The organism is Streptomyces sp. NPDC001617, assembly GCF_053596855.1.
Genome location: NZ_JBSFHA010000010.1, coordinates 56,780 through 99,903, shown reverse-complemented (window position 1 = coordinate 99,903; position 43,124 = coordinate 56,780). Strand labels below are relative to the sequence as shown.

34 protein-coding genes (1 of these 34 cut by a window edge) are annotated in these 43,124 nt (G+C 69.5%); 15 read left to right on the top strand and 19 right to left on the bottom strand.

Annotated elements, in window-relative coordinates; genetic code table 11:
- The first annotated feature begins 230 nt into the window (after positions 1–230).
- A complete protein-coding gene (locus tag ACWC09_RS10785) occupies positions 231–1,619 on the top strand; it encodes an OFA family MFS transporter (protein ID WP_450850201.1) in 1,389 nt (462 codons plus the stop codon).
- 2 nt (positions 1,620–1,621) lie between these two features.
- Positions 1,622–3,013 carry an OFA family MFS transporter gene (locus ACWC09_RS10780; protein ID WP_450850200.1) on the top strand — a complete coding sequence of 464 codons (1,392 nt, stop codon included), beginning with the start codon at positions 1,622–1,624 and terminating at the stop codon, positions 3,011–3,013.
- A 229-nt stretch (positions 3,014–3,242) separates the two neighbouring features.
- Here the strand turns inward: ACWC09_RS10780 and ACWC09_RS10775 are convergent, their stop codons facing one another.
- From ACWC09_RS10775 to ACWC09_RS10760, 4 genes are all read right to left on the bottom strand, one after another.
- Positions 3,243–3,920 (bottom strand): GntR family transcriptional regulator, encoded by a 678-nt coding sequence (locus ACWC09_RS10775; RefSeq protein WP_450850199.1) that lies wholly within the window; start codon positions 3,918–3,920, stop codon positions 3,243–3,245.
- A 137-nt stretch (positions 3,921–4,057) separates the two neighbouring features.
- Positions 4,058–4,996, bottom strand: a complete 939-nt coding sequence (locus tag ACWC09_RS10770; protein WP_450850198.1) for a beta-ketoacyl-ACP synthase III — start codon at positions 4,994–4,996, stop codon at positions 4,058–4,060.
- Between the two features lie 190 nt (positions 4,997–5,186).
- Positions 5,187–5,321, bottom strand: coding sequence for an MFS transporter small subunit (locus tag ACWC09_RS10765; RefSeq protein ID WP_450850197.1), 135 nt, complete (start codon positions 5,319–5,321; stop codon positions 5,187–5,189).
- Positions 5,314–6,624 (bottom strand): OFA family MFS transporter, encoded by a 1,311-nt coding sequence (locus ACWC09_RS10760; protein ID WP_450850196.1) that lies wholly within the window; start codon positions 6,622–6,624, stop codon positions 5,314–5,316. Before ACWC09_RS10760 ends, ACWC09_RS10765 begins: the two co-directional genes overlap by 8 nt.
- Before the next feature lie 224 nt (positions 6,625–6,848).
- On the opposite strand from ACWC09_RS10760, the gene ACWC09_RS10755 reads away from it, so the two are divergent.
- The 5 genes from ACWC09_RS10755 to fdhD are packed head-to-tail and all read left to right on the top strand — an operon-like array spanning position 6,849 to position 13,304.
- Complete coding sequence (locus tag ACWC09_RS10755) at positions 6,849–7,820, top strand: 2-dehydropantoate 2-reductase (protein WP_450850195.1); 972 nt, start codon at positions 6,849–6,851, stop codon at positions 7,818–7,820.
- Positions 7,821–7,836: 16 nt separating this feature from the next.
- Complete coding sequence (locus ACWC09_RS10750; protein WP_450850194.1) at positions 7,837–9,762, top strand: molybdopterin oxidoreductase family protein; 1,926 nt, start codon at positions 7,837–7,839, stop codon at positions 9,760–9,762.
- Between the two features lie 5 nt (positions 9,763–9,767).
- On the top strand, positions 9,768–11,591 hold the full coding sequence (locus ACWC09_RS10745; protein ID WP_450850260.1) for an NAD(P)H-dependent oxidoreductase subunit E: 1,824 nt from the start codon (positions 9,768–9,770) through the stop codon (positions 11,589–11,591).
- Positions 11,588–12,448 (top strand): 2Fe-2S iron-sulfur cluster-binding protein, encoded by an 861-nt coding sequence (locus tag ACWC09_RS10740; RefSeq protein WP_450850193.1) that lies wholly within the window; start codon positions 11,588–11,590, stop codon positions 12,446–12,448. Before ACWC09_RS10745 ends, ACWC09_RS10740 begins: the two co-directional genes overlap by 4 nt.
- Positions 12,449–12,455: 7 nt before the next feature.
- Positions 12,456–13,304 carry a formate dehydrogenase accessory sulfurtransferase FdhD gene (gene fdhD, locus ACWC09_RS10735; RefSeq protein ID WP_450850192.1) on the top strand — a complete coding sequence of 283 codons (849 nt, stop codon included), beginning with the start codon at positions 12,456–12,458 and terminating at the stop codon, positions 13,302–13,304.
- Between the two features lie 92 nt (positions 13,305–13,396).
- Here fdhD and ACWC09_RS10730 read toward each other — a convergent pair whose 3' ends face one another.
- Both ACWC09_RS10730 and ACWC09_RS10725 read right to left on the bottom strand, forming a co-directional pair.
- The gene (locus ACWC09_RS10730; protein ID WP_450850191.1) at positions 13,397–13,921 is read right to left on the bottom strand and encodes an isochorismatase family protein; all 525 of its coding nucleotides are present in this window, start codon (positions 13,919–13,921) and stop codon (positions 13,397–13,399) included.
- Between the two features lie 32 nt (positions 13,922–13,953).
- Positions 13,954–14,463, bottom strand: a complete 510-nt coding sequence (locus ACWC09_RS10725) for a MarR family winged helix-turn-helix transcriptional regulator (protein ID WP_450850190.1) — start codon at positions 14,461–14,463, stop codon at positions 13,954–13,956.
- Here ACWC09_RS10725 and ACWC09_RS10720 point away from each other — a divergent pair.
- The 3 genes from ACWC09_RS10720 (at position 14,445) to ACWC09_RS10710 (ending at position 17,800) form a co-directional block, all read left to right on the top strand.
- Positions 14,445–14,537 (top strand): hypothetical protein, encoded by a 93-nt coding sequence (locus ACWC09_RS10720; RefSeq protein WP_450850189.1) that lies wholly within the window; start codon positions 14,445–14,447, stop codon positions 14,535–14,537. The two genes, ACWC09_RS10725 and ACWC09_RS10720, sit on opposite strands and share 19 nt — an antisense overlap.
- 115 nt (positions 14,538–14,652) lie before the next feature.
- A complete protein-coding gene (locus ACWC09_RS10715; protein ID WP_450850188.1) occupies positions 14,653–16,557 on the top strand; it encodes an exo-alpha-sialidase in 1,905 nt (634 codons plus the stop codon).
- Between the two features lie 10 nt (positions 16,558–16,567).
- Positions 16,568–17,800, top strand: coding sequence for a DUF4185 domain-containing protein (locus tag ACWC09_RS10710; protein ID WP_450850187.1), 1,233 nt, complete (start codon positions 16,568–16,570; stop codon positions 17,798–17,800).
- Here the strand turns inward: ACWC09_RS10710 and ACWC09_RS10705 are convergent.
- A complete protein-coding gene (locus ACWC09_RS10705; RefSeq protein WP_450850259.1) occupies positions 17,736–18,758 on the bottom strand; it encodes a bile acid:sodium symporter family protein in 1,023 nt (340 codons plus the stop codon). The genes ACWC09_RS10710 and ACWC09_RS10705 overlap by 65 nt on opposite strands.
- A 189-nt stretch (positions 18,759–18,947) precedes the next feature.
- Here ACWC09_RS10705 and ACWC09_RS10700 point away from each other — a divergent pair, with 189 nt between their 5' ends.
- Positions 18,948–19,820 carry a LysR substrate-binding domain-containing protein gene (locus tag ACWC09_RS10700; protein ID WP_450850186.1) on the top strand — a complete coding sequence of 291 codons (873 nt, stop codon included), beginning with the start codon at positions 18,948–18,950 and terminating at the stop codon, positions 19,818–19,820.
- Here the strand turns inward: ACWC09_RS10700 and ACWC09_RS10695 are convergent.
- Entirely contained in the window at positions 19,817–20,794 is a 978-nt protein-coding gene (locus ACWC09_RS10695) for an Lrp/AsnC family transcriptional regulator (protein WP_450850185.1), read from the bottom strand. The two genes, ACWC09_RS10700 and ACWC09_RS10695, sit on opposite strands and share 4 nt — an antisense overlap.
- A 112-nt stretch (positions 20,795–20,906) precedes the next feature.
- Here ACWC09_RS10695 and ACWC09_RS10690 point away from each other — a divergent pair, with 112 nt between their 5' ends.
- Both ACWC09_RS10690 and ACWC09_RS10685 read left to right on the top strand, forming a co-directional pair.
- The gene (locus tag ACWC09_RS10690) at positions 20,907–22,406 is read left to right on the top strand and encodes an MFS transporter (RefSeq protein WP_450850184.1); all 1,500 of its coding nucleotides are present in this window, start codon (positions 20,907–20,909) and stop codon (positions 22,404–22,406) included.
- Between the two features lie 249 nt (positions 22,407–22,655).
- The gene (locus ACWC09_RS10685) at positions 22,656–24,482 is read left to right on the top strand and encodes an AMP-dependent synthetase/ligase (protein WP_450850183.1); all 1,827 of its coding nucleotides are present in this window, start codon (positions 22,656–22,658) and stop codon (positions 24,480–24,482) included.
- On the opposite strand, the gene ACWC09_RS10680 is transcribed toward ACWC09_RS10685, so the two are convergent.
- The 5 genes from ACWC09_RS10680 to ACWC09_RS10660 are packed head-to-tail and all read right to left on the bottom strand — an operon-like array spanning position 24,479 to position 34,026.
- The gene (locus tag ACWC09_RS10680) at positions 24,479–26,509 is read right to left on the bottom strand and encodes a PQQ-dependent sugar dehydrogenase (protein ID WP_450850182.1); all 2,031 of its coding nucleotides are present in this window, start codon (positions 26,507–26,509) and stop codon (positions 24,479–24,481) included. The genes ACWC09_RS10685 and ACWC09_RS10680 overlap by 4 nt on opposite strands.
- Positions 26,510–26,530: 21 nt before the next feature.
- Positions 26,531–28,780, bottom strand: a complete 2,250-nt coding sequence (locus ACWC09_RS10675) for an alpha-galactosidase (protein ID WP_450850181.1) — start codon at positions 28,778–28,780, stop codon at positions 26,531–26,533.
- Positions 28,777–32,034 (bottom strand): glycosyl hydrolase family 28 protein, encoded by a 3,258-nt coding sequence (locus tag ACWC09_RS10670; protein ID WP_450850180.1) that lies wholly within the window; start codon positions 32,032–32,034, stop codon positions 28,777–28,779. The genes ACWC09_RS10675 and ACWC09_RS10670 overlap by 4 nt, the downstream gene beginning before the upstream one ends.
- Before the next feature lie 11 nt (positions 32,035–32,045).
- Positions 32,046–32,831: a Tat pathway signal sequence domain protein gene (locus ACWC09_RS10665; RefSeq protein WP_450850179.1), complete on the bottom strand. Its 786-nt coding sequence runs from the start codon at positions 32,829–32,831 to the stop codon at positions 32,046–32,048.
- A gap of 4 nt (positions 32,832–32,835) precedes the next feature.
- Complete coding sequence (locus ACWC09_RS10660) at positions 32,836–34,026, bottom strand: glycoside hydrolase family 88/105 protein (protein ID WP_450850178.1); 1,191 nt, start codon at positions 34,024–34,026, stop codon at positions 32,836–32,838.
- A gap of 297 nt (positions 34,027–34,323) precedes the next feature.
- Here ACWC09_RS10660 and ACWC09_RS10655 point away from each other — a divergent pair, with 297 nt between their 5' ends.
- Complete coding sequence (locus ACWC09_RS10655; RefSeq protein ID WP_450850177.1) at positions 34,324–35,160, top strand: aldo/keto reductase; 837 nt, start codon at positions 34,324–34,326, stop codon at positions 35,158–35,160.
- On the opposite strand, the gene ACWC09_RS10650 is transcribed toward ACWC09_RS10655, so the two are convergent.
- From ACWC09_RS10650 to ACWC09_RS10640, 3 genes are all read right to left on the bottom strand, one after another.
- Positions 35,147–37,681: a hypothetical protein gene (locus ACWC09_RS10650; protein WP_450850176.1), complete on the bottom strand. Its 2,535-nt coding sequence runs from the start codon at positions 37,679–37,681 to the stop codon at positions 35,147–35,149. The genes ACWC09_RS10655 and ACWC09_RS10650 overlap by 14 nt on opposite strands.
- A gap of 103 nt (positions 37,682–37,784) precedes the next feature.
- Complete coding sequence (locus ACWC09_RS10645) at positions 37,785–38,396, bottom strand: hypothetical protein (protein ID WP_450850175.1); 612 nt, start codon at positions 38,394–38,396, stop codon at positions 37,785–37,787.
- Between the two features lie 108 nt (positions 38,397–38,504).
- On the bottom strand, positions 38,505–38,717 hold the full coding sequence (locus tag ACWC09_RS10640) for a hypothetical protein (RefSeq protein ID WP_450850174.1): 213 nt from the start codon (positions 38,715–38,717) through the stop codon (positions 38,505–38,507).
- A gap of 529 nt (positions 38,718–39,246) precedes the next feature.
- Here ACWC09_RS10640 and ACWC09_RS10635 point away from each other — a divergent pair.
- On the top strand, positions 39,247–39,945 hold the full coding sequence (locus tag ACWC09_RS10635; protein ID WP_450850173.1) for a glycoside hydrolase family 75 protein: 699 nt from the start codon (positions 39,247–39,249) through the stop codon (positions 39,943–39,945).
- Positions 39,946–40,091: 146 nt separating this feature from the next.
- Here ACWC09_RS10635 and ACWC09_RS10630 read toward each other — a convergent pair whose 3' ends face one another.
- From ACWC09_RS10630 to ACWC09_RS10620, 3 genes are all read right to left on the bottom strand, one after another.
- Positions 40,092–40,382: a hypothetical protein gene (locus ACWC09_RS10630; RefSeq protein ID WP_450850172.1), complete on the bottom strand. Its 291-nt coding sequence runs from the start codon at positions 40,380–40,382 to the stop codon at positions 40,092–40,094.
- Positions 40,383–40,511: 129 nt separating this feature from the next.
- Positions 40,512–41,387, bottom strand: coding sequence for a class I SAM-dependent methyltransferase (locus tag ACWC09_RS10625; protein ID WP_450850171.1), 876 nt, complete (start codon positions 41,385–41,387; stop codon positions 40,512–40,514).
- A gap of 206 nt (positions 41,388–41,593) precedes the next feature.
- Positions 41,594–43,124 carry the 3' portion of a glycoside hydrolase family 6 protein gene (locus ACWC09_RS10620; protein ID WP_450850170.1) on the bottom strand. Its footprint extends 182 nt past the window's final position, so the window shows 1,531 of its 1,713 coding nt (coding positions 183–1,713); the start codon falls outside the window, past its right edge — the gene reads right to left on this strand; it ends in the stop codon at positions 41,594–41,596.

Here is a 43,124-nt window from a genome sequence, read left to right as displayed (position 1 = left end):
TTGTGATGCCGGCACGCAAGCCGAGTCGGCCGGGGGTCCGGGGGTTGCCCCCCGGGCACGACGCAGCCCGCTGGGCGCGGGCGGCGGGGCTGTTGGGGGGCTGTTCATGAGGTGAGCGACAGACGGGGGCGGCCGACAGTGCGGTCGGCCGGCCCCGGGACCCGTGCGCACACGAAAGGCATTGGACAGGGGGCGCTGGCCAGAGCTTTCGACGCAAGGGGCACTGAGCGATGACAACGACCGACTATTCGGCGTCCGTCCCCCACAGGGAGGTGACGGACCGCAACGGCCGCGTGTACCGGATCGGCGAGACCGATGTCGACGTCATGGGCCGCACACGCAAGTGGATGGTCATCCTGCCCTGGGTGGGCATGATGGGCATCAGCTCCGCCGAGTACGCGTTCACGTCGGCGGAGGACACGCTCCACGAGGCACATCTGTGGAGCAGCGGACACATCTTCTGGCTGATGGGCGTCTGGGTCTTCTTCCAGGCGGCCGTGGCCTTCCCCGCCGGACAACTGCGGGAGAGCGGCAGGCTGCCCGCCCGTACGGCGATGATGATCGGCGCCGTCGGCACGATGCTCGGCTATCTGTCGCTGGCGTACGCGCCGCATGTCACCGTCGCCTACCTAGGCTTCGGTATGTTCAGCGGCATCGGCGCCGGTCTCGTCTACGCGACCTGCGTGAACATGGTCGGCAAGTGGTATCCGGAGCGCAAGGGCGGCAAGACGGGCTTCGTCAACGGCGGTTTCGCCTACGGGTCCGTGCCCTTCGTCTTCCTGTTCACCTCGTACATGGACCTGACCAACTACCGGACCGTGCTCGCCTGCGTGGGCATCGGACTGTGCCTGGTGGTCGCCTCGGCGGGCTGGTTCTTCAAGGACCCGCCGAAGAACTGGTGGCCCGCGCACGTGGACCCGCTGAAACTGACCGACGACCCGAAGATCCGCCGGGCGCTGGAGAAGAACCCGCCCGCGGTCAAGCAGTACACCCCGAAGGAGGCCGCCCGTACGCCCGTCCTGTGGATGATGTGGTTCTGTCTGCTGTGCACGGCCGGCATCAACATCTTCGGCATCGCCTTCCAGGTGCCGTTCGGCAAGGACATGGGGTTCGCGGGCGGGATCGTGGCCACGGCGATGTCCCTGAAGGCCGTCGTCAACGGCACCGGACGCGGCGTCATCGGCTGGATCTCCGACCGCTCCGGGCGCCGTAACACCCTGATCATCGTCTGCATCGTGCTCGGCACGGCGCAATTCGGCGTGCTGGTCTCCGGCCAGATGGGCAGCATGCCGTTCTTCCTGTTCTGCTCCATGGTCTCCGGCTTCGGCGGCGGGGCGATCTTCCCGCTGTTCGCGGCCATGACGGCGGACTACTTCGGCGAGAACAACAACGCCACCAACTACGGAATGGTCTACAGCTCGAAGCTGATCTCCGGGCTCGTCGGCTCCGGCCTGGGCGCGGTCGTCGTCGGCGCGTGGGACTACCACGGCGCGTTCGTGCTGGCCGGCTCCATCGGCCTGGCCTCCGCGGTGCTGGCGATCTTCCTGAAGTCCCCGGGCAGGCCGAAGGCCCGGCGCATCGTCCCCAACCCGCACCCGCTCGGCGAGGAGATGGCATAAGCATGACAGCAGATCCGCTCTCGGCCGATCCGACAGCCGCACACCGTCCCTATCGCGAGGTCACCGACTCCCGAGGCCGCGTCTACCGCATCGGCGAGACCGACCGGGACATCCTCGGCCACTCCCGCAAGCTCATGGTGTATCTGCCCTGGCTGGCCATGATGGCCATCAGCGTCTTCGAGTACGCGTACGGCTCCGCGGAGGACACCCTGTCGCACGCCCACGGCTGGACTCAGTCCAACACCTTCTGGATCCTCAGCATCTGGGTGTTCTTCCAGGCCGGCATCGCCTTCCCGGCGGGCTGGATGCGCGAGAAGGGCATCCTGACGGCCCGTAGGGCCATGTACGTGGGTTCCGGCATGTGTCTGGTCGGTTTCCTCGCCCTGTCCCACCTGAGCAACGTCCTGCTGGCGATCCTGGGCTTCGGCGTCATCGGCGGCATCGGGGCCGGCCTGGTCTACGCGACCTGCATCAACATGGTCGGCAAGTGGTTCCCCGAGCGCCGCGGCGCGCGGACCGGCTTCGTCAACGGCGGCTTCGCGTACGGGTCGCTGCCGTTCATCTTCATCTTCAACTACGCCTTCGACACCGGGAACTACCACCGCGTCCTGGACCTGATCGGCTGCTACATCATGATCGTGGTCTTCGGGTGCGCGTTCTTCTTCAAGGACCCGCCGAAGAACTGGTGGCCCGCGGACATCGATCCGCTCACGTTCGCCGGCAACGGGAAGAACGCGGCGAGCCTCGCCAAGAACCCTCCGGCAGTGAAGCAGTACACGCCCAAGGAGGCCGTCAGGACGGGCATGCTGCCCCTGATGTGGATCTCCATCGTGATGACGGCCGGTGTGTCGATCTTCGGGATCTCCTTCCAGGTCGACTACGCCAAGGACGTCGGCTTTGGTCCCCTGGTGGCGGCCTCCTCCATGGGTGTCATGGCGGTCATCAACGGCGTCGGGCGCGGCGTCGTGGGCTGGCTGTCCGACAAGTGGGGCCGCAAGTCGACCCTGGTGTTCGTCATCGTCGTGCTCGGGCTCGCCCAGTTCGGGGTGATCCTGGCGGGCGAGATGAAGAGCGAGTGGCTGTTCCTGTTCTTCGCCTTCCTGTCCGGATTCGGCGGCGGCGCCTTCTACCCGATGTTCGCGGCGCTCACGCCGGACTACTTCGGGGAGAACTACAACGCCACCAACTACGGCCTGGTCTACAGCGGCAAGCTGATCAGCGGCCTGTTCGGCGGGGGCCTCGGCTCCATGGTGGTCGCGGCCTGGGGCTACAACGGGGCGTACGCGCTGGCCGGCGGTGTCTCGATGGTCGCGGCGGCGATCGCCCTGCTGCTGCGGCAGCCCGGGCGGAGCAACACGGCCGCGCTGACTCCGGATCCGCAGCCCGCGGGGTGACGGCACGCGCGTGAGGAGGCCCTCCCCAGGCTGCGGGGAGGGCCTCACCGCGCGGGCGTGCCCCTGGCTTGTTGAATCGAGCCCAGACGCGCGGTCTGCAGCCGTAGTGTCCAGGGTGCCGGTCGGCACGGGTCCGTGTGTCAGCGGTCGCCGAACTCCTCGCCCTGGTCCGCGTGTTGGTGGTCATGCCGGTGGTCGAAGCCCGTTCGTGCAGCGGAGCGAAGGAATCTCAGTCCTTCGCCCGCTCGTGATACGACCGCCGTGTGTGCTCGGTGTGCTCGCGCATCAGCCGGGTGGCCCGCTGCTCGTCCCGGTCCGAGATCGCGGCGATCAGCTCCCGGTGCTCGATCCAGGACTGCTGCCCCCGCTGCCGGGCGATCGGCGTGTAGTACCAGCGCACCCGGCGGTCCACCTGGGCCGCCAGCTCCGCGAGGACCGCGTTCCCCGCCAGCTCCATGATCTTCGCGTGGAACCGGGCGTTCATAGCGACCGCCGCGTCCACGTCGTCCGCCGCGACCGCCTTCTCGCCCTCGGCGCACAGCTCCTCCAGGACCGAGATCCCGGCGCTGCCCGTGTTCGCCGCGGCGAGTCTCGCCGCCTCGGCCTCCAGGAGCGTACGGACGGTGAGGAGCTGGTCGGCCTCCTCCTCCGTCGGCTCGTGCACGAACGCGCCCTGGGCGGGCCGCAGATCGACCCATCCGTCGGTGTTCAGCCGTTGCAGCGCCTCCCGCACCGGCTGGCGGGACACGCCGAGGTGACCCGCGAGTTCACTCTCGACGAGATGCTGGCCGGGCCGCAGGGCGCGGGTGGTGATGAGTTCGAGCAGCGCCTCGTAGACGCGGTCGCGCAGCGGGCCGGGCCGTTCGAGCTTGGGTACCGCACCCTGCGGCAGTCCTGTCGACAACATCGGTCCCCCTCCTGGGGCAGCGCGGGGCAACTTGCAGCCGGAAAGACAGTATGGATTGTCTTTCGTCTACAGTCTACGGCGCATCACGGCCAGGGAGATGGGCGGTCGGCTGTGTCACACCCGGCCGTCCCCGCAGGTCACGGGCAGCGGACGACCTGACCGGCGTAGGACAGGTTTCCGCCGAAGCCGAACAGCAGGACCGGGTCGCCGGTGGTGATCGCGCCCTGTTCGACGAGCTTCGAGAACGCGAGCGGGATGCTCGCCGCCGAGGTGTTGCCGGACTCCACGACGTCTCGCGCGACGACGGCGTTGACGGCGCCGATCTTCTCGGCGAGGGGTTCGATGATGCGCAGGTTGGCCTGGTGCAGCACGACTCCGGCGAGGTCGGCGGGCTCCAGCCCGGCGCGTTCGCAGGCCTTGCGGGCGATGGGCGGCAGCTGAGTGGTGGCCCAGCGGTAGACGCTCTGCCCCTCCTGCGCGAACCGCGGGGGCGTCCCCTCGATCCGCACGGCGTGCCCCATCGCGGGCACCGAGCCCCACAGCACCGGCCCTATACCGGCGTTCTCCGAGGCCTCGACCACGGCGGCCCCAGCTCCGTCGCCGACGAGGACGCAGGACGTGCGGTCGGTCCAGTCCGTCACCTCGGACATCTTGTCGGCGCCGATGACCAGGGCACGGGTGGATCCGCCCGCACGGACCGCGTGATCGGCCGTCGCCAGCGCATGCGTGAACCCCGCGCACACGACGTTGATGTCCATCGCGGCGGGCGAGGGGATGCCGAGGCGGGCGGCGACGCGGGCGGCCATGTTGGGCGAGCGGTCTATGGCCGTGGACGTCGCCACCAGGACCAGGTCGATGTCGCCCGGTGCGAGGCCGGCCGCCGCGAGGGCCTTGGCGGCGGCGTGCGCGGCCAGCTCGTCGACCGGCTCGTCGGGTCCGGCGATGTGGCGTGTGCGGATGCCCACCCGGGACGTGATCCACTCGTCACTGGTGTCGACCATGCCCGCCAGGTCCTCGTTGGTGAGTACCTTGGCGGGCTGGTAGTGGCCGACGGCGGCGATGCGCGAGCCGTTCATTGGGTGGTCCCCCTCGTTGCCCTGGGTTGCGGGATCCACCAGTCTGATCAGTGACTCACGGGTACGACGGCACGTAAGGCGACAGGAAACGGGCGCCCGGGTTGTCGGCTTCTGTCAGACCCTCGGACACCCTGGTTGTTCCCGAACAGTCACCCACAGTCACACGGCGCACGGCAACCGGACGAAACGGTCACCCGGTGAACAGCTTCGTCGCCTTCTGTACGAGCTCGTACAGCCCGTACACGAGCGGCGCCCCCACCCACAGCCAGGAGAAGGCGATCAGCGGGCGCCGGTCAGGCGGACTCTGACTGCTGTCGTCAGACATCGACGGTCTCCTCCTTCGGGGTGGGGATGTGGTGACGGGCATGGACCGGCCGGACCAGTTCGTTGGCGACGAAGCCGACGACGAGCAGGCCGATCATGATGACGAAGGAGAGCTCGTACAGGGACGGGCCGCTCTTCCCGGCGTCCTTCTGATGGTCGGCGATCCAGTTCACGATCAGCGGTCCGAGGACGCCGGCCAGGGACCAGGCGGTGAGCAACCGGCCGTGGATCGCGCCGACTTGATAGGTCCCGAAGAGGTCCTTCAGGTAGGCCGGGATGGTCGCGAAGCCGCCGCCGTAGAAGGAAAGGATCACCATCGCGCACAGCACGAACAGCGGCTTGGAGGAGTCGCCGAACAGCGCGATCAGCGCGTACATCACCGCGCCGGTGCCGAGATAGACGCGGTAGATGTTCTTGCGGCCGATGAGGTCGGAGGTGGACGACCAGCCGATGCGGCCCGCCATGTTGGCGGCGGAGAGCAGGGCGACGAAGCCCGCCGAGGCCGACACCGACACCGGGGTCGAACTGTCCTTGAAGAAGTCCTGGATCATCGGCGCGGCCTTCTCCAGGATGCCGATGCCGGCGGTCACGTTCATACAGAGCACGACCCACAGGAACCAGAACTGCGGTGTGCGGATGGCACTGTTGGCGGAGACCTGCGGCCCGTGGAGCACGCTCGGCGCGCCCTCGACCGGCTTCTCGCTGCGCGGGACCCGCACCAGCAGCACGCCGAGCGACATGAAGACGGCGTACGACAGCCCGTGCACGAGGAACGCGAGCGCGATCCCGGAGCTGTCGGTGCCGAAGGACGCCAGCATCTGCGTCGACCAGGGCGAGGCGATGAGCGCGCCGCCGCCGAAGCCCATGATGGCTATGCCGGTGGCCATGCCGGGCCGGTCCGGGAACCACTTGATCAGCGTCGAGACGGGCGAGATGTAGCCGATGCCCAGGCCGATGCCGCCGACGAAGCCGTAGCCGAGGACGATCAGCCAGTACTGCTCGGTGGCCGCGCCGAGCGCGGAGATCAGGAAGCCGGACGAGAAGCAGACCAGGGCCACCGTCATCGCCCAGCGCGGCCCGTTGCGCTCGACCAGCGTGCCGCCGAACGCGGCGGACAGACCGAGCATCACGATGGCCAGCTGGAAGGGCAGCGCGCTCTCGGTACCGCTCAGACCCAGCGAGGACTCGAGGGGCGGCTTGAACACGCTCCAGGCATAGGCCTGACCGATGGACAGATGGACGGAGAGAGCGGCGGGGGGAACCAGCCAGCGGCTCCAGCCGGCCGGTGCGACAGGGGGACTCATGATCCCGAACGGTAGGCAGTCCCAAGGGAGTTGAGAAGGCGGCGCGTCGACCGTATGCGATGAACGGTGCGCGGGGAGCGCCGAACGGTCGTACCGCCCGGTCTTCCGAACCGTGCGCGGAGTCTTGTCGACCCCACCTCCATACTGTAGACAATATTCAGTCGACAGAGGTCGACGGTGCGCCCTCTCCGCGGTATCCCTCGACCGAACGGAGCTCCCTCGTCATGAAAGTCGCAGTCCTCGGCGCCGGTGCGATCGGCGCCTACGTCGGTGCCGCGCTCCATCGCGCAGGCGCCGACGTCCATCTCGTCGCCCGTGGACCGCATGTGGCGGCCATGAGGCAGCACGGAGTACGGGTGCTCAGCCCTCGCGGCGACTTCACCGCGCGGGCCCACGCCACCGACGACCCGGCGGAAATCGGCCCGGTCGACTATGTCTTCCTGGGCCTGAAGGCCAACGCGTACGCGGCGTGCGGGCCGCTGATCGAGCCCCTTCTGCACGACACCACGGCGGTGATCGCCGCCCAGAACGGCATCCCCTGGTGGTACTTCCACCGGCACGGCGGCCCTCACGACGGCCACCGCGTGGAGAGCGTGGACCCGGACGGCGCGGTCAGTGCGGTGCTCGCGCCGGAGAGGGCCGTCGGTTGTGTCGTCTACGCGGCAACCGAGCTGGCGGGCCCGGGAGTTGTACGGCACCTGGAAGGCACCCGGTTCTCCGTCGGCGAGCCCGACCGCAGCGTCTCCCAGCGCTGCCGGGACTTCAGCGAGGCCATGGTCGCCGGTGGCCTGAAGTGCCCGGTCGAGCCCGACCTGCGCAACGACATCTGGCTCAAGCTGCTCGGCAACATCTCGTTCAACCCGATCAGCGCGCTGGCCCGCGCCACCATGCGGCAGATGTGTCTGCACGGCGGCACCCGCAAGGTCATCGAGACCATGATGGCCGAGACGCTCGCGGTCGCCGAGGCCCTCGGCTGCGAGGTCGGCGTCTCCATCGAGCGCCGTCTCGCCGGCGCCGAACGCGTCGGCGACCACCGCACCTCCACGCTCCAGGACCTGGAGCGCGGCAAGCCGCTCGAACTCGACGTACTCCTCGCGGCCGTCGTCGAGTTGGCGGAGATCACCGGTGTGGAGGTGCCCACCCTGCGCACCGTGCACGCCATCTCGGACCTGCTCGCCCTGAGGACTGCCGCATGAGCAAGAGGACTGTCTCATGAGCAAAAGGAACCGGACCCCGAAGACCTACACCCGGCTCACCCACCCGCTCGTCCGCGACCATCGCAACGAGCCCTTCCGGCAGGCGAGTTGGCAGGAGGCCCTGGACCGGGCGGCCCGCGGCCTGGAGCGCGACCGCGGCGCCTTCGGCATGTTCTCCTGCGCCCGCGCCACGAACGAGATGAACTACGTGGCGCAGAAGTTCGCGCGGGTCGTCATGGGCACCAACAACGTCGACTCCTGCAACCGCACCTGCCATGCCCCCAGCGTCGCGGGTCTCTCCGCCGCCTTCGGCTCGGGCGGCGGCACCTCCTCGTACGAGGAGATCGAGCACACCGACGTCATCGTGATGTGGGGCTCCAACGCCCGCTTCGCGCACCCGATCTTCTTCCAGCACGTCCTCAAGGGCATCAGGAACGGCGCCCGGATGTACGCCGTCGACCCGCGCCGTACCTCCACCGCCGAGTGGGCGGAGAGCTGGCTCGGCCTCAATGTCGGCACCGACATCCCGATGGCGCACGCGATCGGCCGCGAGATCATCCACGCGGGCCTGGCCAACGAGGCGTTCATCGAGCGGGCGACCTCCGGCTTCGACGCGTACAAGGCGCTCGTCGAGCCGTGGACGCTCTCCCTCGCCGAGAAGGTGACCGGCGTACCGGCGCGCGCCATAAGGGAGTTGGCGCACGCCTACGCCCGTGCGGAGCGCGCCCAGCTGTGCTGGACGCTCGGTATCACCGAGCACCACAACGGCACCGACAACGTCCGCGCGCTGATCAACCTGTCCCTGCTGACCGGCCAAGTCGGCCGGTACGGCGCCGGGTTGCAGCCCCTGCGCGGCCAGAACAACGTGCAGGGCGGCGGCGACATGGGCGCCATCCCCAACCGCCTGCCCGGCTTCCAGGACATCCTCGACCCGGACTCCCGCCTGAAGTTCGAGTCGGCCTGGGACACCGTCATCCAGCCCCACTACGGCCTCAACCTCACCCAGATGTTCGAGGCGATGGAGGAGGGCTCGCTGAAGGCCGTCTACTGCATCGGCGAGAACCCGGCGCAGTCGGAGGCCGACAGCGAGCAGGCCGTACGGCGCATGAAGCAGCTGGACTTCCTGGTCGTACAGGACATCTTCCTCACGAAGACGGCCGAGCTGGCGGACGTCGTCCTGCCCGCGACCGCGGGCTGGGCGGAGACCGACGGCACAACCACCAACAGTGAGCGGCGCGTTCAGCGCGTACGCCGGGCGGTCACCCCGCCCGGCGAGGCACGCGAGGACATCGACATCATCTGCGAACTGGCGGCCCGACTCGGCCACGACTGGAAGTACGCCGACGCCGAGGCGGTCTGGAACGAGCTGCGCTCGGTGTCGCCTGACCACTACGGGATGACGTACGAACGCCTGGAGCAGCACCAGGGCATCCAGTGGCCGTGCCCCAGCACCGAGCAGCTCGAACCGACCTATCTGCACAGCCGGTTGTGGGAGACGGACCCGGCCAGGCGCGGCAGGCCGGCGCCCTTCGGGATCGTCCGGCACGACCCGCCGGTCGACCTCACCGACGACCAGTACCCGATCCGGCTGACCACCGGGCGACGCCTCGACTCCTACAACACCGGTGTGCAGAGCGGGGGCTTCGCCTCCCCACTGCGGCGCGGCGAGTACATCGAGCTGTGCCCGGAGGACGCCGAGCGCTACGGGGTCGTGGTCGGCGAGGAGGTGCAGGTGTCCTCGCGACGGGGTTCGGTCGTGGCACCGGTGTGGGTCGACACGGCGCTGCGGCCCGGGCTCGCCTTCATGACCATGCACTTTCCCGACGAGGTGGACACCAACCAGCTGACGATCGAGGCCAATTGCCCGATCGCGGGGACGGCGGAGTTCAAGGCGTCGGCGATCCGGATCGAGAAACTCCCCGTCGCGACCATCGTGAGGTGACCCAAGTGGACCTGCACTTCGGCGACAGCAAGCCGACGGACGACGAACGGGCCGCCGTGGACACCCTGTTGGGTCCTCCGGAGTCCTCCTGGGAGGGCGCCGACCGGTCCGACGCCGACCTGAGGTGGGCGCGCGGCGGCCGCGAGGCCCGGGACCGCCGCGACCTGCTGTTGCCGGGGTTGCACGCGATCAACGACCGGATCGGCTGGATCAGCGAGGGCGCCCTCGACTACCTGTGCCGGCGGCTGACCGTGCCACCGGCGGAGGCGTACGGCGTCGCCACCTTCTACGCGATGTTCTCGCTGAAGCCACGTCCGTCGACCGTGCTCCACGTCTGCACGGACCTCGCGTGCACGGCGGCCGGGGCGTCCGAGCTGTGCGCCGGGGTCGAGGCGCGGCTCGGGCTCGGCAGTGGCGTGCGGGTCGAGCGCAGCCCGTGCCTGGGCCTGTGCGAGCGGGCTCCGGCGGCGCTCGCGATCAAGGCGGGCGATCCGGTGCGTACGGCGGTGTCGGCGCCGGCGACCGTGCACGAGGCGGTCCTCGCCGCGAGCGCGCCGGACTCGGCGCCGGAGGAACCGCCGGCCGCGTCGGCCGTACCGCAAGCGGGACAGGAGGGGCTGATCCTCCTCGAGCGCGTCGGTGTCGTGGACCCGTCCAGCCTCGACGACTACCGCGCGGGCGGCGGCTACACCGCCCTCCGCCGGGCCTTCGAGCTCGGTCCCGCGGGGGTCATCCGCGAGGTCGGCGAATCCGGCCTGGTCGGGCGCGGCGGCGCCGCCTTCCCCACCGGCCGCAAATGGCAGGCCACGGCGTCCCAGCCCGACCACCCCCACTACCTGGTCTGCAACGCCGACGAATCCGAACCGGGCACCTTCAAGGACCGCGTGATCATGGAGGGCGACCCGTACGCGCTGGTCGAGGCGATGACGATCGCGGCGTACGCGATCGGTGCGCACAAGGGGTACCTCTACCTGCGCGGCGAGTATCCGAGGGCGCTGAGGCGAGTCCAGCACGCCATCGACCGGGCACGCGCGCGTGGCTTCCTCGGCGAGGACGTCCTCGGCCAGGGCTACGCCTTCGACATCGAGATCCGGCGCGGTGCGGGCGCCTACATCTGTGGCGAGGAGACGGCCCTGTTCAACTCCATCGAGGGCTACCGGGGCGAGCCGCGCTCCAAGCCGCCCTTCCCGGTGGAGAAGGGCCTGTTCGGCAAGCCGACGGTCGAGAACAACGTCGAGACGCTGGTCAACGTACTCCCGATCCTGACCATGGGCGCTCGGGCGTACGCGGCGATCGGCACGGAGAGGTCCACCGGGCCCAAGCTGTTCTGTGTGTCGGGGAGTGTGGAGCGGCCCGGGATCTACGAGCTTCCGTTCGGGGCCACACTCGGCGAGCTCCTGGAGAAGGCCGGTGTACGGGACCGGCTGCGGGCGGTGCTCCTCGGCGGCGCGGCGGGCGGCTTCGTACGGCCGGACGAAGTGGACATCCCGCTCACCTTCGAAGGCACGCGGGAGGCGGGCACGACCCTCGGGTCCGGAGTCGTCATGGCCTTCGACGACACCGTGCCGCTCCCCCGGCTGCTCTTGCGCATCGCGGAGTTCTTCCGGGACGAGTCGTGCGGGCAGTGTGTGCCGTGCCGGGTCGGGACCGTGCGGCAGGAGGAGGCGCTGCACCGGATCGTGGAGCGCACGGGTGCGGCCGCCGCCGACGACATCGCCCTGCTCAGGGAGGTCGGCCGCGCGATGCGGGACGCCTCGATCTGCGGTCTGGGGCAGACCGCGTGGAACGCCGTGGAATCCGCGATCGACCGTCTGGGGGCGTACGAATGACCGTGACACCGCTGGGGATCCCGCGCCGGTTGTTGGAGTTCACGATCGACGGGGAGGCGGTCCGGGCGCCGGAGGGCTCGACGATCCTCGACGTGTGCCGGGCGGCCGGGAAGGATGTGCCGACGCTCTGCCAGGGCGACACGCTGCGCCCGAAGAACGCCTGCCGGGTCTGTGTCGTCGAGGTCGAGGGCTCCCGGACCCTCGTCCCGGCCTGCTCCCGCAAGGCCGAGCCCGGCATGGTCGTCCGGACCGACACGGAACGCGCCCGGCACAGCCGCAAGATCGTCCTCGAACTGCTCGCCTCCTCGGTCGACTTGTCGACGACTCCACAAGTCGCCGAATGGATCAAGGAGTACGAGGCGAAGCCGGACCGGTTCGGCCCGGACGCGGCGCGGCTCGACGAGGAACCGAGGGTCGACAACGATCTGTATGTGCGCGACTACGGCAAGTGCATCCTCTGCTACAAGTGCGTCGACGCCTGTGGCGACCAGTGGCAGAACACCTTCGCGATCTCGGTCTCCGGACGGGGTTTCGACGCCCGGATCGCCGTCGAGCAGGACGCCCCGCTGACCGACTCGGCGTGTGTGTACTGCGGGAACTGCATCGAGGTGTGTCCGACCGGTGCGCTGTCCTTCAAGTCGGAGTTCGACATGCGTGCGGCGGGTACGTGGGACGAGGCGAAGCAGAGCGAGACGACCACCGTGTGCGCGTACTGCGGTGTGGGCTGCAACCTCACGCTCCACGTGCAGGACAATGAGATCGTGAAGGTCACCTCCCCGCACGACAACCCGGTGACCCACGGCAATCTCTGCATCAAGGGCCGCTTCGGCTACCAGCACGTACAGAACCGGGACTGAGGCACACATGGGACGAGTCACGGAACGACGCAAGGTGATCCGCATCCGCGACGGGGTGGTCTCGTCCCGCCCGGACACACTGGTCGCCGAGGAACCGCTGGAGATCCGGCTGAACGGCAAGCCGCTCGCGATCACCATGCGCACCCCGGGCGACGACTTCGCGCTGGCCGCGGGCTTCCTGGTCAGCGAGGGTGTGCTGGCGGAGCGGGGCGATCTGCAGAACATCGTGTACTGCGCGGGCGCCACGGTCGACGGCTCGAACACGTACAACGTGGTGGACGTGCGGACCGCGCCGGGCGTGAGGATCCCCGACATAACCCTGGAGCGGAACGTCTACACGACCTCGTCCTGCGGCCTGTGCGGCAAGGCGAGCCTCGACGCGGTGCGTACGACGGCCCGCTGGCCGATAGCCGACACTCCCCCGGTCCGGGTCGACCCCGAGCTGCTCGCGAGCCTCCCCGACCGGCTGCGGGCGGCCCAGCGGGTCTTCGACCGGACCGGGGGCCTGCACGCCGCGGCCCTGTTCACCGAGGACGGCGAGCTGCTCGACATACGGGAGGACGTGGGCCGGCACAACGCGGTCGACAAGCTGGTCGGCCGCGCCCTGCAGAACGGCGATCTCCCGCTGTCCCGCACCATCCTGCTGGTCTCCGGCCGGGCCTCGTTCGAGCTCGCCCAGAAGGCGGTCATGGCGGGCATCCCGGTCCTGGCGGCGGTCTCGGCACCGTCCTCGCTCGCCGTCGACCTGGCGGCGGAGACCGGCCTGACCCTGGTGGGCTTCCTGCGGGGCAGCTCCATGAACGTGTACGCGGGCGAGGACCGTGTCGCTCTACGGACCGCGGCCGCCCAGAGCTGACCGGCTCCCCGCGACACGGCGGCGGGGCCCCGATCGGCGGGGAGCGCCCCCTGCGCCGCGGGGCCCCGCCTCAGCCGGACGAGGGCCGGACCTCAGGCCACGAACCGCACCTCCGCCGCCCGCACCACCGTCCCCAGCCGAGGAAAGTCCAGCCGCACCGACGCCTCGTGCTCGGCGGCCGTGAACGCGGCCATCGCGTCCTCGACGAAGACCAGGCCGTAGCCCAGGTCGCCGGCGGCGCGGGCGGTGGACTCGACGCCCAGGTTGGTGGCGATGCCGCCGAACACGAGGGTGCGTACGCCGCGTTCCCGCAAGCGCTCGTCCAGGTCCGTGCCCTGGAAGGCGCCGATCGTCCCCTTCACGACCTCGACATCGCCGTCCCGGGCCAGGCCCGCCACCAGGCCGCTGCCGGGCGGCTGTTCGGCGACGCCGGGGCGTTCGACGCGGACGAGGACGACGGGCGCGCCGACCGAACGGAAAGCGGTCGCCAACTCCTCGGCGGCGGACAGGACTTCGGTGCCCTTACGGGGCTCCAGGGGCAGCGCGACGATCCGGTCCATCAGATCGACGAGGACGAGAGCACTGCGTGCGGGATCCAGGGCGAGGGGTGCGGTCATGACGGAACGTTATCCGTCATCAGCCCTCCGTATCAGGTATCCGTGCCGGAAATCCGGATCAACAGGCCCATGAACCGGTCGCGTTCGGCCTCCGAGAGCGGGGCGAGCAGCTCGTCGTTGGCCACGCGCGCCGCCTTCTCGCAGCGCTTGAGCGGCCGTGCGCCCTCCGAGGTGATCGACACCGCGTTCTTGCGCCGGTCCTTCGGGTCCGGCTCGCGCACCACCAGGCCCGCGGCCTGCAGGTCGTTGAGGACACCGACCAGGTCCTTGGGGTCGAGCCGCACACTGCGGCCGAGGTCGGCCTGGGCGACGGGGGCGAGGTCGCGGACGGCGGAGAGCACCACGTGGTGCCACATCCTCAGCCCCTCGACCGCCAGCGCCTCGGCCACCAGGGCCCGCCCACGGGCGGCCGACCGTGATCGGCTTCCAGATGGCGCGGATCGCCCGCGGGAAGCCGGAGTTGTACGAGAACGGGCGGCGGGAGCTGTGGCGGCTGTTCGCGGAGGGGGCGCTGAAGCCCGCGGTGCACGGGGAGTTCGCACTGGAGGACGCGGCGAAGGCGCACGAGGTGATCGAGGCGCGGAGCAACCTGGGCAAGGTGGTGCTGCGACCGTGAAATCCGCGACCGCACGCTCCTTGTGAGGCTCCGGACGCCGCAACTAGCCTCTGTGACACGGACGTTGGACGTGGGATGTCCGGATGTCCAGACCTCTGAAGGGCAGGTTCGCACCATGCCGTCACGTCTTCGCGCACGTCTGAGAGCCACCCTCACCACCGTGTTCACGACGGCCGCGCTGCTCGCGCTGCCGAACGCGGCTCATGCCCAACCCGCCTCCACGGAACCGGACTTCGAGCAGCAGATCCTCTTCAAGGCCGCGCAGGACCCGGGTTACGCCTGCTTCCGTATACCGGCGATCGTGAGGACCACGGACGGCACGCTGCTCGCGTTCGCCGAGGGCCGGGTGCTCAACTGCGGGGACGCCGCCGACATCGACATCGTGCTGAAGCGGTCCACGGACGGCGGGCGAACCTGGGGCCCGCTGCAGGTGGTCACCCACGGCGGCGGGGACACGCACGGCAACCCGGCGCCGATCGTGGACCGCGAGACGGGCCGCGTCCTGCTCGCCGAGACCTGGAACACCGGCCGCACGGACAGCGCCAGTTGCTCGGTGCCCTGCGACCGCACCCCACACCTGCAGTACAGCGACGACGACGGCACGACCTGGTCCGAGCCGCGTGATCTGAGCGACGAGATCCTCCCGGCCGACTGGAACTCCTGGTACGCCACCGGGCCCGTCCACGGCATCCAGCTCACCCGTGGCAGGCACGCCGGCCGGCTGGTCTTCGGCGTCAACACCGAGACATGGAACGGCAGTCGGGTCACCGCCAACCACGCGGCGCTGATCGTCAGCGACGACGGCGGCGACCACTGGCGGATCGGCGCCACGGACAGCTGGCCGATCGCGGACGACGGCACCTTCCGGCAGAAGCCCTCCGAAACGGCCCTCGCCGAGCGCACCGACGGCTCGATCCTCGTCAGCGGCCGCGAAACGGACGGCACCGACCTCGGGCACCGCACCCAGGCGGTCAGCCACGACGGCGGCGACAGCTTCACCGCGCCGTTCCACGACCTGCCCGACCTCTACACCCCCATGGTCCAGGGCTCGGTGCTGCGCCTGGGCGACCGCCTCCTGCTCGCCTGCCCCGGCGACCCCGACCGCCGCCGGACCATGATGATCCGCTCCTCCTACGACGGCGGCCGCACCTGGGACAGCGTCGACCGCGGCACGGTCGTGACCACGGACTGGTCGGGCTACTCCGACATGGCGCGCATCGACCACGACACCGTGGGGCTGATGTACGAGGGCGGGGCGGTGGACGCCCGCGACGAGATCCGGTTCGCCCGCTTCACCGAGGACTGGCTGCAGCCCCGCCGCGGCCCCGACCCCACCACCACCGACCTGGCCCCGCACGCCCGCCCGGCGGCCGTCCTCGGCGGCGCTCAGGAGACGGCCGGCGTGATCGGCGGCGCCCTGGAGTTCGACGGCACCGACGACGCCGTACGCCTGCCGTACAGCGACCGACTCCCGCTCGGGGCGAAGGAGTTCACGGCATCGCTGTGGTTCCGGTACACCGCCACGACCGGTGAGCAGCCACTGCTGTGGATGGGCGGGATCGGCACCACCCAGCCGCAGGTGTGGCTGCGCGGCGAGCCCGCGAGCAACCGCATCCAGGGGCTGATCACCGTACGCAACGGCGCGGCGGCCCCGCAGTCGGCGTCCGTCCGCACCACCGGCGCCTACAACGACGGCCAGTGGCACCACCTGGCACTGCGCCGCGGTGGCGGCCGGCTGGCCCTGTTCATCGACGGTACGGAGCTCAGCACCGCCGACGTGCCGGGCTCGGTCAGCCGCAACTCGCCCTTCGGCGTGCACATCGGCCAGCGCATGGACAGCAGGGCCTTCTTCGCCGGCGCGATCGACGACGTCCACGTCTGGGACCGGGCCCTGAGCGACGAGGAGTTGGCCGCCGGGCGGGACCTGTCCGCGAAGGACACGAAGGACATGAAGAAGATGAAGGACATGAAGGACACCGTCCTGTGGCTGCCCATGGACCACGTGCGCAAGAGCCACTAACGTCCCGTGGGTGCCCGACGACGTACGAGCACGACAGCGGACGGGAACCGGCCTCGGCCTGCTGCTGACGCTGGTTCTCGGTGCCGTGCTGCTCACCGCCCTTCCGGACGACGGCGAACGGGAGGGCGGTGGGTGTACGCCGTACACGACCGCTTCCTGGTCGAAGGACGACCGCCTCACCGGTGAGTTCACCCGCTACGGCGACGACGAGTCCCGCACCGACGACTGGACCGGCGGCGACGGCACCCACTCGGTGCGGCTGCCGGACGGCCGGGTGCTGTGGCTGTTCTCGGACACCTATCTGGGTCAGGTGCACGCCCCGCCCAACCCGGTCGGCGAGTCCGCCGCCTGGCGGGACACCTCGGCGCCCCTGGTGCGGAACTCGGCCGTGGTGATGCGCGGCAGCCGCCTGGAGACCACCCTTCCCACCCCGCTCTTCCCGGACCCGGCCCCGAACCAGTGGCGTTGGCCGGTCGCGGCCCGCGTCGAGCCGCGCTCCCCCGGTTCGTCCGAGAAGGTCGTCAGGGTCGTGCTGTGGGTGCGGACGGCCGGACAGTCGCCGTGGATCTACGGTGTGCCGACGGCCACCGAGGTCGCCACGCTCTCCCTGCCCGACCTACGGGTCGAGTCGGTCGTGAAGGTGCTCGACCAGAGCCTGGTCACCGACCCCTCCCGGCGGATTCTGTTCGGCACGACCATGACCGAAAAGGGCGGCTGGACCTATGTGTTCGGCGGCGACGACGGACAGGCGGCTTCCCGGCCGGCCTCGTCGGCGTATGCGGCGCGGGTGCCGGAGGGACGGCTCGGGGACCCGTCGGCCTGGCGGTACTGGGACGGCTCAGGGTGGGGGCTGCGGCCGAGACCGCTGAGCGGCGCGAAGGTGGGCAGCGCCTTCTCGGTGGTGCGGGTGAACGGCACGTATGTGCTGTTCACGATGGCCGCCGGGGCGGCGGGGCTGACCACCATGACCTCGTACTGGTCCTGCTCGCCCACCGGCCCCTGGCACGGTCCCACGAAGAGCTTCAGCCCCTCGCTGCCGGCGGCCGGGGTGGCCGCCTACAACCCGCAGGCGCACCCCGCTGTATCCGACAGCGCCTCCGGCGCGGGCGACGGCGACGGACGGCTGGTGCTCAGCTACGACGTCAACTGGCTGGAGACCACGGGTGCTTCGGCGAGCATCAACGCGAACGTGTCGCTGTACCGACCGCGGTTCGTGACGGTGCGGCTGGTGCGGACGCGGTGACCTCCGCGCTCTCCTCGCGGGGGTCGTGCGAGCGGCGCTTGGCGATCACCGCGCAGACCATCAGCTGCATCTGGTGGAAGAGCATCAGCGGCAGCACGGCCAGCGAGGCGTGGGCGCCGAACAGGACGCTCGCCATGGGCAGTCCGGAGGCGAGGGACTTCTTGGAGCCGGCGAACTGGAGGGCGATCCGGTCCTCGCGGTTGAAGCGCAGCGCCTTGCCGCCGTACCAGGTCAGGACCAGCATCACGGCGAGCAGCGCGGCCTCGACGACCATCAGTCCGCCGAGCCGGATCGGGCTCACCCGGTGCCAGATGCCCTGGACCATGCCCTCGCTGAACGCGGTGTAGACGACGAGCAGGATCGACCCGCGGTCGACCAGTCCGAGCACCTTCTTGTGCCGGGCGACGAAATCGCCGATCCAGCGGCGCAGCAGCTGCCCGGCGAGGAACGGCACCAGCAGCTGGAACACGATCTGGACGAGCGAGTCGGCCGAGAACCCGCCGGCGCTGCTGCCGAGCAGGGCGGCCGCGAGGAGCGGGGTGACGACGATGCCGACGAGGGAGGAGAAGGAGCCCGCGCAGATGGCCGCGGGGACGTTTCCGCGGGCGATGGACGTGAACGCGATCGACGACTGGATGGTCGACGGGACGAGCGTGAGGAAGAGCAGGCCCTGGTAGAGCGGGTGCGTCAGGAGGACCGGGACGAGACCGCGGGCGGCCAGGCCCAGCAGCGGGAAGATCACGAACGTGCAGGCGAGGACCGTGCCGTGCAGCCGCCAGTGCTTGAGTCCGTCCAGCGCTTCACGGGTGGAGAGCCGGGCGCCGTACAGGAAGAAGAGGAAGGCGATCGCGGCCGTGGAGGCACCGGAGGCCACGTCGGCCCCCGCCCCGCGCGCCGGGAGGAGAGCCGCGAGGCCCACCGTCCCGAGCAGCAGCAGGATGTACGGGTCGATCGGCATCCAACTCGGCCATCGCAGGCGTTTCACGGTGCTCCACTTGCTTGTCGCTGTCGGCATTGAATCTCTGGGTGTCTGTGGGGAGGGCACGGAGTCCCCCGCTCCATCGTCCTCCTCGGACAGCCGATCGGGAATCCGTCATACCGCTCTGACTGCCATCACGTTCCGCGATAGGCAGCTACCCTTCCTTTCATGTACGACCCCTCCCACCTGCGCACCTTTCTGGCGGTCGCCCAGACCCTGAGCTTCACCCAGGCCGCTCGCCGGCTGGGGCTGCGCCAGTCGACGGTCAGCCAGCACGTACGGCGTCTGGAGGACGCCACCGGCCGTCAGCTGTTCTCCCGGGACACGCACTCGGTGGAGCTGACGGAGGACGGCGAGGCGATGCTCGGTTTCGCGCGCCGGATCCTGGAGGTGCACGAACAGGCGTCGGCGTTCTTCACCGGCACGCGACTGCGCGGCCGGCTCCGCTTCGGCGCCTCGGAGGACTTCGTGCTGACCCGGCTCCCGGAGATCCTGGAGGGCTTCCGCTACGACCATCCCGAGGTCGACCTGGAGTTGACGGTCGAACTCTCCGGCACACTGCACGAGCAGCTGGCGGCCGGGAAACTGGACCTGGTGCTGGCCAAGAAGCGCCCGGAGGATCCGCGCGGGCAGCTGGTCTGGCACGACGAGCTGGTGTGGATCGGCGCGGAACGGCTCCGTCTCGACCCGGACCGCCCGGTCCCGCTGATCGTCTTCCCGCCGCCCGGTATCACCCGCGCCCTCGCCTTCGAGTCCCTGGAGCGGCAGGGCCGGTCCTGGCGTATCGCCTGCACCAGCGGCAGTCTGAGCGCCCTGATCGCGGCGGCCCGCGCGGGCCTCGGCGTGATGGCCCACTCCCGCGGCCTGATCCCGCCGGGCCTGGTCCGCGTCCCCGACCGCTTCGGCCTGCCCGAACTGGGCCGCGTCGACTTCGTCCTGGTCCACGGCCGCCGCCCCGCCCCGGCCCAGAGCGCGGCGGACGCCCTGGCGACGACGATCCTGGCGGGCGGGGACCGGCTGCAGCGCCGACGCGGTGGTTAGCGGGGCGGCCGATAGGTCAGCTGCTTGACGTTGCGCAGGTACGGGGTCGCCTCAACGTGTTGGACACCTTCCAATTGGCCGAGAGGGCCGCTGAGGTAGGCGTACAGATCGGCGGTGCTCCTGACGACCGCCGTCGCGGTGAGGTTGCTGGAGCCCGCGGTCGCGGAGGCGTGGGCGATCGGGGCATGCGCGGCCAGGGCCTCACCGACGGAGTGGAGAGCCGCGGGGGCGACGGTGAGCCAGAGGGCCGCGTACACGGGATGACCGATGGTCGCGGGGATGAACTCGCTGTCGAAGAAGATCGCTCCGGAGGCGACCAGGGTGGCCAGGCGTCGTTTGACAGCGGACTCCGACCGCCCCGTCGCGCGCTGGAGTTCGGGGTAGGTGGCGCGTCCGTCGCGTTCGAGAACGGCGACCAGCGGCTCGTCCTGCGGTTCGATGCGGGCGGGGCCCGGATCGGGCACGGGATCGGGGGTCAGGGCGTCGATCTGGTCCGGGGCGAGCATGTCGAGCTTCCGCAGCCAGCCCTGCGGGCCGCCGTAGAAGCGGTGCAGTTTCTGGTAGGCCCGGATCTCCAGCACGCGCGGGGTGCGCGGGAGCTTGGCAAGGAGCAGGTCGTCGCGCTCGCCGTCGTTGCGCGGCCGGGTGCCGAGCACCACCTCGGTACCACCGGAGGCGAGCCCGATCCAGCTGGTGTCGGCCCGCTTGGCGAGCGCCTCCGCGATGACCTGGGCGCTGTCGGGGACGCAGCGCAGCCGCAGCGTCCAGTGGTCCAGGCCGAGCGCGTCGCCGTCCCGGTTCGCGACGACACGCAGACCGCCCTCGGCGCACAGCCGCCGGTAACGGCGCGCGACGGTCTGGTCGGAGACACCGAGCACCGCGCCGATCCGGCTGAAGGAGGCACGGCCGTTGACCTCCAGCGCGCTCAGCACCTGCAGGTCGAGCTTGTCGAAGGCGTGGGATTCCATCTCCATCTCGGCCACTCCCGTCGGATTCCGCCGCCAGACGCTTGGCTTTCACTGCGATCTGCCGCTCATCGCCCATCGTACGGAGAGATACGCGTCCACTGAACAAGGAGTTGAGGACATGCGTACATGGGGGCCGCTCGCGGCGGTGTGCCTGGGCACGTTCATGTTGTTGCTGGACGTGACGATCGCGGTCGTCGCGTTGCCGGACATGGCCCGCTCGCTGCACGCGTCGCTCAGCGATCTGCAGTGGGTGATGGACGCGTACGCGCTGGCACTGGCCGCGCTGCTGCTGGGCATCGGCGCCGCCGCCGACATTCTGGGGCGGCGTCGGGTGCAGGTCGTGGGTGTCGTGGTGTTCGCGACGGCCTCGCTGCTGTGCGGACTGGCGAGCGGACCGGGGATGCTGGTCGCCTCGCGCTGCCTTCAGGGTCTGGGCGGTGCGGCGATCCTCGCGACCACGCTGCCGCTGCTGGGCTCGGTCTATCAGGGCACACAGCGTTCGGTGGCGCTCGGCGTGTGGGGCGCGGTCAGCGGAGCGGCGTCCGCGGTGGGGCCGGTGCTCGGCGGGGTGCTGACGGACGGGCCGGGCTGGCGGTGGATCTTCTACGTCAACCTCCCGGTGAGCGTGGCCGCGGTGTGGCTGACGCTGAAGGTCGTACCGGAGTCGCACGGCTCGCGCGACAGGCGCATCGACTGGGCCGGCACGGTGTCGTTCGCGGCCTTCGCGGGCGGGCTCACGTACGGGGCGGTGCGGGCCGGAGAGCACGGGTGGGGCGAGACGGGGACGCTCCTGGCGTTCGCGGCGGCCGTCGTGGCCGTGTTGTGTTTCCTCACCGTGGAGCGGCGCGGCGCCGACCCGATGCTGGACCCGCGGCTGTTCCTGGAGCCCACGTTCTCCGTCGTGATGCTGGGCGCGCTCGCCTTCAACGCGGGGGCGTTCAGTCTCATGGCGTACGACTCGATCTGGCTGCAGTCGCTGCTCGGCATGAGCCCGGTGCGCGGTGGGCTGGTCTTCCTGTGGATGTCGCTGTCGGCGTTCGTGGTGGCGGCCCTCGGCGGCCGGCTGCTGCACGGCGTGCCGGCGCGGATCACCGTCGGGGGCGGGCTGCTGCTGGTCGGTTCGGGACAGTTCTGCATGACCGGTCTGGACGCGAGTTCGACGGCCTCCGCGCTGGCGCCGGGGCTGGTGCTGATCGGTGTCGGTACGGGTCTGGTCGCGCCCGGTATCGCGGGCGCCGCGCTGGCCGCCGTACCGCCGGAGCGGTCCGGCATGGCGGGCGGCGCGGTGAATACGTTCCGGCAGCTCGGGTACGCGCTCGGGATCGCGATGTACGGCACGGTGCTGACCTCGCGGATGCAGGACACGCTGCCGCACGACGCGGCGCACGCGCTGGCGGGCGGGGCGGCCGGTGCGTTGCGCGGCGCCTTCTCCGAGCACACGCTGCGCTCGGCGTTCGCCTCCGGGCTCAACACCGGCGCGGTGGTGGCCGGGCTCACCGCGACGGCCGCCGGGGCGCTCGTGGTCGTCCTGGTCCGGACACCGTCCGCGATACGGACCGGAGTGACGAATTCGGCCCCGGATACGCAGACGGAGGAGACGGTCACCACCCACCCGTGAGGCCCTTGACCTGCGGTCAAGGGACGTAGCCAGGTCGTACAGATTCGGTGGAGATTACGGGACCGAAACTTACTCAACCGTCAGTTTTCTGTCCGACCCTTCCTGATGTGAGGGTAATTTTCCGGCCGTGGCCGGGGCGGTACGTGAGGATTGCTCGGCTTCGGCCCCCCTCCCGCCCCGTCTCCGGTTGGGGTAGCTTTCACGGCGCTTGCGAGTCTCGAATTCAGCGCTGAGGAACGGGGAGCGGGTTTGCGCGAGTTCACCAACCCTCCGTTGACGTCGGTGCCGCCGGTGGGCGGTCTGGCCGACGCCGTCTTCGAGCGTGCCCATCAGGACCCGCTGCACATCGTGCTCGGCCGCAAGGACGAGCTCGGGCAGTGGCGCGACGTGACGTCGTCCGAGTTCCGGGACGAGGTGCTGGCCCTCGCCAAGGGGCTGCTGGCCCGGGGTATCCGGTTCGGCGACCGGGTCGCGATCATGTCCCGTACCCGCTACGAGTGGACCCTGTTCGACTTCGCACTGTGGACGATCGGCGTCCAGGTGGTGCCGATCTACCCCACCTCGTCGGCGGAGCAGTGTTTCTGGGCGCTGTACGACGCCGAGTGCTCCGCGGCGATCGTGGAGCACGAGGACCACGCGATGACGATCGCCACCGTCATCGACCGGCTGCCGCAGCTGCACCAGCTGTGGCAGCTGGACAACGGCGCCGTGCAGGAGCTGTACGACGCCGGCGCCCATATCGACGACGACGTCGTGCACCGCCACCGCCAGGCGGTCACCCCGGACTCGACCGCCACGATCATCTACACCTCGGGCACCACGGGCCGCCCCAAGGGCTGCGTCATCACACACGGGAACTTCATGTACGAGGCGGACACGGTCGCCGAGCACATGGAGCCGGTGTTCCACTCCAAGAAGGGCGACGAGGCGGCGACCCTGCTGTTCCTGCCGCTCGCGCACGTCTTCGGACGGATGGTGCAGGTCACCGCGATCCGCCACGGGCTCCGCTTCGGCCACCAGCCGCAGCTGAACGCGGCCGCGCTGCTGCCGGACCTGCAGGCGTTCAAGCCGACGTTCATCCTCGCGGTGCCGTACATCTTCGAGAAGGTCTTCAACGCCTCCCGCCGCAAGGCCGAGAAGGAGGGCAAGGCGGGCCCGTTCGAGAAGGCCGTCGAGGTCGCCGTGAAGTACGCGGACGCCGTCGAGGCGAAGGCCTGGGGCATCGGCCCGGGTCCGTCGGCGGGTCTGCGCATGCAGCACCAGCTGTTCGACAAGCTCGTGTACGCCAAGGTCAGGGCCGCGATGGGCGGTCGCCTCCGCAACGCCATCTCGGGCGGCTCGGCGATGGACCGCCGGCTCGGCCTGTTCTTCGCGGGCGCGGGCGTCCAGATCTACGAGGGATACGGCCTGACCGAGTCGACGGCGGCCGCGACCACCAACCCGCCCGAGCGCACCCGCTACGGCACCGTCGGGCAGCCCATCCCGGGCGTCACCGTGCACATCGCGGACGACGGCGAGATCTGGCTGCACGGCCCAAACATGTTCCAGGGCTATCTCAACAACCAGAAGGCCACCGACGAGACCCTGCACGACGGCTGGCTCGCCACCGGCGACCTCGGCGCCCTGGACGAGGACGGCTACCTGACCATCACCGGCCGCAAGAAGGAGATCCTGGTGACCTCCGGCGGCAAGAGCGTCTCGCCCGGTCTGCTGGAGGAGCGGGTCCGCGACCATCCGCTGGTCAACCAGTGCATCGTCGTCGGCAACGACCGCCCGTACATCGCCGCCCTGGTCACCCTCGACATCGAGGCCGTCGAGCACTGGCTGACCATGCGCGGCAAGCCGCAGATGTCCCCGGCCGAGCTGGTGCGCGACGCCGACCTGGAGACGGAGGTGCGGCGCTCGGTGGTCGCCGCCAACACCCTCGTCTCGCAGGCCGAGTCGATCCGCACCTTCCGGATACTGGCCCAGCCCTTCACCGAGGAACACGGTCTGCTGACCCCGTCCCTGAAGCTGAAGCGCAAGGCCATCGAGAACGCCTACGCCAACGAGGTCGAGGCGCTCTACCGGGCCTAGCTGATGGCGATGCGGAAGAGCTTGTCCGATCCGTCCGGCTGGTTTCCGTTGTTGTCGCAGTTGGTGGTCGACAGCCAGAGCTGGTCCGCACCCGGCACCTTGGTCACGGTCCTCAGGCGCCCGTACGTCCCGACGTAGTACGCGGTCGGCGTGCCGACGCTCTCGTTGTCGCCGTTGATGGGGATCCGCCACAGCCGCTCGCCGCGCAGGGACGCCATGTAGACGACGTTGCGGACGATCGCGATACCGCTGGGCGAGGCCTCGTTGACGTTCCAGGTGGCCTTCGGGTTGGTCATCCCGGCGGTGCTGCAGGTGCCCTCGCAGATCGGCCAGCCGTAGTTGGCGCCCGGCTTGATGAGGTTCAGCTCGTCCTTGGAGCTGTTGCCGAACTCCGCCTCCCAGAGGCGCCCGTTGCGGTCGAAGGCGAGACCCTGAGGATTGCGGTGGCCGTAACTGTAAACGTAGTTTCCGAACGGGTTGCCGGGGGCCGGTTTCCCGTCGGTCGTCATGCGGAGGATCTTTCCGTTCAGGGAGTTCTTGTCCTGCGCCAGGTCAGGTGTCTGGGCCTCGCCGGTGGAGACGTAGAGGTAGCCGTCGGGGCCGAAGGCGAGGCGGCCGCCGTTGTGGTAGCGGTTCTTCTTGATGCCCTGGAGGAGGATCTTGTAGTCGGTGAGCTTGGTGCCGTCGTAGGTCATGCGGACGACCCGGTTGCCCTCGTCGGCGGTGTGCATGAAGTAGACGTAGTGGTTGGTCGCCCACTTGGGGTCGACGGCGACGCCGAGCAGCCCGCCCTCGCCGTTGGTGGTCACGGCGTTGGGGACGGTGCCGACCTGAGTCCTCGTGCCGTCCTTGGTGACCTTCCAGACCCGGAAGTCGTCCCGCTCGGTGACCAGGGCGGTCTTGCCGTCGGGCATCCAGTAGGTGCCCCAGGGGATGGTCCAGCCGGTGGAGAGCGTCGAGATCGAGGACGGGACCCCGCCGTCGGTGGCGCAGGCCTTGGTCGTGAAGCTGACCGTGTTGCTGGGCTCGGAGACATTGCCGGCCGCGTCCCGGGCCACCACGTTCAGACTGTAGGGACTGTTGCAGGCGAGCCCGCCCAGCGTGGTCGACGTACCGCTGGTGACCGTGTCGTAGACGGTGGTGTCGCTGCGCACGTCGTACGCGACCACCGCCTTGTCGTCGGTCGAGGCGCCCCAGCTCAGATCGGCGCTGTTCGACGTGACGTCACTCGCGGACAGCGTGCCCGGCTTGCTCGGCGGGGTGGTGTCGGAGCTGGGCTTGGTGGTGCAGTCGACGACCGGACTGGCGGCGGAGGTGTTGCCGGCCGCGTCGCGGGCGATGACGGTCAGGTTGTAGGTGGTGTTCGGGGACAGACCGGTCAGCGCCTTGGAGGTCGAGCTCCCGGGCGCCTCACCGATCTTGTTGCCGTGCTCGTAGAGGTCGTACGCCGCCACGCCCACGTTGTCGCTCGAGGCGCCCCAGGCCAACGTGAGGCCGTCCTCGCCGATGTCGGAGCAACTGGGCTGTCCGGGGCGGCTGGGCGCCTGGGTGTCGGCCGCCGCGTCCACACTGACGCGGTCGAGGTTGGGGCCGCCGTTGGCCGTGGTGGCGGTCGCGCGGATCTTGTCGGAGCCCGCGGTCAGCGGGACGTTGAGGGTCTTGGTGGCCCAGGTGTTCCAGTCGGCGGTGGCCGGGAAGGAGACGGCGGACGCCACGACCGTGCCGCCCACGGAGATGTCCATCGGCCGGTCGACGGAGGTGCCGTTGGCGTACCGGAGGGTGAGGGCGGAGGTTCCGGCGGAGGATGCGCTGACCGTGAACTCCACGTAGGAGCCCTTGATGTTGGTGTAGTCGACGAAGCCGGTGCCCGTGTAGCCGGTGTGGTTGGTGGCCACCGCGCCCTGCGAGATGGTGGCGTCCTCGGCCTGGTAGTCGGTGGCGGCGAGGGCGGTGCCCTGGCTCAGTCCGGCGAGGGGCAGCGCGAGGGCCGCGGCGAGGCCGTATGGGAGAAGTCTCTTGAGATTCATGGGTGTTCGCCTGTTTTCTCGTCAGCCCGTGTACTGGGTGAAGACCTTGAGGTAGTCGTACGGCTGCTGCGACACGCCGCTGCAGGAGTCGCCGTCGGTGCCCGAGCCGCAGGCGCGGTCGCGGTTGACGGACCAGTAGGTGAGCCGCCCGATGTGGTGCTGCTGGGCGTAGGCGAGCATCGTCTTGAAGTCGGCGACGCGGACGCGCTCGCCGGAGTCGTCCGTCTTGCCGTTCATGGACGACAGGCCGATGTGCGTGTAGGCGGTGGCGTCGCTGTAGCCGTACGCCGACTTGACCCGGGCCTTGAGGCCCTCCATGGCCTGTGTGGTGAGCGTGCCCATGGTGGTGGTGCCGCCGCCGAAGTCGAACGGCATGATGCACCAGACGTCGTTCGCCAGGCCGGAGTTGGCCGCCCGCTTGATCATGTCGACGCCGGTGGAGTCGGGGCCGCTGGTCGTGGTCCCGAAGGTGATGATCGTCTTCAGGCCCGGGTTGTTCGCCTTCACCGTCTTCAGGGCGTCGACGACCCGCTGCCGGACGGTCGCGTTCGACCACTCGGTGTTCTCGATGTCGATGTCGAGGGCCTTCAGCTTGTAGGCGCTGATGACCTTTTGGTACGCGCCCGCGAGGGCGGAGGCGCTGGAGCACTTCTCGCCCAGCTTGTCGCCGCTCCAGCCGCCGACGGAGACGACCACGTCACCGCCCTGGGCCCGGATCGCGTTGATGGTGGACTGGTCGCTGCCGCCGGTCAGCGGGCGCGAGCCGTCCCACTTCGGGTTGCAGCCGCCGTCGGAGAGGACGAAGGCGAGGGTGAACCACTTGACGCCGGTCGCGGACATCACGGAGGTCGGGTTCTGCGGGTTGCCCCAGCCGAGGTACTCGTAGGGTGCGACGGCCATGCCGGGTGAAGCCGCCGCGGCCTCGGCCGAGTTGGCGGGCTTGACCCGGATCAGCCGGGTCTCGCCCGGACGCAGGGTGGCGCCGTAGGAGTTGGCGATCACGCCCTTGTGGGACCCGGACCACAGGTCGGTGACGTCGCCGGAGCCGCTGAAGCCGACCTGCGACCAGTTCACGCTCACGGTCGCGCTGCCCGACGTACCGGTGTTGAACAGCGCCACGACGTACTGCCCGTCGCTCTCCTTCTTGCTCCACACCTGCTGGACACCGCTGTTGACGATCCGTTTCGCGGCCACGCCGTCCTGGTCGACCCCGATCAGCCGGTCGTTGGTGAGCATCGCCTTGTCGACGGAGTCGAGGTGGGTGAGATCGGTGCCGAGCAGGAGCGGGGAGGCGGCCATCGCCCACAGGGTGAAGTGGGAGCGGCGCTGATCGGCCGTCAGGCCCACCTGGTCGCCGTTGCCGACCTCCAGCGAGTCCAGGTCGTTCCAGCCGCCCGGGCCGGCGTACGGCTGCCAGGAGGCGGCGGTGTTGAAGCGGGCGGAGACGTGGGACCAGTCGGTGAGCGGATAGCCGCTGCCGTTGGGGCCGGGGCCGCAGTAGCACTCCACATCGCCCTGGGTGCGCCAACTGTTCGCCAGCTGACGCCAGGTGGAGGCGTCGGCGATCGGCAGGTTGTTGGAGAGGGCGAAGTTGATGGGCCGTCCGGTGGCCCGCAGCGCCTTGTCCCAGGCCTGGACGTCGGGGATGTCCTGGCTGCCCACCCCGTCGATCTTCAGGTAGTCGACGCCCCAGGAGGCGAACTGCTTCGCCCACGAGTTCACGAAGTCCTGGGCGCCCGGCTTCCCGTAGTCGATGTAGTACATGTTCTTGCAGTTGTAGTTCTTCTCGGTCTTGGACGTGTCCGCGATGTCCTTCGCGTGGTACGAGGTCCCCTCGATCGGGGTGTTCTTCAGAACGGCGTTCTTCGCGATGCCGGGGGTCACGTAGAAGCCGAACTTCAGGCCCTTGGAGTGGACGTAGTCGGCCACGGCCTTGATGCCGTCCGGGAACTTGGCCGGATCGACGGCCCACCGCCCGTAGGAGTCGACGGTGAAGCCGTTGTCGTCGCACTTCTGCCAGAAGTCGTCGAGGTTGACGTGGACGAAGCCGTGGTCCTTGAGACCGCTCGACGCCAGTGCATCCGCCTGTGCCTTGATCTTCGCCTCGGTCGGCTGGCGCCGCACGAAGCTCCAGCTGCTCCAGCCCATCGCGGGCCGGACCGACTGGCCGTTGTCGGAGGCGGCCGCGGGATGCGCCGCGGTCAGCAGCGGGATCGCCGGTGCCATCAGCAGGGCGGCCACCGCGGCCGTCAGTGCTCTGATGCGGGTCATGACTGTCCCCCGTTCGCGGGTGTGGCGTACGACGTGCCGATCCATGCCTCGTCGACACGCAGCCGCTTGTAGCGGGTGGTGTCGGTGGAGGCGGCCCAGGTGGTGTCCACCTCCAGGCGGACGTAACGGGCGTCGGCGGCGGTGAGGTCGATTCCCTGCATTCCCCGGCGACTTGGCAGCTGACCGGTCTTGACCGCGCTCCCCCAGGTCGAGCCGTCGTTGCTCAGGAACACCTTGTAGTCCTTGATCCGCGCCGACTGCTCGGTGCCCGAGCGGGCGTAGGCGACGGAGTCCTCGCGCTGGTTGAGGCCGATGTACTGGACCTTCTTCGCCGAGCCGAGGTCGAAGGTGAGGTTGACCGGCAGCGTCTTGTTGTTGTCCCAGTAGGTGAGGTAGTCGCCGTCACCCGCGGCCGAGCCCGTGTGACCGCTCGCGGAGGCGCTCGCGGTCGTCCTGACGCCGGTGAGGATGCCCTGGCGGCCGGCGGTGGTGACCTTGAAGACGGTGTCGTACGGGTCCCAGTTGCCGAGTCCGCCCAGCGTGAGCACACCGCCGGACTGCGACCACGAAACCGCGGCTCCGGTACGGAGGTTGGTGACCGATGCGATGCGGTAGCCGTTGTCGCGGATGCGCAGGGTGTCGGTGTCGGGTGGGGTCAGGACATGGACGTACTGGAGGTTCGGGTCCGTCTTGCTGATCGTCGTGACGCCGTGGGCGCCGTCGTTCCAGAAGCCGGGCTTGAGGCCGCCGTACAGGTAGCCGCCGCCCTCGGTGCCGTGCAGGGACTGCCAGATGGGGTCGAGGTAGGAGTCGGCGAAGGTGTTGAAGGCGGCCTGGTTGGAAGGGAACTTGCCGTTCACTTGGGCGGTCTCGGCCATCAGCGCCTTCACCGAGGAGCCCGCGTTGGTGATCAGCCGGCCGAGGGTGAGCTGCTTGTCGACGGACGGGTTGGAGCCGTCGTACCACCAGGCGCCGGTCGAGGGCAGCTTGAAGTCCGCCTCGGTCAGGCGGGGTTGGGCGGTGTAGATCGCCTGGGGGTAGTCGTAGGACGGGGTCATTCCCGTCTTCTGCTCGTTGCTGATCATGTCCATGATCGGCGTGTCTTCGTTGTTGTTGCTGAGCGTGTAGTTCGGACGCTTCTGGTAGATCTGCTGGTAGAGGTCGTGGCTCTCCCAGTAGGCGTTGTCGTTGTCGATCCAGAAGCCGCAGAGGTCGGGATAGCGGTCCATGACCTCGAAGAAGTTGTCGTAACTGAACTGCCCGAAGCCGTCGTTGGTGGTCAGGTCGACGTTCTTGCCCTTGTAGGCCGAGTAGGCGGCCGAGTCGAGCCACTCACGGCCGCCCTCGTCGTGCCACTGGGGGTCGTTGGTCATGTAGAGGATGACCTTCATGCCCTTGGCCTTGGCCGCGGTGATCAGTTCGCCGAGGAAGTCCCGCTTGGTGGAGCAGGAGCCGGGGATCTTCGAGGGCCAGGGGCGGGCGTAGCCGAGGCGGCTGTGGAAGGTGGCGAGGACGAGGTACTGGGTGTGCAGCTTCTGGGCCTCGTTCACCCAGTAGTCGGGCGTCCAGCCGCCGCTGGTGACGTCGTTCTCCCAGGCGCTGCAGCTGGTGTGGGCGGGCGCGGTGCGCAGGCCCCAGTGCAGGAAGAGGCCGCCGACGGAGGCGCGGAGGAAGTCCTGCCGGGGGTTCTGCACATCGAGCGGCTTCACGGCGGCGGCCCTCGGCCTCGCCGTCGCACCGCAGTCCTGGCTGCCCGAGACCCGTAGCGCGCCCCCGGACGTGTTGTGACTGTCCGTCAGGCAGGCACCGGTGGTGTCCTGGAAGCCCATGTCGAAGGGCGAGTCGCTGCCCTTCTGGGCCGTGAACCGGGTGAACCGGATGTTGCTCGCCGCGTTGGCGATGACCGCCGGACGGCCGTCGTCCGCCGCGAACTTCACCGAGCTGTCGGTGAACTGGACGTTGTCGGCGTTGTGGAGGTACCAGCCGTACGCGGGGCGGGTGCCGATGGCCTTGGGGTTGTAGTCGTTCGGGTCGTTGCTCGGCACCGCGGTGGACATGGTGCCGTTGCCGCCGGGGACCGTGATGTTGACGTCGGTGAAGGTCACGCCGTTGATCCGGTGGCCGGTCTCGCCCCACAGCGTCGGGCTGAAGGAAGGAGTGTTGCCGGTTGCCGTGATGTTGTCGTAAGTGATGTCGCCGATCGATCCGACGCCCGGACTGTTGCCGCATCGCTTGCGCGTCCCGATCTTCTGCATGATCGGCGAGTGGACGTTCGTCATCGTGATGTCGCGGTAGTGGACGTCCGAGATCTTCGCGCCGTCCATGGACACCATGCCGAGGCCGGACTTGTCCGCGCCGTCGATGCGGATGTTCTCGAACCGGTAGTCCGAGAAGTCGCCGCAGGTCTCGGAGCCGAACATCAGGGCGTTGCAGCACTTGGCGCCGAGCGTCGAATCGCTCACCCGCACATGGCCGTTGGGGAGTTTGGCGCCGAGGGCGTAGTCGCTCTTGAAGACCAGGGCGTCGTCGTTGGCGTGGATGGTCGCGTTGGTGATCGTGGCGTTGGTCGTCGAGATGACGTTCCAGCCGTCGCGGTCGCTCGCGGTGTCGATGGTGAGGTGGTCCGACGTCACGTTCTTGCAGCCGTTGACGAGGGCCGCGAAGTGGCCGCCGCGGCGGAGCGTGAGGCCGTCGCCGATCCTGAGCCCGTCGCACCGGGTCAGCGAGATGATCTTGTCGGCTTCGCCGGACTTGGGGTTGCCGGTGATCAGGTTTCCCATGCCGTCGATGACGCCCTGCCCGACGAAGCCGATGTCGGTCAGCTTGTCGCCGTAGATCATCGCGTCGTGGAAGTGGCTGTGCCCGTAGTCCTGGTAGGCGTCGTACGGGTTGGACTCGGCCTTGTCGTAGGTGTCGGCGCCGGAGCCCTGGAGCGTGGCGCCCTTGTCGAGCTGGAGCGTCACATGGCTCTTCATGTGGATGGTGTTCTTGGACTTGTAGTCGCCGGCGGGGAAGCGGACCGTACCGCCGCCGGAGGCCGAACTCGCCGCCGTGATCGCCTTGTTGACGGCCGGAGTGTCGTTGGCGGAGCCGTCTCCCTTGGCGCCGTAGTCGCGTACGTCGAAGACGGCGGCGGCGCGCGGGCCGCTCTGCGGTGCGGCGAGCGCGGCGGGGTGCGTGAGTCCGAGGACGACCGCGACGACGAAGAGGACGACGGCCGCCGCTCGACGGCGTGGATCAGTGGGGGGTTTCATCTGACGGCTCCTCACACGAGCTGGTAGCCGCGGAGATCGGTGAGCAGGAGGTAGGTGTCCTGCAGGGATCCGGAGGTGTCGCCGAGGGAGCGGTAGATGCCCCACTTCGGACGGACTCGGTCGGCAAGGAAAGTGTCCACGCCGGTCTTCGAGGCGTCGATCACGGTCGAGCCGCCGGACTTGAGGATCCAGCGGACCGAGCCCGCCGAGCCGTCGCCGACCTTGATCTGGAAGTCGACGTCGGTCCATTTGTCGTGCAGCGGGTCCAGGTCGGTGCGGCCGACGAGGATGTCGTCGATGGCGAGCTTGAGCTCGATGGTCTGCTTGCCGTTCACTCGGCGCAGGGACTGCACGACGATCGGCGAGGTGCCGGTGCCGGGCTGCTTCATCTGCATGATGTGGGTGAAGGTGGTGGTCGCCTTCAGCGAGCTCGGAATGTACATCGAGTAGGTGACCCGCCAGGTCTGGCCCTCGGTCCACTTCAGGTAGTTGCTGCCGCTGCCGTTGCGCAGGCCGGTGACCTCCTGGCGCTGACGGTCGGTCGAGGTGTCCCGGTCGACCGTGTGCATGTTGAAGCGCCAGTTGTTGCCGGTGGCGAAGATGTGCGGCTGCCCGGCGGGGTGGGAGTCGGCGCGGTCGTCCTCGACCGTCTCGAACGCCCCGAGGCCGTCGCTGCTCGCGGACGGGGCCCACTTCTGCTGCCAGGAGGCCGCGTGGGCGGTGCCGGGCAGACCGATCGCCGCTCCGGCCGCGCCCCCGAGGGCGGCACCGAGAAGTGTCCTTCTGGACGTGCTCATGACACTAATCACCTCGCAGTTGTTCGTTCATGATCAGGAAGGCGCCCAGGCCGTGGAAGTCGTTGGTGGCCCGGGTGCGGGCGACGTAGTACGCGTAGTCGCCGACGTTCGTACCGATGGTGATGTCGGCCAGGTTGGTGCGGCCGTCCGCGCCGACCGAGAGTTCGGCGAGCACACCCCGGTAGCCCCGGCGGGCGACGTCCGCGTAGTGCGGGTCGAGGTAGTGCTGCTGGGCCCCGCGCGAGAGGGCGTAGGTGAACATGCTGGAGCAGGAGGTCTCGGTCCAGTTGTCGGAGCGGTCACCCTTGTCCATCACCTGGAACCAGCGGCCGGTCGCCGGGTCCTGGTACTTCTCCAGGCCGGCCGCCAACTTGCGGAGGATTCCCAGCAGCCCGGCCCGGCGCGGATGGTTCGCGGGGATCGCGTCCAGCACGTTGACGATCGCCATGGAGTACCAGCCGACGGCGCGGCACCAGTGCTCGGGGGCGAGCCCGGTCTGCGGATCGGCCCAACCGGCGGTCTTCGACTCGTCGTAGGCGTGCTTGAGCAGGCCGTTCGCGACCTGCAGATGGCCGCCGTAGACGGCGAGTTGCTTGGCCGCCTCGTCGTTGGCGTACTGGCTGTCGCCGAACTCCTTGCCGTACTCGACGAGGAACGGGTTCACCATGTAGACGCCGTCCGCCCACAGTTGGTGGGCGCGGCTCGCGGTGTCGGCGTGCCAGAAACCGCCGTCGCCGGTGCGCGGATAGGTGTCGAGGCGGTCGCGGATCTTCTGGGCCGCCTTGCGGTAGCGGTCCTGACCGGTCTCGTGGTGCAGGATCACCAGGAGCCGGCCGGCCTGCATGCTGTCCAGGCTGTTGAAGGACTGGTCGATGGAGCCGTCGCTCTTCACGAAGCGGTCGACATAGTTCTTGATGTAGGTCAGATAGCGGGGGTCGTGGGTGCGCTTGTACGTGAGGTACTGGCCGTAGAGGTAGAGGCCGACCGGATAGGACCAACCGCCGATGGTGCTCGGTGTGTAGCGGGCCATGGTGGAGTCGACGACCGCCACCGACCAGTCGGGGGCGGCGGCCGGATGGTGGACGGCCTCGGCCGCGAGGGCCGTCGGCGGGGGTGCTGCCGCGGGCAGTACGGCGACGGTCGCCGTGGCGAGTGCGAGGGTCGTCAGGGCCGTGCCCAGGCGACGGTGTCTCATGTTCCTCCCTCTCGATGGGTCGGAGGCATGGAAACATCGGAGGAAAACCGCGCGAAACCGTTCACATGCATGTCTTGAGTTCAGTGACACGTTCGTCGGCGGGTCCAGAGTTACGGCAGAAGGTCCAGCGGTCAATGGTCCGGACCGCAGAGGTCGGATGCATTTCCGGCCATTCTCGCCATCCAGCCACTGACTCATCGGTCAGTTCCGGCGGATTCTCCGGTCAGGAATGCATCACGGCTCGTGATCGTTGACGATAGGAGTGCCATCTGACGACAACCGAAGGATCAAGAGCTCGTGAGCAGCAAGGTCCCCCCGATCATCCTCAACAACGGCGTCGAGATGCCCCAGCTGGGCTTCGGCGTCTGGCAGGTGCCGGACGACGAGGCCGAGCGGGCGGTCGCCACCGCTCTGGAGGCCGGGTACCGCAGCATCGACACAGCGGCGATCTACGGCAATGAAGAGGGCACCGGCAGGGCCATCGCCGCCTCCGGCGTCCCGCGCGAGGACATCTTCGTCACCACCAAGCTCTGGAACAGCGAGCACGGGTACGACTCCACGCTGCGCGCGTTCGACGTGTCGCTGGAGAAGCTGGGTCTGGAGTACCTCGACCTGTATCTGATCCACTGGCCGACGCCGGCCCGTGACAAGTACGTCGACACCTACAAGGCGTTCGAGAAGCTGCACGCCGACGGCCGTGTCCGCGCGATCGGCGTCTCCAACTTCGAGCCGGAGCACCTGCGTCGGCTGATCGGCGAGACGTCCGTCATCCCGGCCGTCGACCAGATCGAGCTGCACCCGCATCTGCAGCAGCACGCGGCCCGCGAGTACCACGCGGAGCAGGGCATCGCCACCGAGGCCTGGTCGCCGCTCGGTTCCGGCAAGGGCCTGCTGGAGGTCCCGGCGATCGTCGCCATCGCCCAGAAGCACGGCCGCACCCCGGCCCAGGTCGTCCTGCGCTGGCACCTCCAGCTGGGCCTCGTCGTGATCCCCAAGTCCGTGACCCCGTCCCGGATCAAGGAGAACATCGAGGTCTTCGACTTCAGCCTGGACACGGAGGACCTGGCGGCTATCAGCGCGCTGAACGAGGACCGGCGGCTGGGGCCGGATCCCGCGACGTTCAACTTGGCCTGAGCGGTGGGGGTGTGGCCGTCGGCGGGCGGCCCCACACCCCCTGGGCTCCGTCGGCGGCGACCGGCGTCTGGTGGCAGGCACAGGGGGCTGCCGGACCGATGCCCCGGCAGCAGTCGACGCAGCGGTCGAAGACCGGGTCGGCGAAGTAGTCGGAATGGCCCCTCGGATTCTCGTAGCTGGGATCGCCCGCGGGCTTCGAGAAGAGTGCGGGGTCGATGAGTTGACGGTCCATCAGCGTCGGCGGGGCTCCCGAGGGCTGCCGGGCCGGATCGCCGACGATCCACCCGCCGATCGGGTCGCTGAGGCGATACAGGTTGCGCCAGCGGACGTCGGCCGCGATCCGTGGCCAGGGGTTTCCCGCAGGACGAGCCGCGGGCAGAGTGCCACTGCGGTGCGCCAGGATCTGGCCGAGCCGGTCCAGCGTGTACGCGTTGAAGTAGGCCGGGAAGAACCGGACGTACAGGCGCGTGAGCGGACAACCGTAGGTCAGGAAGCAGGTCCTGACGCTCGCCGCGGTGTCGGCCTGCATGAGGACGACCGCGCCGATCACGGTGCCCTGTGAGTGGCAGGACAGGATGACGCGGCCCGGACCGTCCTCGGGCTGCCCGGTGAGGTGCTCCAGCCGGGTCAGCAGATCGGGGACGGTCCGTTCCGCGTAGCACGGCGGGGCGAAGGGGTGCGTGGCCCGCGGCCAGAAGGTGCCGACGTCCCAGAGGATGCCGACGGAGCGACGGAAGGCCGGGTTGCGGTAGGCCTGGCGGCCCGCCCACAGCAGCACCAGGACCAGGCCGGTGAGCGCGAGGTTGGCGACGGTGATCAGCCAGCCCGGGCCTGCGGAGACGAGCCGTACGCCCACGGTCGGATCGAGCACCAGGTCCGACAGCACGATCACGACAGCCGCGCACAGCAGGACGCCGAGGCCCAGGATGCCGGCGCTGTCGAATCCCTGGGCTCGGGCCCAGCAGCGCGCGATGTTCTCGGAACGGCGCCGAGTCGCGTCGGTGCCGTCCTCGGTGACCGGTCCGTAGCCGGTCCTCACAGGTTTCAGGTACCGCGTGGTGGACCGGTGGATGCGCCAGGCGGCGCACCCCACGACGACCAGGGCCACTGCGAGGAACCCGAGCGCGCTCACGGACGCCCAGAAGTACTCGGTCGGCACCACCATCGGCGACTGCTTGCCCGTGTCACGCCCCGGGACCGTCGGCGCGCCCAGTATCTCGGCGGTGCGGAGGGTGAGTCCCGCTGCCAGGCCCGTCGCGAGGAGGACGGCGAACAGGGCGACGCCCGGGGTTCCCATCCCGCGCCAGGCGGGCCTGGGGAAGTCCGGGTTGCCGAACGGGGCCTCGGGTGCCTGTTGTCTCCGCGCCTTCCCCAGTGTGCCGAGGTGCGACACCGACAGGACCACCAGGAGCAAGGCCTGTGCGGCCAGCAGCAGTTGCGTCGCGCCGACCTGTCCTGGCAGCTCGTCCGACGTGCGGGTCGTGTTGGCGTCGGCCGCGTCCCAGAAGAAGGCGACGCTCATCGCAGCGGCCACCAGGCCCAGGGCGCACCACGGCAGTACGGCGAACACCCAGTCCCATGCGGGCCGTTCGTCCTCGGGCCCCGGGCGTTCACGCTTCCAGAAGCGCGGTACGAGCACCCCCGCCGTGGCCATCGCCAGCGCCACCAGCAAGGCGAGCAGCAGCACGGTGCGCATGCTCCCGGACAGCGTCCCCCAGGCACCGTTCGGCACCGGCTTCGTGAAGTCCCCCTGCGGCAGCAGTGGCACGAGCAGCAGCACGCCGGTCAGTGCCAGCGCCCACGTCACATGGAGGGCACGCAGGCGGCGCACGGGTCGGCTCCCGTTCCACAACTGCCGGTCCTCCAGCAGGGTTTCGACGACCGGGTCGCGGCCTTCGATCTGTGGAACCGGACTGGTCTCAAGGCCGTTCCACGTCTGGTTCGCGAGCCACCACAGCAGCAGGACGAGCGCGACCGGGACCAGGGCCGCCACCGCGAGCCGGCTGCCGGTCGTGTCGATCCAGCTGTAGTGCAGCCACCTCAGCCAGAGCCCGCCGCCGGTGCAGGCCGACTTGGCGTCCTTCCCGCACTGCCAGCCGACGAGGTCCATCGACACCGAGGTCGCGGCCAGCACGTAGGTGCCGGTGAGGGAGAGCGCGAGGAGCCGCTGCAGGGCAGCCCGGTGCTCCACGATGCGTGTCTCATTGTCCCGGACCCGGTGACCGGGATCCATGTAGAACGCCAGGTTGACGAACATGAACGGCAGCAGGAGCAGCCACAGCGCACGCCGGTTGTCACCGGAGGTCAGCGCACCCCACGAGTAGCCCTCCCGCCGGAACCGATCCGTGTCCGCGGCCCCGGACCTCGTCTCCCAGATCCGCCGGTAGAACCCGGCCGACCTGTCCCCGGCCACCCGCCACACCGCCGGATGCCCGAGCTCCGACTCCGGCGGTGTCCCCGACACTCCGTGGACCCTCAACTCGGTCCAGCCGGTGCTGCCTTGATTGACATAACGGTCCATGACCGCCCCCGTTCCCCCGAACAGAACATGCCCAGGATGACGGGTTCGAGCCTGATTGCACCCCCTTCGTGGCCCAGCAGTTCAGCCTGATCGGACGCGCGTGTCACGGGCCGCGCACGTCGGTGAAGACGACCTCGAACTCCTCGAGTCCGACCACGGTCACATGCGCCTTGGCCGCGCCCTCGTGCCGCGCGGAGGCCTGGGCGCCGCGGGAGGCGGCCAGCGACTCGCGGTCGACGAACAGGGCGCCGACGATTGCGCGGCCCCGCTCCCGGTCGACGAGCAGGGAGGTGCGGGCCAGCCCGTGCAGGGTCTCCAGCCGGGGCACGACCGAGGCGCGGAAGGTGTCGGCCAGCAGGTCGGCGTCCGCGGGGTCGAACTCCAGCCTGCTGATCCGCAGTCCACCGCCCGCCTCGGGCCGGCGGACCGAATGGAAGACCACGGCCTCGTAGTTGTCGACGGCGGTCGTCGCGGCGAACGGCTCCAGCAGCGACGCGCGTCGCTCCCGCATGACCTCGTCGCTGTTGCGCCGGGCCTCCTCGGTCTCCCACCAGCTCACGGCCAGCAGCTTCCCGAGTTCCCGGTCGATGAAGATGCCCGATCCCCGGTATCCGGGGCGCTCTTCGAGCAGGTCTCGCCCCTGCGCGTTGAGTGCCCTGATGGCGGTGTCGACCTTCGCGGGATCGCCGGTCGCGTACACGGTGCGAACGAACATGACGCCTCACCTCCCGGGTGGTTATCCGGAATGTTCGATATCGCCAGTCTTCTCCTGTGCGGGAACTGCCGCAATCAGGAGGGCGACTCGCCGTGGCCACTCCGGCGCTCACAGTGGCCGGCGCCCCGAGCGGCAGCGCCCCGACGGGGGTGAGCAGCAGCGGTACCGCCCGACACGGCCGGGCAGACGGGGCGAGTTGACGGCGACCAGCACCATCGAGGGCCGCGAGGACGTCGAGGAGAGGATGACGACCGTGTATCCGTGGAAGCCGCCGCGGCGCGGCAGGAACAGGAGGCCGGAGCAGCACCGGGCCGCGAGCACGGCATGGACGGTTCCGGCGGCGGGATCGCCGCCGCTCGCACCCTTGTCGACGAGCCCGGCACATGGTCCCGGTCCACGGCCCGCACGAGCAGCGGCACCAGCACCACCTGCGCAGAGACCAGCACGGTCGACAGCTCGGCGCCGACCTCCGTGAGGGACTTCGCCCACGACAGGGCGTCACCGGCGAACGACGTCCCGGCGGTACTCGGGCAGGGCGAGCAGGTCCGGCACGGGCAGCCGGGGAGGCGGGTCGCGGGCGAGTGTCGCGGCGCGATGTCCGTACGGGCCACCCGGCGGCCTCCTCACGGCGGATTCACGGCGGATTCGCGGCGTGGCGGTCGTGCCGGGCACCCGTGTATCGGCCATCTTTGCGTGACCCGGGTTCCGGCCGTGAGCTGCCGGTTCTCCCCTGTCACCCCAACAGATCGGACACGTACGTCCGTTCACAGGGTTGACGCGGCCATGCTCGCGGGTCCACCTTGTACGCCAACTCGGTCAGGAAAGTTTCCTAACAGAAGGGTCCCCCACAGTGCGCATACGAACACTGACCCTCGCCGCGGCCTCCGGGGCCGCCCTGCTCGCCGCCGGAGTCCTCCCCGCGAACGCCTCCGGCGCCACCACCCACCCGACGTCCGCCCAGGAGGGCTCGGTCAGCGCGGCCGACCTGCTCGCCAAGGTGACGTCCTGTTCCCAGATCTCCAACGGCAAGTACAAGACCGACGACGAGACCTCGGCCACCATCCCGGTGTGCGGCAAGAACGGTGCCGTGTTCTGGAAGGCCGACATGGACATCGACTGCGACGGACAGCGCACGTCGAAGTGCAACGAGAACGCCGACCCCTGGTACCAGGACGACACGGCGTTCCACCAGTCCGACGGCAAGCCGCTGAAGGCGGATTCGCTGCCGTACATCGTCGTGCCCAGCTCCAGCAGCATCTGGAAGTACTCCAGTTACGGCATCAAGGGCGGCGGTGTGGTCGCCGTGATCTACAACAACAAGGTCGAGTACGCCGTCGTGGGCGACACCGGCCCCACGAAGATCATCGGCGAGGCCTCGTACGCCACCGCCAAGGCCCTCGGCATCGACCCCGACCCGGCGACCGGCGGCGCCGACTCCGGCGTGACCTACATCCTCTTCAAGAACTCCCAGGTCTCCCCCATCGAGAGCCACAGCGCGGCGGTCACGCTGGGGGACAACCTGGCCAAGCAGTTCCTGACGAACAACTGACCCCGGCCGGGCAGCCCGACCGCCTTTCGTGCGGGGTCGGTCGGGCTGCCCGATCGGCCGTACGACGACGGCGACGACGACGGCGTTGACGTCGATGATGTCGCCGACGACGGTCAAGAAACCCTTCGGTTCACCGAGTTCCTGTTTCAGGCTCCGCAGGTGTCGCGGTACGGCACGGCCGGCAGGTACTGGCGCCACTGGGTCGCGGTGGCACCGCCCTCCGCCCGGGCACACACCTCCCTCGCGGCCGTATCCGGCGTCAACGGACTTGACCGGTCCGGCAGATGGGGCGTGGCGATGTGCAACTCCCCCGTGTCGGCACCGAACCCGACGGCGAGCACCGGTCCGTCCCCGACCGGCACGGTCGCCTCGGGCAGCCGCGGCCGGGCCGTCTCCCACACCTGCACGGACCCGTCGGCGGCGCTCGCCGCGAGCAACGAGCCGTCGGCGGAGACGTCAAACGGCGGGTGTGGGCGACCCGCTTCGAGGAGTGCGCCACGCGACGGGTGCAGGGCGCCCGCATCACGGTGTACGCGCGACCGGGCCGGTGCTGAGCCACCGGCCCCTCAACCGGTCCGGACCGCCGTGTGCACCGAATGAGCCGCCAGCACGAACACGTCGGGCCGATGGTGCACGCTCGCCTTGTCGTCGGCGTCGAGAAGGCGGTCGAGCGTGGCCCGGTCGTCGGCGTCCAGCTCGTCGCCGTGCATCTCGCGCAGTCGGGACAGCGTCGCCACGATGTAGGCGCGGGCCCGGTCGGAGGCGGGGGCGGGCAGGTCGAGGAGGAAGCTGCGGGTGCGGGCGTGGGTCAGGCCCGCACCGCTCAGCAGGGCCGGCCAGTCCTCGACCTCGTCGACGGAGCCGGGCAGGTCGGCCCGCATCCGCGCGAACCACTCCGCCTCCAGCGCGTCCAGCCGCGCCTCCAGGCCGGGGCGCCCGAAGCCCAGGTCACGCGGCAGGAAGCGGGAGGGCAGCCCACCTTCCATGATCGCCAATGTCCCGCCGGGAGCCAGGCGCCCCGCGAAAGCGGCGAGGGCGGCGCGCTGGTCGCCGAGGTGGTGCAGGCTACGGCCGGCCCAGAGGAGGTCGGCGGGATAGTCCAACTCCTCGAGAACACCGGGGAGTTCACCGGTCAAGGTGTCGAAACGGTCGCCGTATCCGAGCCGTTCGGCCCGCTCCCGGGCCCGTTCCAGCAGCGGTCCGGAGCCGTCGACGGCCATGACGCGGGCGCCGGGGAAGGTCTCGGCGAACAGACAGGTGACAACCCCGGGACCACTGCCCGCGTCGACGATCAGCCCCGGCTCGGTCACCTCCTTGCCGAGCCAGTTCAGGGCCCGCTCGTACAGGGGTGTGAACAGTTCGGCCTGCGATTCGAGGAGCGGGGCCATCTCGGCCCAGTCGATGTCCGTGTGGTGACCGTGTTGATGATGCTGGTGCGCCATGTCGTCAGCCTCTCGTCCGTGATGCCGTCAGGGTGCTCCGACGCACCGGGCGGGGGCCACTCCTCTTGCCGGGACGGCAAAAAACGGTGGAGTCCGCACTACCCCGGGCCCTGACCGAACAAGGCTGACCCCCGCGCCCCTGTCTTTTGTCTTCCAGGGGCGCGGGGAACCGCGTGACCAGCCACAACCGGCCCGCAGCCGCCCTCCTACAAAGGCGGATACGCGTTCTGCATCAACTGCTGGAACTGCGCGGAGAACCAGTGCCCCGACAACGGAGCGTTCGGCAGCGCACCCGACATGTTGTTGCCATTCCGGGCGTTACCCGTGTACGTCGGATCGCACATCCGGTCGAAGCCCTTGCCCTCGTCATTCGCGATGGCAGAGCTGGACCCGTCCGACTCCCCCGGCGGCTTCATCCACACATACGCGTCGATCCCGCTCGCCGGATTCGCCTGCGGCCGCTCGCCAAGCCCGGCCCCGGACTGGTTGCACCAGTTCCCGACATGGATCCGACGGTCGTAGCGACCACCGTCGACATACGCGTCCACACTGGTCGTCGGACCAGGCCCGGCCGGCCGCGCGGTCCCGCCCCAGCCGTTCCGGGACGTGTCGATCAGCATGCCGATGTCGGAGTTGAAGCCGACGGAGACCAGCTCGTTCCGCATGGCCTGCGCATACGACAACTCGTCCACGTACCGGTTCCAGTCCACCCACTTCGACTGCCGCACGGACGTGCCGTTGACGCTGTCGTTGATGGTGAAGTTGTTCTCCTTCAGGGCGCTGTAGTTCGCCGTGTTGGTGATGAACCCCTGCACGTCGTCGACGGTCGCACCCTCACTCGTCGCCGCCTGCTTGAACAGGTTGGCGGCGGGCGCGAAGTTGTCGTCCCAGCCGAGCCAGCCGTGGTGGCCGGCGTCGATGTAGTTGTAGACGTTCGGGATCGCGCCGAGCTTGGCGAGCGCGTAGCCGACGCCCTTCTGGTAGTTGCCGTTGGCCAGCATGGTGTCGCACTGCGGGGTCGCGGTGGCCCGGCTACCGGTGTTGGTGACCAGGTTGGGCAGCGAGTCGATCTCGATGGTGGTGACGATCCGCAGCGAGCTGTACTTGCTGTCGGCGAGGATCGCCGCGATCGGGTCGATGAACTGCGTCTTGTACTTGTCGATCTCCGTCGGGCCAAGCTCGCCGTTGGAGGCGAGGGCCGCGCAGTCACGTCCGGGCAGGTCGTAGATCACCAGCTGGACGACCTCCTCACTGCTGCCCTTCTGCGCGAGGGCGGCGTCGAGGTGCGCGCGCAGGCCCATACCGCCGTTGACGCCGTTGATCGCGGCGATGCGGTCGAGCCAGACACCGGTGGGCTGGTTGGAGATCCGGCTGCCGCCCGTCTCGGCGGCCGCCTTCGCGGACCACTCGGGGTTCACGTACACCTTGGCACCGCTGTACGGGTTGTCGACACGGCTGCCGGTGCCGCCACCGCCGCCTCCACCACCGCCACTGCTCCCGTCATCGACGTTGCAGGTCACACCGTCGAGAGTGAAGGCCGTCGGAAGCGCGTTGGTGCCGCTGTACGACCCGTTGAAGCCGAAGCTCACCGAACCACCGGTGGCCAGCGTGCCGTTGTAGGTCTCGTTCGACGCGGTGACATCGGCACCGCTCTGGCTGACCTTCGCGTTCCAGTAGCTGGTGACCTTCTGGTTGCCGGCGTACGACCACTTCACCGCCCAACTGCTCTTGGCGGCA

Bases quoted from the DNA above. Each gene is read 5' to 3' on its own strand.
- ACWC09_RS10785 (WP_450850201.1), top strand. From the start codon at position 231: ATGACAACGACCGACTATTCGGCGTCCGTCCCCCACAGGGAGGTGACG.
- ACWC09_RS10780 (WP_450850200.1), top strand. From the start codon at position 1,622: ATGACAGCAGATCCGCTCTCGGCCGATCCGACAGCCGCACACCGTCCC.
- ACWC09_RS10775 (WP_450850199.1), bottom strand. From the start codon at position 3,920: ATGTTGTCGACAGGACTGCCGCAGGGTGCGGTACCCAAGCTCGAACGG.
- ACWC09_RS10770 (WP_450850198.1), bottom strand. From the start codon at position 4,996: ATGAACGGCTCGCGCATCGCCGCCGTCGGCCACTACCAGCCCGCCAAG.
- ACWC09_RS10765 (WP_450850197.1), bottom strand. From the start codon at position 5,321: ATGTCTGACGACAGCAGTCAGAGTCCGCCTGACCGGCGCCCGCTGATC.
- ACWC09_RS10760 (WP_450850196.1), bottom strand. From the start codon at position 6,624: ATGAGTCCCCCTGTCGCACCGGCCGGCTGGAGCCGCTGGCTGGTTCCC.
- ACWC09_RS10755 (WP_450850195.1), top strand. From the start codon at position 6,849: ATGAAAGTCGCAGTCCTCGGCGCCGGTGCGATCGGCGCCTACGTCGGT.
- ACWC09_RS10750 (WP_450850194.1), top strand. From the start codon at position 7,837: ATGAGCAAAAGGAACCGGACCCCGAAGACCTACACCCGGCTCACCCAC.
- ACWC09_RS10740 (WP_450850193.1), top strand. From the start codon at position 11,588: ATGACCGTGACACCGCTGGGGATCCCGCGCCGGTTGTTGGAGTTCACG.
- fdhD (WP_450850192.1), top strand. From the start codon at position 12,456: ATGGGACGAGTCACGGAACGACGCAAGGTGATCCGCATCCGCGACGGG.
- ACWC09_RS10730 (WP_450850191.1), bottom strand. From the start codon at position 13,921: ATGACCGCACCCCTCGCCCTGGATCCCGCACGCAGTGCTCTCGTCCTC.
- ACWC09_RS10715 (WP_450850188.1), top strand. From the start codon at position 14,653: ATGCCGTCACGTCTTCGCGCACGTCTGAGAGCCACCCTCACCACCGTG.
- ACWC09_RS10705 (WP_450850259.1), bottom strand. From the start codon at position 18,758: ATGCCGATCGACCCGTACATCCTGCTGCTGCTCGGGACGGTGGGCCTC.
- ACWC09_RS10700 (WP_450850186.1), top strand. From the start codon at position 18,948: ATGTACGACCCCTCCCACCTGCGCACCTTTCTGGCGGTCGCCCAGACC.
- ACWC09_RS10695 (WP_450850185.1), bottom strand. From the start codon at position 20,794: ATGGAGATGGAATCCCACGCCTTCGACAAGCTCGACCTGCAGGTGCTG.
- ACWC09_RS10690 (WP_450850184.1), top strand. From the start codon at position 20,907: ATGCGTACATGGGGGCCGCTCGCGGCGGTGTGCCTGGGCACGTTCATG.
- ACWC09_RS10680 (WP_450850182.1), bottom strand. From the start codon at position 26,509: ATGAATCTCAAGAGACTTCTCCCATACGGCCTCGCCGCGGCCCTCGCG.
- ACWC09_RS10675 (WP_450850181.1), bottom strand. From the start codon at position 28,780: ATGACCCGCATCAGAGCACTGACGGCCGCGGTGGCCGCCCTGCTGATG.
- ACWC09_RS10670 (WP_450850180.1), bottom strand. From the start codon at position 32,034: ATGAAACCCCCCACTGATCCACGCCGTCGAGCGGCGGCCGTCGTCCTC.
- ACWC09_RS10665 (WP_450850179.1), bottom strand. From the start codon at position 32,831: ATGAGCACGTCCAGAAGGACACTTCTCGGTGCCGCCCTCGGGGGCGCG.
- ACWC09_RS10660 (WP_450850178.1), bottom strand. From the start codon at position 34,026: ATGAGACACCGTCGCCTGGGCACGGCCCTGACGACCCTCGCACTCGCC.
- ACWC09_RS10650 (WP_450850176.1), bottom strand. From the start codon at position 37,681: ATGGACCGTTATGTCAATCAAGGCAGCACCGGCTGGACCGAGTTGAGG.
- ACWC09_RS10645 (WP_450850175.1), bottom strand. From the start codon at position 38,396: ATGTTCGTTCGCACCGTGTACGCGACCGGCGATCCCGCGAAGGTCGAC.
- ACWC09_RS10625 (WP_450850171.1), bottom strand. From the start codon at position 41,387: ATGGCGCACCAGCATCATCAACACGGTCACCACACGGACATCGACTGG.